Genomic DNA, 57671 nt, shown 5'->3' on the forward strand with positions numbered 1-57671 from the left:
AACATCCACATGAAAAAGAGCTTAAATACGATCAAAAATCCCGCCGTTACAAAAAGTCCTTGCACGTAGATATCTGGGATGTCGGCGTTAAATCTTAAAAGATAAGCTGCATATATCGAAAAAACAAATATAAAAACATCGCCAAGAAGGAAAAATACGAGCCTTTTTAACTTCGTTGCATGAAACATTTACGCATTTTCCTTGACTATTTTTATCACTCTTTCTTGTGTCTGCTCGCTCATATCGCTGCCACTTGGCAAGCAAATTCCTCTTGAAAATAGATCTTCGCTATATCCATCAACAAAACTTAGCGCGCCTTTAAATACTGGCTGCAAGTGCATAGGCTTCCAAAGTGGGCGGCTCTCGATGTTTGCATCAGCTAGTGCTTTTATAACTTTTAAATGTGCATCTTTTTTAGCAAAAACGCCAGTTGTGAGCCATCTGTTGCCACGAGAATTTGACAGCTCTGGCATAAATTCTAAAATATCGCCAAGCTCTTTTTCATAAATTTCAAAGACTTTTCTCTTTTGTTCGACTCTCTTTTCTAAAACTTCCATCTGAGCCACGCCAATAGCACCTAGAACGTTGCTTAAGCGGTAGTTGTAGCCGTAGTCTTTATGCTCGTAGTGAAGCAGCGGCTCTCTTGCTTGTGTGCTGTAAAATCTAGCTTTTTCTACAAATTCACTATCTCCAACTAGCATGCCGCCGCCTGAAGTGGTGATGATCTTGTTGCCATTAAAGCTATATCCGCCCATCACGCCAAATGTGCCAAGCGCCTTGCCACCGTAAAATCCACCAAGCGCTTCAGCTGCGTCCTCGACTAGAGCGATGCCTTCGTTTTGGCAAATTTCGCAAATTTCTTTCATCTTTGAAGCTTGTCCGTAAAGATGGGTGACGACTAGCGCTTTTGGTTTTTTAGGCAAATTTGATATCGCTTTTTTAAGTAGCTCTGGGCTTAAATTCCAGCTCTCGTCGCTATCTATGAAGACTGGAGTTGCTTTTTCGTAAAGTATAGGCGAGACCGAAGCCATGAAAGTAAAGCTAGAAGCTAGCACAAGATCACCCTCTTTCACGCCAAGGACGCGAAGCGCTAGGTGAAGTGCCGCAGTTCCAGCGCATAGTGCAAGCGCATCTTTGGCGCCAGTATAAGCCTTTATGCTATCTTCAAATTTATTGACATATTCGCCAAGTGGCGCTATGTAGTTGCTTTCAAAAACCTTTTTTATATATTCCTGCTCTTTTCCACTCATATTTGGTGGAGATAAAAAAACCCTATCCATTTTCATACCTTTCGTGATTTTTGGCGATTTTAGCACTTATTTTTAAATTTATATCTTAGCGCGCTCGCATGCAGGCACGCCATACGCCTTTATGCCATCTTTTATATCTCTAACGACCACGCTTCCAGCACCAATAATGCAGTTTTTACCGATGCTTATGCCTTGAATGACACTTGAGCCAATGCCAATATGCGCAAATTCTCCCACGCTAACGTTTCCAGCAAGGGCTGCATTTGGGCTAATGTGAGCAAATTTACCTATCACACACTCATGCTCTATCACCGCGCCAGAGTTTATGATAGCACCCTCTTTTATGCAAGCTTTTGCGTTTATCACGGCATTTGGCATGACGACCACACCTTTTTCTATCACAGCACTCTCGCTCACAACCGCACTTTTATGGATCAAATTTACTATCTCAAAGCCAACATCCTCTACCTTTTGGCTGATCTTTTGCCTAGTTTTATTATCACCTATGGCTATTATGATGTCAGCTTTTTCAAGCTCTGGGCTAAATTTACGCTCGCTAGCATCATCTAAAAAAACTATCTCATCATAGCCGTTATTTCTAGCGATGTCAGCGATCACAAGCCCATGCCCACTCGCCCCGTAGATGTAAATTTTCTTAGTTTTTGCCATTAAATTTCTCCGTCGTCGCCTGCCCCTCTTTGCTGACACCACTTCGTTTTAGCACCTTTTCGATGGTCTGCAAGGCGATCTTTACGTCAAGCATAAAGCTTAAATTTTGAGCGTAATATACGTCGTATTCAAATTTTTTCTCCCAGCTTATGGCGTTTCTGCCATTTACCTGCGCTAGGCCCGTGATGCCAGGGCGCACGTCGTGGCGATGCTTTTGTGTTTCGTTATAGATGGGCAGATACTCAACCAAAAGTGGCCTTGGTCCAATGAAGCTCATATCGCCTTTTAGCACGTTAAATAGCTGTGGTAGCTCATCAAGGCTAAGTGAGCGGATCAGTTTGCCAAATTTACCAAGACGCTGTTCATCTGGCAAAAGCTCGCCATTTGCGTCACGCTCGTCGCTCATTGTCTTAAATTTATAAATTTTAAAAATTTTCTCATTTAGCCCTGGCCTTGCCTGCGTGAAAATGACGTCACGGCTAACCTTAAAATAGATAAAGATCGCTGTTGTTATGATGATAGGCGATGTTAAAATGAGCAAAAACAAAGCTCCCAAAATATCAATCACCCTTTTTAAAAAATTTCTATACATCTATAAATTTCCTATAAATTTCTATATATCTTTTTGCGATTTGCTTCTCGTCAAACTCGCTAACCGCCCAGTTTCTGCCATTTGCTCCAAGTCTAGCGCAAAGCTCCTCATCATCAAGCAAAGTTTTTATCTTACTTGCTAGATCACTTGCGTCTTTTACCTTGCATAAAAGTCCGTTATAGCCCTCTTTTACAGCTTCATTGCAGCCTGTCACGTCACTTGCAACGACTGCTTTAGCCATACTCATCGCCTCTAAAACCGTTCTTGGAAAGCCCTCTTTGTAGCTTGGCAAAGCTAGCAGGTAAGAAGCCTTTAAAAGCTGCGGGATATCGTTTCTAGCTCCTAAATAACGTACTTTTCCACCTTTTAAAAAGCTCTCATCTGCGGTTGATTTATTGCCACTAAAGCCTTCGCCAACAAAGACAAATTCACAGTTTTTATAGCCATTTAAAATTTCTGCCGCCTCGTAAAATTCACGAACGCCCTTGTGCCACATGGCTCTTGCGATCATTAAAATGACCTTTTTTTCACCCAAGTCCGCCGCCTGCGTGATAGCTGGATCAAATTTAGCAGTATCCACGCCGACACTTTTTATGCGGTACACCTTGCTTTTATCTATCAAATTTCTTGAGATCAGATAGTCTGGATCTGCGTCATTTACGAAGATACAAGCATCAGCCTTTGCAAAAGAGAGCTTATAAAGGCTCTCCATGACAAAACGCACGGCCTTTGTCTTGATATCATCATCGATATAAAAGCTACCAAGCCCTTCGACCAAATTTATCACGTGCTTTATACCAGCGTTTTTAGCGGCAAATGTGCCAAAGACATTTGACTTGTGAGCGCCAGTTTGCAGCAAGTCTAAATTTAGCTCACCTAAAATTTGAGATAGTTTTTTTGAGTTATTTATCACGGTTAGCGGATTTAGGCTAGCCTTGTCAAGCTCGTAGGTGACGGCGTGAAAGCTCTTTGCAAGCTCATCTGTAAAGTCGCCCTTTGGAGCAATAGCAAAAACCTCATGCCCCATATCTTTTAAGGCCTGCATAATAGGGCGTCTAAAAAAGTGTATGCTCATATCAGCGTGGCTTAAAAATCCTATCCTTGCCATCTCTACCTCTTTAGCTTGTAAACTTTTGCCGCCCCGTCAAGTATGACTGGCTCAAAGACCTTTGGATCGTATCTTTCAAGCACGAAAAGCTGGATGTAGGCGCTATTTAAAATGCTCTCATCAAGAATGATGAATCTGCCATAATCCCTCATATAAATGACAGAAATATTTGACATTTCGTTATTTTTATACTCTTTTACATTTAGCTTGCCAGCCTCGTTGTAGTCGGTCTCTATGAAAGATCTTAGCGGTAAGACATTGCCATCATAGATCAAACTTGTGACATCGCTTGTTAGTGTAAATCCGCCACTTAGCCTAATGCCCTTTTCGCTTTGCGAGATCGCTCTTGTGGTGACAAAAAGTCCGTTGTTTAAATTTTTACCGCTTTTTAGATCGATCTTGCTAAACTGCAAAATGGTCGGAAAGATGCTAAGCATCCTATCTGGCAGGTAATAATATATCTCTCTGCTCTTTGCTGGCAGGCTAAAATTTGCCTCTTTTATCTCGCTAAAAAACTGATCAACGCTTAAATTTCTATCTTTTAAAATTTGAGCCAAGTTGCCATTAAAGTGCTCTTTGAAATTTCGCTCAGTGTATTCTACATCAAGCCTTGCCATATTTGCCGAGCTCATCTCGTCGCTTCCAAGCGCAAAACTCACGGCAAAATTTTCACGCCCAAGGTGCTTTCCGCCGTCAATTAGCGTCTTAACATCGCTGTAATATCTAATCGGATATCCATAGTCCCACCACGCAACTACGTAGTCCTCGCGTCCTGCGATGCTTTTTAGCTTGTTTAAAATTTCAACCTCTTTATTTACAAAGACTGGCTCAGCCTTATAACCATAGATGTGAATGAGCGCTGGAGCAAGCACTAGAGCTGCTATGAAGGCTCTTATGAGATTTAGCACGGCTCCTTTTAGCTTTAAATTTGCAAGCACGAACTCCACTAAATAGCCAAAGCCAAGCGCCATGATAGGCACGGCGTAAATGGTAAATCTAAGGCCGCTTTTAAAGGCTAAAAAGCCAAGTGCGAGCATGCCAAGTGATACGGCAAATGAGCGGTGTTTGTAGCAAAATAGCGCAACGCCAGCAAGCGAGATCAAAAATGTGATGACATTTGCGCTGATCCTCTCGCAAAATAGCGTAAAATCAACGACGCTTGACTCTTGGATAGTTTGATTGACATTAAAAAAGTGAAAGCTCATGCCGCCAACTTCAGGCGCATCTCTAAAGACGTAAAATTTAAGCTGAAAGATTATCGGATTTAGCCCGCCACGGATGACAAAGACGATAAATATAACCGCCAAAACGCCAAGAGCAATTTTTAAATTTATCACCTCTTTTTTAAATAGGCAAAGTGCGTAAATAACGATGACAACGATAAATTTAAGAGTTAGATCAAGGTTTGAGATAGCGAGTAAAAGCAGTGAAATTTCAAGGTAAAAAAGTGGATTTTTCCTATCAAAAACGAGCGTGTAAAGCAAAAATAGCCCAGTTAAAATGCTAATAAGCGAAAAGGCGCTCATATACCACCACATATAGATAAGCACGCTTAAAGGTGCTATTATCAGGCTCTTTGCGTCCTTTTTTTCAAGCACTCTAACAAGCCCCCAAACGACAAAGACGCTAAGAGTGATGATGAGCATGTCGGTGTCGTAGTAGCCTGCCATCGTGCGGTTGTAGTAGCTATTTGCGATCACTGCAAGAAGTGCAGCGATAAAGCCAGCCATTTTTAGTTTGTATTCATTTGCGATCAAGATAACAGGCACAGCCACAAGCGACGAGAAAAATACACTCATATAAATCATCGCCGTCTCGAGCCTCACGCCTAGAAATTTCACGATCCAGTAAGTAAGTGTCGAGAGTGGATAGCCGTAGTAGCTAAGGTCGTTTTCCTGATGAAAGCCAGCCAGCATATCCCTTGCGCCCTCGGCAAATGCGTAGCCGTCGTTTGTGCTGATCATCAGCTCGTTGTTCCAGAAAAATACCGGATACTCGCTCGCCCAAAAGACCCAGTAAAGCCTGCAAACCATGCCAAAGATGACTGCGACAAATACCATAAGGTATAAAGAGTAATTTTTAAAAAACAAATTTCTATTCATTAGGATTTTCCAAAAAATTTATAAGCTCGCTCGCTATATTTTCACTATCAAAAAATTTAGCCCGATTATACGCAACATTTTCAAAATTTTGCCTTATTTCTGGCTCGTTAAGCACCTTTATCATCGCCTCTTTCATCGCATTTTCGTCATCAATAGGCACTAAGATGCCAAACTCGCTCTCACCCAAAAGCTCCTTTGCACCGCTTTTGTGCTCGGTTGAAATGATAGTTTTTTCGCATGCTAGCGCTTCAAGCAAGACGTTTGAAAAGCCCTCAAAACGCGAGGCACAAAGCAAGCAAGAGGCATTTTTTATGTGCCTAAAAGGGTTTTTATCAGTGCCAAGAAGCTTTACTCGCTCGCCCACGCCAAATTTATCTATCAAATTTTGCAGCTCATCTTTTAAAGGCCCTTTGCCAAGGATGCCAAGCGTGGCGCGAGGGTCGTTAATCGAAGCTATTATTTTTATTAGCATGGCTTGATTTTTACCGTTATCAAGGCGACCTATGTTTATGAAAAATGGCTTAAAGTCGCTCTCAAGTGGCTCATCTTTTAGTAAATTTATAGTTTTTAGATCAAGGGCGTTGTAAAGCACCTTTGTTTTTGCCTCGCTCATGCCAAAATTTCGCACCAGATCCTCTTTGTTGCCAGCTGCATTTGCGAGGATTAGATCAGCCTTTTTATAAAGATGAGTGAGTAAAAATTTATTAACCCTGCCGCTTAGATCGTTTTTATATAGGATCGACGGACAGCTTCGCTCGCTGATAACTAGCCTCTTTTTAAAGCCTAAAATCCTAGCAACCCCAGCGATATAACATGGGCGGTTCATCAGCACAAACTGCGTGTCGATGTTTAAGCTTTGACAAAGCTTTTTATATTTAAAGGCAAGCATTGGCATCGCTAAAAAGAGCCTTGCAAGCTTCTTTAGCCCGCTCTCGTAAGGATCGCTATTTTCTATAAAGTGGATCTGCACCTCGCTTGGGATCTCATAGGCGATGACCTTGCTCATTAAAATGAGATGAACTTCATAACGTTTGACCAAAAATGGCAGTAAATTTGCCACATTTCGCTCAGCCCCGCCAGGCCCCATCGAGTATAAAAAAACGGCTAATTTTTTCACTTGCTAACAACCTTTTTTATAAATTCTCGCCACTGCTTGATGATATTTTCTTTGCTAAATAAATTTGCACTTTCGCTGGCGTTTTTTGCTAGTTTTTGCCTTAAATTTTCATCTTTTAAAAGCATCTCAAGCTTCTCTTTTAGATCATTTGCGTCGCCATTTTTAAAGATAAGCCCGTCAATGCCGTCATTTATAAGCTCCCTTGCACCCACGGTGTCGCTACTTAGCCTAGCACAGTTAAAGGCACCTGACTCGATTAGCACGTTTGAAAGCCCCTCGCTTCGTGAGCTAAGAGTGAAAATTTTTGCCTCGCTATAAAGCTTACTAACATCGCCCATGTGGCCTAAAAATTTGATGTTAAGCCCTAAATTTAGAGCCATTTGCTTTAGCTCACTCTCTTGCCTACCGCTGCCTGCGATCTTTATCTCCCAGCCATCAAGCAAGCTCTTATCTACCTTGCTAAGCGCCTCAAAATAGATATCATAGCCCTTTACCGCCTCCAGCCTTGCCACGCTTAAGATGACGTTTTGCTTCTCGCAAATTTCAAGCACGTCGATAAAAAGCGGGTTGTGGATGACCTCGCAGTTTTTGGCAAATTTATAGTAGTCGTAGTCGCTTTTACTTAGCACGCTTAAACCATCTACAAATTTATACGAAAAGTCACGCATAGCGCTTGCGATTTTGCTTTTTAAATAGCTATGCTCGTGGTGCTCGGTTGCTATTAGTTTGCTCTTTAGCCCAGCATTTGCCAGCACACAAGCGACGTTTGTCCAGTCGATAAAGCTAATTATCAGATCAGCCCTTTGCTCCTTAAAAAGCGCTCTAAGGGCTAAAATTTTCTTAAATTTTAAAGCAACACCTGAGCCAGTGACACTAAGGTTTATGATATTTATTTTTTCATTAAATTTATAAAGTCCAAGATCCTCTTCAAGCAAGACGATAGTGATCTCATTGTCCTTGCAAAGCTCATTTGCAAGCACGTTTAGCACGCGCTCAGCCCCACCATTTCTAAGTGCGGCGATGACAAAAAGAATTTTCACTTCACACCTCCAAGCCTTAAAAGCTCCAGCCATTTTTTATAAATTTGCTCCACGCTAAACTCATTAAGTCTAGCCCTTGCGTTTTTGACAAATTCGCCCATCTTTGCCTCATCTTGCACCAAATTTGCAAGCTTTTTACTCATATCATCAACATCATTTATCTCACAAAGCAAGCCATCAAAACCATCTTTTATAAGCTCTTTTGCCCCACTAGTTCTTGTCGCAACCCGCACGCAGTCATAGTTTATCGCCTCTATCAATGTGTTTCCAAGACCCTCGAAATTTGAGCAAGATAGCAGCACCTTTGCCCTTTTATAAAGAGAGGCGATGTCGCTAACGTTGCCTAAAAACTCCACATCATCGCCCAAGCTTTTGGCTAAATTTTCTAAATTTAGCCTCTCGCCGCCATCTCCAGCCACGGCAAATTTATAGCCACTTTGCTTTAAGCTTGCAGCCACTCTTACAAACATTTCGCAGTTTTTTATCTTATTTAGCCTGCCAACAAAGATGACTAAATTTTCTTTATCAAAGCTCTCACTGCGTATCTCTTCAAAGAGCGGGTTGTAAATTTTCATCACATTTTTGCAAAATTTCGAGTAGTAGCCAAGATCCTCGTCGCTTAAGACGCTAAGTGCGTTTGCAAATGGATAGCTAAGGCGTCTTAGCACCTTAAAGATCGCCCTTTTTGGCGCAAGGTAGTTTGTGTGCTCGCTTATGATTATAGGCGTTTTTAGCCCTGCTGAGCTAAAGAGCACCAAGGTATTTACGGCGTCTAAAAATGATATCACAGCGTCAAATTTGCCCTCTCTTATGAGCGCTCTTAAAGCAAGCACCTTTGAAACTCTCTTTTTTAAATTTCCAACCAAGCCAAGCTCATCAGCCCCAACGCCTAAATTTATGAGCTTTACTCCACTTGCTAGCTCGTAAAATGGCTCGTCCTTGTCAAATTTAACAAGGCTTACCTCGTGATCCATGCTAAATCTTGATGCGATCACCGCGCAAACTCGCTCCGCACCGCCACTTCTAAGCGTTGATGTGACAAATAAAACCTTCATACGCCAAACCTTTGTTTTATCTTCACTCTAAGCTTTGAAAGTGCTGGTAAAAAGCCACTTGGTAGCGGACTAAGCAGCAAAAATATAAACGCCTCTTTGCTAAATTTAATGCTTAAACTTTTAAAAATACACCTTAACATCAGCCCATATTCACCCGCTATTTTGGCGTAGTAAGCGGCGTTTTTATACTGCATAGCTAGAAATTTTGGCTCGTTTTTAATAGCGATGTCGTAATGTAAATTTGCTGTTTTGATGTAAGCGTTTGCCACGTTTAGCGCATGTTTGCCGGCATTTAGCGTAGCACTATCGCCTCTTGCGATGCGGTAGATGTAAAGTGGCTTTTTAAGATAGAAGACATTTTTTTCAAAAAAGCGGATATAAAGCTCATTCTCGCCGCCAAAACTGCTCTCATCAAACCTAAAGCCGTCTATAAATTCACGTGAAAAAAGCTTAAAATACTCGCCATTTATCCGCCCACAGTGATAATCAACCTTGCTCATCGCCCCACTCTTGCTATATGGGCTTCTACCAGCTATCATCTCGGTCATCACGCCATCTTTCTCGCAGATCGCATCTGCAAAAACGCACGAATACTCGCCACTTTTTAAAATTTCATAGCACTGGGCAATCGCCTCTGGCAAAAGCTCATCGTCATCGTCAAGCAAGCAGACAAACTCGCCTGTTGCGTTGTCAAAGCCGTTATTTTTATTACCATTTGGGCTCTTTTTGTGAGCGGTGTTTTTTACAAATTTGATCCTTGCGTCGTTAAAACTTTTGCAAATTTCACTCGCACTCTCGTCATCGCCGTCGTCCGTTACTATGATCTCTAAGTTTTTATAGCTTTGAGCTAGAGCGCTTTTTATGGCCTTTTTTAAAAGCTCTGGACGCTTGTAAGTCGCGGTTACGATGCTGATTAATGGCTCGCTCATTTAGCCCCTTTTAAAAATTCTCTCATAGCCTTGAAGCTTTTCAAGCCGTGAGAAAAGTATAAATTTAATTGTCTTTATATAGGCCTTTAAATTTGCGCTGTATCCCCTCTCAAGGCGCTCACCCTCGATATTTGAGCCACTAAGATCAGTTGGATGCGCAAAAAGATCGCAAAAATACATCTGCATATCATTAACGCCTAGCAAATAGTCCCAAACATCGGTCGTGCAAAGCGCCCGCTTATGAATTTCAAGCAAATTTTTAGCGCTTTTTTTAGTTAGTACATAAGCCCCTGCTCTATAAATGCTCGAAAATGAGTGCTTTGAGACCTGCCAAAGCGGCTTACTTAGGCTGGCATCCACCTTTTTGCCAAAGGCGCTAAACCTGCCCTCCAGCCCATCTTGCATGCCGCATATCAGCACGCTGTTTTCAGGCATCTTGCTAGCTGCCAAAAAGGCCTCTTTTATAGCCTGATCATCTCCTATCACGTCGTCTTCAAATATGAGGGCAAATTTTGCCTCGCTTGCCAAAAACGCCTCATAAGCTTTTACGTGCGAGAGCGAACAGCCAACCTCTGCCGGGCTTAAAACCTTGCCGTAAGCTTTAAATGACGGCGAAATGATCTTATAGTACTCCCTCGCGTTTAGCTCCCTGCCGTCTATTGCGTCTATTAGTTTAAAGCTATCGTAAGAGCCAAATTTCTGCTGCAAAAGTTCGCGCCTTTTGGTGTCTTTGGCCAAAGAGATCAGATAAATTTCATTCATTTAAGACCTTTTAAATTTTTTTAAAATTTTACACCAGACTATGCCTCGCTCGAAGGCATTAAAAAACAAAAAATATCCCAAAACATAAGCTGCGCCAGCGTATATCGCAGCAAAGATAGCAAATTTTAGCCAGTTATCTAGGCTCACAAAGTCCTTGCAGACAAACATCGCAAGCACGCATAGCGCAAAAACGGCTAAATTTTTAAAATAAACCCCGTAAAATGTGGTGAGTTTCACCTCTAAATTTAAAGCGGCATTTATGAGGTCAAAACCAAGAATTCTTATGCTATAAAAAATGGCTGCGACGATGACGATACCATAAACGCCGTAGTCACTAAATTTAAGCAGTGCGATCTGCGCTATGATCGTGCTAACGCCAAGGATAGTGTTGGCAATGGCTGGTCGGCGAAGCTTGTTTGTCGCGCTATCAAGGTTAAAGAGCGAAAAAACAAAGCTGATAAATACGATCGGCACTAGCGTTATCATCGAGACGTTGTAGATAAATTTAACCTCATCTGCGCTTTTAAAAGGTAGCCAAAGCGTGTAAAAATCAAGCCCAAAAACGACGAAAAATGCGGCCGGAGCGCTCATCACAAAGGCGATCACCTTCATTGAAAATTTAGCCTCTTTTATGAGGTCCGTGATCAAATTTTTAGAGTAAAGCTCGACAAATTTTGGCGCAAAGATACCACTAAGCTGCGCTACGAAGCTCTCGAGTATGATAGGGGCGGCCTTGGCGACTGAAAGAAGGCCAGTGGCGTTTGCACTTACGAAAATGTTGCAGATAAAGAGGTCCATACCTGTTAAAAGTATGCGGTTTAGCGCATTAAAGCTGTTCCAAATGCCAGAGCTTAGAAGCTCTTTGATCTTAGAAAAGTCAAATTTACTAAGGCTAAATTTTAGCTCCGGCGTGATGCGAGCTGACATAAAAATGGTGCTAAAAAAGACAAAAAGGCTAGCAACTAGCGCTGAAATGGCGATGTATGAGATAAATGGCTTAAAAAAGAAAAAGAGCGCCACGATGAGAGCTGCTAGGATCGCGCTTGAGATGGCGTTTCTGATGGAGAGTAAGTAGAGCTTGTTTGTCACAAAAGCACAAACCGTCAAAACGCCGTTAAATAGCCCAACGCAGAAATTTATAAAGTAAAAAACAAGGGTCATTCTCACGTCAAAGAGTAAATTTTCAGGGACATTTAAAAAGCTTTGCAAATTTAGTATAAAAACAGAGCTAAGCACTACGACTACGGCGCAAAAGAAGATATTTACAACAAGCACTGATGAGTAGTAGGTGTTTGCAAGGTTTAGGTCTTTTTTGTGCCACGCATGAGCGACAAAGCGCCCGCTCACTGAGTTTATCGCCACGCTCACGACTGCTGCGTAGCTAACGATGGCGTTACTAAGTCCCACAAAACCAAATGCCTCGTTGCCAAGACTTTTTAAGATAAATGGCGTAAGAAAGAAATTTATGCCCATTGATACGACAAAAACGACGATCGAGCTTATTAGATTGATTAGCATTAGACTTTTAACCTGTAAATTTTTACGCCACTTGAGATGACAAATGGCTCAAAGTATCGCTCATCAGCTCGCTCAAATATAAAAAGCTGCACAAGGGCTGAATTTAAGGCATTTTCATCAACTAAAACCACGCGCGCATAGTCCTCTAAAAATAAAACAGAGATTTTTGCCTTTTCGTCAATAGTCTTCTCGTCTATTTGTAGCTCTTTGCCAGAGCCTTTTATCTTATAAAAAGACTTTACCGCCACTTTTTCACCGTTTTGTGTGATAAATTTTGGCTCTTTTAGTGGCAAGATATAGCCATTTCCAAGGTCTATGCCAGCCTCGCTAACGCTATTTATAGGGCTAATGTAGTAAAAAAACTCCTCTTTTGGCCGCTCACCGCTCATAACGTCGATGTAGCTATACCTAAAGATGTTTGGAGCGATATCTATCATGTCTGGCACAAGATAGTAAAAAACCTCTTTTTTTGCCACTGGTAGAGTAAAATTTATGCTTTCAAGCTGGTTTAAAAAGAGGTTTAGATCGCTTGTATTGTGATCTTTTAAAATCTCTTCAGCAAGTCTAGTATTTTTATCAAGCGAGATATCGCTATACTCGCTCATTACCCTGGCTAGTTTAGCTGAGATTGCCTCATCTTTTCTTAATGCAAGGCTAACAAAGTAGTTATTCTCGCCACCTTGCCTGCCAGGATCATTTAGTGTCTTAACATCAGCAAAGTACCTTACTGCATATCCATAATCCCACCACGAAAGCACGTAGTCATCGCGCTTAGCAGTCTTTTTTAACTGATCAAGTGCTGTTGCCTCATCGTGCGTGATCAAAGTATGAGGTCTATAAGAGTAGGCGATATCTAAATTTGGAGCAAGCGCAGCAGTCGCAAAGATAAAAAAGGATAAATTCTTAAGAGAATTTCTAAGATCAAATAAATTTAAAAAAAAGTGTAAAAAATACCCAAAACCAAGCGCAACAAGCGGCGTTATATACATAGCAAATCTAACTCCGCCAAATAGCGATAAAGCGCCAAGTCCAAGCAGTGGCAAGCTAAGTAAAAATGGGCGAAATTTAAAGCAAAGCGCCAAATATCCAACCGCTGCAGCTAGCAAAATAAGGATATTTCCAGCCATGAAATAGACAAAATATAAAGGACTAGCACTTTTTACCTCATCAATTAGCGTGTATTCGCTTATAAAGTGAAATTTATTTGCAACCTCTGAGCTGCTTTTTAAAACGTAACTGCCAATCTTTGAGATGATAAAGTCAAAACCACCAAAATAGATAAAAATAGCTAGCATAATAGCTAGAAAAATGCTTAAATTTTTAGGCGAAAGCAGTTTTTTATATTTGCAAAAAATGACGTAAAATGAAGCAATAACCGCTAAATTTAAAATCAAAATTTTATTTGCGATGAGTGGATCTTTTGAAAAAATATTAAAACTAACGATGCTTATAAACATAAAAAATATCGCTTGGTAGTTTTCTATCTTGTTTCGCACAAAAGCAAGCGTGTAGAGAAAAAAGATAAAAATGATGCTTAAAATAAGAGCATAAGAGCTTTGATACCACCAAAGATAAAGCGATACAAAAAGGCTGGGCAAAACGATAAATTTTTGTTCATTTGCATTTAAAAGCCTGATCAAAAGATAGATGATAAAAAGTGCAAATGTGACATTTAGCATATCGCTATCAAAGTAACCAAGCGACGTTCTTACAAGATAGCCTGGCAAGATAACGCTCATAAATGCCGCCACAGCCCCAGCTTTTAGAGCTTTAAACTCATTTGATATCAAGATAACTGGAAGTGCGATAAGGGGTGCTAAAAGCGCACTCATATAAAACATCACGCTTTCGATCTTGAAAGGTAAAATTTTGCAAATATAAAAAACTATTGTTGAGATTGGGTGATTAAAGGGGCTAAAGTCATTTTGCTGATGAAAGCCAGCAAGCATATCTCTAGCGCCCTCTGCGTAATAGTATGCGTCATTTGTTGTAAGCATAAATTCGCCATTAAAGTAAAACTCTGGCATATCCTTTGCCCACAATACCCAAAGCATCCTAGCTGCAAATCCAAACAGATAAGCAGCTAGAAAGATAAGTAAAATTTTACAATTTACGCTTACTTTGTGCACTAAATTCCTTACAGCCTAGCGTCAGCCTCTGGGTAGATATTTTTTATATCATAAACCAAGTGGCCTTTTAGGTTGAGCTTTTTAAATTCATTATGAGCTACGGCGATCACGATGCAGTCGTAGTCGTCTAGGTTATACTCTTTTACTAGATCAAAGCCGTACTCGTGTTTTACCTCAGCGCTATCAGCCCAAGGATCAGTCACATCGACCTTGCAGCCAAAGTCTTTTAGCTCATCAACCACGTCTATAACGCGAGAATTTCTTATATCTGGGCAGTTTTCTTTAAATGTCATACCAAGAACAAGCACGCGCGCTTTGTTGATAAGCACACCCTTTCTTATCATTAGTTTTATCACTTGATCGGCTGCGTATCTGCCCATATCATCGTTGATGCGGCGACCTGCTAGGATCATTTCAGGATTGTAGCCTACCTCTTGAGCTTTGTGAGTTAGGTAGTATGGATCTACGCCGATGCAGTGACCGCCAACTAGACCTGGGCGGAAATTTAAGAAATTCCACTTAGTACCTGCGGCCTCAAGCACGTCTATAGTGTTGATGTGAAGCTTTTCAAAGAGCATCGCGAGCTCGTTTATAAAGGCGATGTTGATGTCACGCTGAGTGTTTTCGATGACCTTTGCAGCCTCTGCTACTTTGATGCTTGAAGCTTTGTGAGTGCCAGCTGTGATGATAGAGCGATAAATTTCATCGACCTTGTCAGCGATCTCTGGGGTTGAGCCACTTGTGATCTTTTTGATCTTTGTAACAGTGTGCTCTTTATCGCCTGGATTTATGCGCTCTGGAGAGTAGCCGCAGAAGAAGTCTTTGTTAAATTTAAGCCCACTCTTTTCAAGAAGTGGCACGCAAATTTCTTCTGTAACGCCTGGATAAACGGTGCTTTCATAGACAACGATGTCGCCTTTTTTAAGCACTTTTGCCACGCTCTCAGTCGCTTTTACCACTGGGGTTAGATCAGGGCGTTTGTTCTTATCTATCGGAGTTGGGACGGTTACGATGAAGAAGTTGCAACTTCTGATGTCATCTAAATTTATGCTAAATTTCATGCCATTATCGATCGCTTTTTTCATCTGCTCGTTGCTAAGCTCAAGCGTTCTATCATAGCCACTTTTAAGCTCTTCTATACGTTTTGCATTTACGTCAAAGCCGACTACTTCGTACTTTTCACTAAAAGCTGCTGCTAGTGGAAGTCCCACATATCCAAGTCCTACTACTGCTATTTTCATTTCTCTTTCCTTTTTAAAATTTTTGGTTTTATCGTTTTTAAACGTTCATAAATTCTTATCTCTGCGCCCACGCCTTGCGGAGTTACGATCTTAATGGGGCTAATGCCGGGCAAAATTTGAGTAAATTCATAATAAATTTGCCTCTTTTTATTTTTGCCATTGCAAGGCTTAAGCGGCTCATCATCCGCGCTAAATTCATAATAAACCCCGCTTTTATCCTCTTTTTTATCTAAGCCTCCGCCCTCTAGCATAGCAAATTCACAGTTCGTTTGCACCTCTTTAAAAAATGCAACTTCATATTTAAAATAATCATTCGGCATCTTTGAGACGGGCAGCTCAAAAACCTGCTCTTGCGTCTTTGCTCCGCTTTTGTCTGCCTCGCTAGCTAAGAGCGTAAAAGGTAGCAAGCAAGCTATGAGAGATAAAATTTGCTTCACGCTTTGACGCCTATCTGAAAATACTTAAAGCCGTGTTCAGCTAAAATTTTAGCATTATACTGGTTGCGTCCGTCAAATATGACAGCGTTTTTTAGCCTTTGTTTGATCTCCATAAAATCAGGCGATCTAAACTCACTCCACTCTGTCACAAGAACCATAGCATCGGCGTTATCAAGAGCGTCATATTTATTTTTAGCATATTTCACATCTAAATTTGGCATATATTTTTTAGCTTCTTCGCTCGCTTTTGGATCGTAAGCGACCACTTTTGCGCCAGCCTCGTCTAAAAGCTTTATCAAAGTTAGCGAACTAGCCTCTCTCATATCATCGGTATTTGGCTTAAACGCAAGCCCCCAAAGTGCGATCGTCTTGCCCTTTAGATCGCCGCCAAAGAAGTTATAAATTTTATCAAATAGAACTCTTTTTTGAGCCTTATTTCTTGACTCGACCGCGTTTAAAAGCTCTGGCTCAAAGCCATTTTGTCTAGCGGTGTAGATGAGCGCCTCGACGTCTTTTGGAAAGCAGCTACCGCCATATCCGCAGCCTGGATAGATGAAGCTATATCCGATCCTTGAGTCGCTGCCGATACCTTTTCTAACTAAATTTACATCAGCGCCCACACGTTCGCAGATATTTGCTATCTCGTTTATAAAGCTTATTTTGGTTGCCAGCATCGAATTTGCAGCGTATTTTGTCATCTCGGCTGACTTTACGTCCATACAAATGAGCCTGTCGTGATTTTTCATAAATGGCTCATAAAGCTCTCTCATCACGTTAAAGCCCCACTCGCTGCTAGCTCCGATAACTACGCGATCTGGCTTTAAAAAATCTTCAACCGCCGCGCCCTCTTTTAAAAACTCTGGGTTTGAGACTACTTCAAATTTAACATCTACATTTCTCTTTTTAAGCTCAGCCTCGATCACCTCGTGCACCTTAGCTCCAGTGCCTACTGGAACGGTTGATTTATCGACTACGATTAGCGGTTTGCTTAAATTTTCTCCGATAGATTTTGCAACTGAGAGGACATATTTCAAATCCGCCTGCCCATCAGCGCCCATAGGTGTGCCAACTGCGATAAATAGCACATCTGCATGCTCTAGCGCCTCAGTTATCTGCGTGCTAAATTTAAGCGAGCCATTTTTGTAGCACTCGCTCACGATATCAGCAAGCCCTGGCTCATATATAGGCACGACGCCATTTTTTAGCGCCTCGATTTTTTTGTTATCGACATCGACGCAGATCACGCTGTTGCCCATCTTAGCAAAGCATGCGCCACTTACTAGTCCAACATATCCGGTTCCAATCACTGCTATTTTCATGCTTATCCTTAAATTCTCTTTTCCCACTCAAGGGCAGTTTTTATGATGAGCGCTAGATCGTCTCTTTTTGGCCTCCAACTTGTTAGCGAGCGCAGTTTGCTTGCGTTTGAGATGAGGATAGCTGGGTCGCCGTCCCTTCTTGGCGCATTTAGCACTTTAAAATTCACTCCACTTACTTTTTTTGCGGTCTCGATGACCTCTTTTACGCTAAATCCCCTGCCATATCCCACGTTAAAAGTTTCGCTGCCATTTTGGCTGATGTATTCAAGCGCGCTTATGTGGGCATCTGCTAGGTCGCTAACGTGGATGTAGTCTCTAACACATGTGCCATCTTTTGTCGCGTAGTCATCGCCAAAGATACCCATGCTCTCGCGCTTGCCAAGTGCTGTTTGCACAGCTACTTTGATAAGGTGCGTAGCGTTTGGATAGTTTTGACCGATAAGCCCCTCTTCGTCTGCGCCTGCTACGTTAAAGTAGCGCAAAATCGCAAATTTGAAATTTTCATTTGAAGCGGCGTAGTCTTTGATAATCTGCTCGCTCATAAGCTTGCTTCTGCCGTATGGATTTATCGGGTTTGTAGGTGTTGTCTCGCTTACCTCCGCCACGTCTGGCTCGCCATAAACTGCGGCAGTCGAGCTAAATATAAATTTATTTACATTGTAAGTTTTTGCGTATCTTAGCACCCTTGCGACGTTTGCGGTGTTGTTTAGATAGTATTTTAGCGGTTCGCTCATACTCTCAAAGACCTCGATAAATGCTGCAAAATGGATGATCGCATCAAATTTGCCATTTGCAAAAATTTCGCTCAAATCATCTTCTAAATTTGCATTTATAAATTTAAAATTTCCTATCTTTTGGAGTGCCTCAAGTGCTTTTTGTGAGCCCTTGCAGAGATTGTCGATGATGGTTATCTCATCTTTGCCTTGCTTTAAAAGTGCTTTTACTACGTGGCTGCCGATATATCCAGCTCCACCTGTTACTAAAATCTTCAAGTTTAAGCCTTTCATAAAAAAGTGGTTAATTTTATCAAAAATAGAGTAAAGCAAAAGTAAAGCAAGGATTGCTTGTAGAATTTTTAAATAAATGTCATATGTAATATCTTCTAATCAAAATGCCTACAAACTAGATAAATATTATTTGTGCACTTTATTTGCGAATAGCCCCATAAAAAGCCTCATGTTGATTAAAAACAAAACTAAAAGTTGTAATAAATTCATCTTGTAACCATGTTTTTATAATAGTTTTGTCCTTACCATCCATTATACTCAAATGATAAACTGTAGCAAAAGTTGTAAGCTGATTTACACACGTAAAAAGTGTTGATGCATTATGTGCTAGATAAGCAGGTACGCCAGAATCACCTAAAATATATTTATTATATATCATATGACCATAAACATTATCAATATCAAATGACTTGGGAATTTCTGGCGAAGTAAAGATTTCATACATTATGTATGCAGTTGAAAAAGTTCTATTAATTGCCAAACCTAGATTGTCTTTACCAAAAAACGAAGTAATGGCATCAGTAAAAAAATCATTATCATCAACAATTTCCATATTTACGCGCCATCTCTTGAAAAAATTATATACATCAATTGTTGTTTTAAATTGTTTTCTATCTCCTTTCATAAGTATGGATGCTGCAAATATCGAAACTTCTTTCCTGCTAAGTGAAAGGTTATAAAATTTATTAAGATATTCCCCAAAAACTTCTAGTGCTACTGGCATTCTTATGTCCTGAATATTTGTTTTATCCTTAAAAACTTCAGATATCATGCTTATCCTTTATTTAATTAATTTCTAATAATCTCTATAGAGATATTATTTACAGATAATTGTAAAAGTATTTTAATGCAATTAAACTTATAGGAAACTTTTCTATAGGAAATAAAAATGCTAAATTTGCCACAAATTGTTTCAAAAGAAGAAGAGGAAGAATTTCTAAAAAATGTGGCAAATAATGTAAAAAGAATAAGACAAGAAAAAGGCTTTAGCCAGCTTGAAACCGCTCTTAGTATAGGGCAAGCCTCAAATGGTTTTTATGCAAATATGGAAAATTTTACAGATAATAAGCGCTTTAATATACTTCATCTTTTTAAGCTCTCAAAACTATTTAATTGTGATATTGCTGATTTTTTTAAGCAAATGTAAATTACTCTTTAAAATATACTTACAATTTATTTTAAATTTAATCTTTATAATCCTTTATCTACAAAAAAAGGATAAAAATGAATGTTTCAATATTAAATTTACTACCGATAAAACAAGGCGGTGATGCAAAAGATGCGATAAATGCGGCCGTCAGACTGGCTAAATTTGCCGAGGATATCGGAATAAATCGCTACTGGGTCGCAGAGCATCACAATATGCAAAATTTAGCTAGCTCAGCCACGCAGCTCATCATCGCACACATCTTAGAGCATACCAAAAGCCTTCGCGTGGGCTCTGGTGGCGTGATGCTACCAAACCACAGCCCCTACTCTATCGCCGAGCAGTACGCCACTCTTGAGACGCTATTTCCAAACCGCGTCGATCTTGGGCTAGGCAGAGCTCCAGGGACTGATCAAGATACGGCTGCAGTGCTTAGACGCGGTGCCAGAGAGATAGAATTTGATATGCAAATAAACGAATTAATGGACTATTTTAACGCTAAAAGGGCCGTAAAAGCCTATCCAAAAGTAGACAAAATTCCGCCTATTTACATACTTGGCTCAAGCATATATAGCGCATACGTGGCGGCTGAGTTTGGTCTGCCTTACGCATTTGCGTCGCACTTTGCACCACGTGCACTAGAAAAAGCGGTAGAAATTTATCGTCAAAATTTCAAACCAGCGCCCTTTTTAAAAGCGCCCTATATCATCGCAGGCGCAAATGTGATAATAGCCCAAAGTGACGAGCTAGCAAGGAGTTTAGCCACTACACAAACGCAGTTTTTCTTAAACGTAGTAACTGGCGAAAAAGAGTATTTGCAGCCGCCAAAAAAAGATAACAACGAAGTATTTGCTGCGTCTTACAAAACAGGTGCCAAAGCTCCGCATTTTGGGCCGATCGACTTTAGGCAAATAGAGCTAAAAAATAGAGAAAGAAGCGTCACGGAAGAGATGATGGCGTGCTCTTTTATAGGCTCGAAGCAAAGCGTTAAAGAGCAAATTTTAGAGTTTCAAAACAGACTTGAAGTCAATGAGATCATGGCTCAAAGCTTCATTTTTGATGAGGATGCGCAGCTTGACTCTTTTAGGGCGTTAAAAGAGATCGCGGACGAAATTTAATCCTCTCTAATCCTTAAAAATATAGGAAATCTTGGCTTGCCATTAGAGGTTAAATTTTGAAATTTATATGTGATGATAGAGCCTATCTTTGGGGGCTCTTGACGATTTTCATCGCTTAGCCCCGAGCCTATTTTAAAGATAGTGCCCTCTTTTGGCTCGCCAGCTTTTTCTTTATCATCTTTGCTTTCAAGCGCTTTACAAGTGAGCGAGCCAGCAAGATTTGCGTATTTGCCACTGCCTTTGTTTATGGAGACCACCTCGCATTCAGCATCTTTAAATTTCTTAAATTTAAGTGCATTTTTGCTTCTTTTTCGCTCGTAGGGCACATTTGGCTCACGCACGACTGCTCCCTCGCCGCCTCTTGCGATAATGTCCTTTGTAAATTTTAAAAACTGGGCGTTATCGCGCATCTTTATCTGTTTTATGATGATTAAATTGTCATTTGGCTCATTTTTTAGAAATTTGGCCAAAACTTCAAGCCTATCAAGCAAGCCGCCACTTGCCTCCGGCACGTCAAAAACGTGAAATTTAAGCCTGCTCCACGCCTTTTCATCTGGCTGCTTATCCATCACGCTCGCTTGAATTTCTTCAAATTTAAGCTCCTTTGCATAAAGCTCGCCATCGAGAGCAAATTTTGGGAAATTTTTAGTAAAACTTTGCGGTGCATTTAGCTTTTTGCCCTGCCTTGAGAGTAAATCCTCTCCGTCCCAGTAGGCACGCACGCCATCAAGCTTCTCGCTAGCTAGCCAGCCTGAGACATTTTGCTCTTTAAATTCGCTAAGGCGCAGCAGTTCAAGAGAAAATGCAAAATTTAAAAGCACCAAAAGTGCAAAAATTATTCTAATCAAGCCTTGCACTTACAAAAACAATAGTCCATATGATCATCCACCACGCCCACGCTTTGCAAAAAGGCATAGGTGCTAACAGAGCCTAGAAACTTAAACCCTCGCTTTTTTAGCTCCTTTGCCACAAAGTCAGACATCGGCGTGGTTGCTGGCACTTGCTTGATATTTTGATAGTGATTGATGATCTGTTTGCCGTCAAATTTTGGGTCAAATTTCTTTAGCAAATGTCCCCACAAATAGTCATAAAAGCTGCCAAATTCTTGCGTTACGGATAAAAATGCAAGGGCGTTTTTGGCAAGAGAATTTAGTTTTAGTCTATTGCGTATTAGCCCTTCGTTTTGCATAAATTTAGCTATCTCAGCCTCGCCATAGAGCTTGATCTTTTCAGGGTCAAAGCCATCAAACGCCACTCTCATAGCCTCTCTTTTTTGAAGCACTCCATGCCACGAAAGACCCGCTTGAAAGCCCTCTAAAACTATCATCTCAAAAAATTTTCTATCATCTTTTATGATTTTGCCCCACTCATTATCGTGGTAGGCTATGTCAAGCTTGCCCTTGGCCCACTCGCAACGTCTCATTTATATCTTGATCCCGTAAAACTCGCTATACCACTCGACAAATTTAGCCACGCCGTCATTTACTTTTGTATTTGGCTTGTAGTCAAAGTCAGCCACCAAATCGCTCACGTCTGCAAATGTCGCTGGCACGTCGCCTGCTTGAAGTGGGAGAAAATTTTTCTTGATCTCACGGCCGATCTTTATCTCAACTGCCTTGATGTAGTCCATGAGCTCAACTGGACTGTTGTTGCCGATATTATAGACCTTAAACGGCGCTTTTGAGGTGGCAGGGTCTGGGTGCTTTGCGTCCCAAACTGGGTTTGGCTTAGCTGGGTTGTCGATGCACTTGATGATGCCCTTTACGATGTCGTCCACGTATGTAAAGTCGCGCTTCATCTTGCCGTAGTTAAAGACGTCGATGGTTTTATCTTTAAGCGCGGCATCAACGAACAAAAATAGCGCCATATCAGGGCGTCCCCATGGTCCATAAACCGTAAAAAAGCGAAGTCCGGTCGTTGGCACGTTAAATAGATGGCTATAAGTGTGCGCCATCATCTCGTTGCTCTTTTTGGTCGCTGCGTAGAGGCTTATAGGGTGATTGACCCCCTCGTGCGTAGAAAATGGCATGTTCTCATTTAAGCCATAAACCGAGCTAGAGCTTGCATAGACTAGATTTTTGATCTCGTTGTGGCGGCAGCACTCTAGGATATTCATAAAGCCTGTGATGTTGCTGTCGATGTAGGCTTTTGGGTTTATGAGCGAGTAGCGAACGCCAGCTTGTGCGGCTAAATTTACCACAACGTCAAATTTCTCTTTAGCAAAAAGCTCTTTCATCGTCTTTTCATCAGCAAGGTCTGCTTTTATAAATTTTAAATTTGCATGCGTTTTTGAGACGATAAGTTTGCCATACTCTATCTCGCTCACGTCAAAACCAGCCGTTTTTAGGCGTGCAAGCTTTAAATTTACGTCGTAATAATCATTTATCACGTCATATCCAACGACCTCATCCCCGCGCGCCACAAGGGCATTTGCAAGGTGAAATCCTACAAATCCAGCTGTTCCAGTTACTAAAATTTTCATATTTTTCCTTTCATTTTGGCTTATTCGTCGTCTAAATTTATCTCAGGCACTTTCTCTTCAAAAAGTGTCTTGCTCTTTGGCTCTTTTGGCTTTAGATCGCTTGCTTTTTTAAGCAGACCGCCCAGCATATCGCGGTTTAGCTCCTCTTTGCTAATGGGCCTTACATCATCAAATTCGCTAAATTCCAAAGCCTCTTTATCTACCTTTATCTCGTAGTCTAGCTTGCCAGAAATTCTTTCTAGCTCGTCACTTATCGCAGAGCAAAAGACCTCAGTGTATCCCCTGTGAGCGCAGTTTTTGGCTAGAAATTCACTCATCACGTTTAGGTGATTTATGTAGTCATCTTGCAAGATATTTGCCTGCAAAAGCTCAAATTTCAAAAATAGCCAGTAGGTGTTAAGCACGTCGCTTTCGCAGTATTCGTTGATCTTATCAAGCTCGCCTGCGTAGTAGAGCTCAAGCACCTGATCGCCGTGCACGTCGTATTTTCCGGGTAAATTTAAGCTAGCACAAAGCGTATCAAGCTTTAGTCCCCTAACGCTCCCAAAATCGCTTATAAAATCAAGCAGATCAAGGTGAAATTTAGGCGAATATCTGGCTCTATAATTTTCCCATTTATTTTTGTTTAGCTCTTTGTTTTCGCTCTCATAATATGCCGCCGCGTTTAGGTTGTATCGCATCGCACGCACCATAAGCATAGGCAGGTCAAAGCCACGGCCATTAAAGCTAACAAGCCTTGGGTTATAATCATTTATAAATTTTAAAAATTTAGCGATGATCTCGCGCTCGTCCTTGCCCTCCATCGTGCTAACTTTTAAAAATTTGCCGTACTCATCGGCCATCACCGCAGAGATAGCCACAACTCTATGAAACATCACAGGCAAAAAGTCGCTCCCGCTGGCCTCTTTTTGCAAGGCCATCGCCTGCACGCTCACATCTTCGTCGCTTCCGTCAATGCCGTAAATTTTTCTTATCAAATTTGCATCAGGTATCGTCTCGCAGTCAAAGACGCAGATGTAACTTTTCGCCATTTTAGCCCTTTTTTAAGCATTTTTTTTTAAAATCATACCAAAAATTTATATTTAAAGTAGCCAATGCAAGATAAAAATCAGCTAAAAATAGCCATCGTCAAGCTCTCCGCTCTTGGGGACATCGTGCACGCAGCCATTGTGCTTCAGTTTATCAAAAAGCACTGCCCAAATGCTCACATCACATGGCTCGTTGATGCCCGTTTTGCAAGCCTTTTAAAAGATCATCCGCTTATAGACGAGCTAGTCGTTTTGCCGCTTAAAGAGAGCTTTAAAAAGAGCTACAAGATCATAAAAACACTTGGCAAATTTGACAAAATCATCGATCTGCAAGGGCTTTTCAAATCAGCCGTCGTCGCAAAACTACTTGGCAAAGAAATTTACGGCTTTAGCAGAGAAAGCGTCAAAGAAAAGATCACAGCCAGGCTTTATAGACATAAATTTAAGATCGACTACAATGAAAATATCATAGTTAGAAACCTAAGCCTCGTTGGATACGCATTAAATTTTAGCTTTGAAAAAAGTGAAATTTTAAAAAAATCGCCCTGCTTTGAAATTTGCAAAAAATTTAAAAATGAAAGCGACAAAAAACGCGTATTAATCGCTGCTTTTGCAAGTGAAGAGAGCAAAATTTATGACAAATTTAAAGATGTGATCAGACTTCTTGATGATTGTGAAATTTACCTTTGCTACGGGAGTGAGAGCGAAAAAACAAGGGCTGAGGCGATCATTTCGGGCACATCTGCAAAACTGCTTGAAAAACTAAGCATAAAAGATATGATAGATTACATAGCAAGCTGTGATCTGGTAATTGGCAACGATAGTGGCCTAACGCACCTTGCATGGGCTGTAAATAGGCCTTCTATCACGCTTTTTGGCAACCGACCAAGCCACCGAAACGCCTACGTCACAAACAAAAATCTTGTTGTTGATATGGGCAAGCAAATAGATGCTAGAAGTATCGATAAAAACGACTTTTGCATAAGAGAAATTTACCCTGAAACGGTTGCAAATTTCGCAAAAAGGCTGCTAAATGGATAGGCTCTATCTAGCTGGCTTTTACACCCTAAAATTTCTCATATTTATAATGCCTTGCTCGCTTCAAAACATGCTTGCTAAATTTTTAGCATTTGCGTTTATGAAGCTTAAAAAAAAGAGATTTCACGTAGTGATGACAAATTTAGACCTTGCTTTTGGCGAGACAAAAACTAAAGAAGAGAAGCTAGAAATCGCCAAAAAATGCTACTACAACTTTGCAAAATACCTCGGTATAAATTTCATCCTCAACCAAAACACAACAAAACAAAAGATACTTGAAAAGGTCGTCTTTAAAAATGAGCACTTTTTACTTGACGCGATAAAGTCTGGCAGGCCCATCATAGTTACAACTGCGCATTTTGGGCAGTGGGAGATATTTCCTCTAGCTGTCGCGGCTCGTTTTGGAGCTTCTTCGGCGCTTGGCAGAAGGCTTGATAGCAGCGTCATGGATAAAATTTTAAAGGCAAATAGAGCGCAGTTTGACGTGGAGCTAATAGACAAAGATGGCGGTGCAAAGGATATCTTAAAAGCACTAAAAGCTAGACGCTTGGTTGGAATTTTGGTCGATCAAAACACCGCACCAAAAGAGGGTATAAAGGTGAAATTTTTTGGTAAAGATGTGCTTCATACGCCAGCTGCAAGCGTGCTAGCTCAAAAGACAAATGCTTTAATTATAAACGCATTTATCTACCAAAAAGATGAAAATTTAAGCGAAATTTGCTTTGAAGAGCCCATCGATATAAGTACATTTGACAAAGAAGATGCCGTGCAAAAAGCAACGCAAATGCAGTGCAGCGCATGCGAAGAGATGGTTAGAGCAAGGCCTGAGGAGTACTTTTGGTTTCACCAAAGGTTTAAGAGATTTTACGAAAATGAGTACAAATGCTAAGCGTTGTCATTTTGACTTTTAACAGCGAAAAGTACCTAAAAGAGGTGTTAGAGAGTGCTAAATTTGCTGATGAGATCATCGTGGTCGATAGCGGCTCAAAAGATAGCACAAGGCAAATTTGTGATGACTTTAGCAACGTGAAATTTCACGAGCAAGCTTGGCTTGGATTTGGCGCGCAAAAGCAAAAGGGCGTGGATCTAGCCAAAAACGAGTGGGTCTTTGTGCTTGATAGCGATGAAGTGATCACGGATGAACTTAAAAATGAGATCGTTAGCGTGCTAAAAGAGCCTAAATTTATGGCTTACAATGTTGCTAGGCTAAATTTCTTTTTTGGCAAAGCGATAAAAAATATGGGACTATACCCAGACTACACGGTAAGGCTTTTTAATAAAAATTTTGCCAAATTTGATGGTAGAGCTGTGCATGAAAAGGTCGTTTTAAATGACGGCTCACAAAGGCTTGGCACGCTTAAAAACCACTTCTTGCACTATGCGTATGAGAGCATCGAGCAGTTTATAGCTAAGCAAAATCGCTACTCAAGCATGGGCGCGAAAAGAAATTTGCTAAAGGCACTTACAAGCCCTGCTTGGACATTTTTTAAGCTTTATGTGCTAAAAGGCGGCTTTAAAGAGGGCTTTGCTGGCTACATCATTGCTAGACTTTACGCCCAGTACACATTTTGGAAATATATAAAATGAAAATACTTGTAATTAAATTTAGACACATCGGCGACGTGCTTTTAACAACACCACTCATCGAAAATTTACACCACTACTACCCAGAGGCAACCATCGACTTTGCCCTAAATAAAGGGACAGAAGCGATGATAGAAGGCAATCCTTACATAAATAAAATCCACATTTATGATAGGCAAAGTGCAAATTCTGGCTTTTTTAAAAAGCTAATTACCGAGCTAAAATTTATAAGAACGATCAAAAAAGAGAAATACGATATGGCGGTGCAAACGACCACTGGAGACCGCGGCGTCATCATCTCAAAATACGCTAAGATCAAAAAGATAGTCGGTTTTTTAGGCAAAAGTAAAGCTATAAATAAACTTTTAAACATAAAGGCAAAATACTACGAAAATTTCTCTCACACGGTTGATCTAAATTTAAACGCGCTAAGGGCTTTGGGCTTTGAGCCAGTGAGTAAAAAAGTGAGCGTTTTTTCAGACGAGAGCGTGGAGTATCTAAATTTACCAAAGCGCTTTGTGCATGTGCATCTAACAAGCCGCTGGATGTTTAAATGCGCAAACGACGCGAGCATGGCAGAGCTCATCGACTACTGCGAAAATGAGCTTGGTGCAAAGGTTGTGCTAACAAGCGACAACAAAGAAAATGAGCTAAATAAGCTTGCAAGCGTGCTAAAAATTTGCAAAAGTGAGCCCATAAATTTAGGTGGCAAGCTAAGTCTAAAACAAACGATCGCCCTCTCAAAGCGCTCAAGTCTCTTTATCGGCGTCGATACTGCTATCATGCACATAGCCGCGGCAAACGACGTGCCAGTGATCGCCTTTTTTGGCCCAAGCGGAGCTTTTGAGTGGGGACCTTGGGATAATAGCTTGATGCAAAATGGCTACACAGCGCAAAATGGCATCCAAGGCATGGGTAAGCACATCGTCTATCAAAAGGACTGGGACTTTGTGCCTTGCGACAAAGAGGGCATAAAAGAGCACGGTGTTGAGAATACTTTAATGGATTTTAGCGATGAAATGCTAGAGATAAAAGAGAGGATAGAACAAATCTTAAAAGGAGAAATATGAAATCACTAATTACCCCCCCCCCATTTTATCACTAGAGACTACTCTCACATAAAACTTAGTTATGTTACGCATTTTTATTGCGATCAAGACGATATAAACTCTGTTCTAAATTTATTAAATGCTTATGCTAAATATGATCCAGAATTGCTGGATATTATGGAATTTGTCATAATAGATGACGGCTCGCCATTAAAATATGAAATACCAGATTTCAATCTAAATTTACGCTGGATAAAAATCAATGAAGATATAAAATGGAACCAAAGTGGAGCAAGAAATTTAGGAGTTCTAAGTGCAAAAAGTGATAAATTAATAATCACAGACTTAGACCATATCTTTTATGAAGACACATTAAAATTTATAGCGAACTACGCCTTTAAGAAGCATGAAATTTATAAATTTAGACGAACACATATCGATAGAAATAACTTTATATCAGGTAACTATCCATCTCATGGAAACGTTTTTGCAATGAGCCGAGGCGATTTTTTAAAATATTTTGGCTATGATGAAGAATTTGCTGGAAACTACGGCTATGAAGATAACTTTTGTGCTGAATATTTTGATGCACTTGGTTTTAAGAGAAAATATATTACAAAGAGAAAATATTTTTACAGGGAAAGAGATGATAACGATGTTAATCGTAAAAGTTCATATCACTCATTAAACAGGGATGATTCACAAAATAAAATAATTTATGAAAAGAAAAAAGAAAAAATGAAGAACTATGGTGCAATGGTAGCACATTCAAGAATATTTCTAAATTTTACTTGGCAAGTTTTAAGCGAACAGTTTAGAAAAAACACCCCAGAAAACACTATAAAAAGAAAATTTTGGCTTTTGAATTGGAGATGATAAAATTACGATAAGATTCACTGATATTTTAAATAATAAAAAAAGAATCGCTATATTTTGAGATCAAAAAAGTTCTTTATCTTTTTTGATCTCACTAATTAATTGAAAAATTTAATAATGTTTTATTGGTTTTAACTCCTAAGAAAAGCATAAATAGATCCCAAAAAGTCATTTTGATAGATAAGCATGGTCTTTTTAAGCCATTTTTCATCACGCTTTGTCACTATGCGTTTTATCTCCTCTAAATTGCCATCAGCCTTGTTTATGCCGCGCTTTGTCGTGAAAAATGCCTTGTAGCCATGCTTTTTAGCAGTACTTAGGTATTCATCATTATATTTACCCCTTGGCCAGCAAAGTGCTTCATCCTCAAAACCAAAGTTTTTCTTCATAAACTCACGGCAAAGACCAAATTCCTCATCCAAGCTAAGCTGCCCAAAATATCCATCAAAATGCCCATGTGTATGCGAGTGAAAGCTAAAGCAATCACTCATCTTCTCGATCTGTTCTAAATTTAAGATCACGTCTTGCGGTCTGCTCGGAGCTACATTTTTACACTCACTATGGCTGCCATTTAAGAAGGTTCCATGACTTATCTCATGGGCTTTTTGTGCTGCCTCTATCCAGCCAGTGACTATAAACATATTTGCTTTTAGTCCAAATTCTTTCACGATAGGATAGGCATAGATGTAGTTGTCCATCCAGCCATCATCAAATGTTATACAAACGCTCTTTTTAGGCACTTCAAGCTCGCCTTTTTTGTATGCGATAAATTCATTTATGTTTAGCGTTTTATAGCCATTTTCGGCTAAGAATTTCATGTGCGATCTAAACTCATCCACGCTACTAGCGATAAAACCGCTCTTTTCAAGCACGTGGTGATACATCAAAACTGGTACGCTCATTTTTGCCTTTTACAAAATTTCTTTTTTTATTTTCGTATTCTAACAACCTATTTATTAAAAACTATGTAAAATATGCCTTAAATCAAACTAAAGGAATTTGTTTTGTTTTACCTTTTACAATACATACTTTTTTATCCCATATTTAAATTTATAAGTTTTTTTAGAAAACCATCTGATAAAATTTTAATCATACAAACTGCCAAGATCGGCGACTATGCAAATTCGACTGTTATTTTTGAGCCTTTGGCTAAATTTGATATATTGCTTGATGAAGTAAATGTTGCTTTTGCTAAACATGACAATAGGATAGATAAAATTTTTATAATAAATGATATAAAAAAGAAAAAAACTTCCAAGCTAAGACTAGCATTTACACTTTTTAAACAAAACTATAAAGATGCTTATGTTCTTATGCCAAATAGTCTAAATCTTTTCTTGGCACATTGCACTCTAGCCAAAAATATAGTAACTATCAAACATTATGCTACTTCTAGTAGCTTTATACTGCTAGCTTTTGGTATGAAAAAAATTTCACATACATTAAATGACTTAACACTATCAACATATCTAAAAATGATAAACGTTAATGGATTAAAATTTGAAAAACAACTACAAAAACCACTGTTTGTGCCATCAGAAAATATTATCAAAAGCGATAAATTTAAGGTAGGTATAAGTCTTAGTGCTGGCAATAAAATGAAAACGCCTCCTAATCAAACTTGGGAGAAGATCTTAAAAATTTTCTCTAAATTTGACTGTGAAATTTATGTTTTTGGCGTTGGAGATGAGAATAGACTACTAGAAAAATTGATTTTAGAATGTGAAAAAAGAAATAGTTTTGATGGATTAAAATTTATATCGATGATAGATAAGATCAAACTTGAAGAACTTCCATTTTATCTATCGCAAATGCAGTTATACATAAGCTCTGATACTGGAAACTACTATGTGGCTGACAGTGTGCACACTACAACGATATGTTTAATGGGTCCTTGTTTTGCAAGTGAGCAAAGGGGAGTGTTTGATTCGCTTATTATAAATTCTGCTTTAGCTCCGATTAGCTCTGTATTTAAGACGGTTAGAAATATAGATGCAAGCTCTTTTTTTGAGCTTAGCAAAGATGATTTAGAAAAGATTGAGCGATTTGTCAAAAATCACTATATATCGCATCAACGCTGCGAATATAATTATCCAAACTAAAAGTATCAATGACTGCACTATCTGGCGCTTTTGAGCTTGGTTTAGCTAAATTTTCAAGACATTTTAAAAGCGATCTTGGGTCTCTTTGGACTATAAAAAAATCTTCTTTTTTTGATGATATATTGTAAATTTCTCTTATAACTGGTATATTTGAGTAAATAACGCCAAGACCACAACTAAGTCCTTCTATGACAACCCTTGGCAATCCTTCATCGCTTGAAAAGCCTAGTACGTAGTCACAATTTTTATAAATTTCTCCCATTTGTTGCACAAATCCCAAATATTGTGCTTTACTAGATTTTATTAGCATATCAAATTTCTCTTTTGCACCAGCTGTCAGCTCTCCACTGCCTGCAAAGTAAACCTTAATATCATCTCTTTTTAAAAGAGTTAGCGCATCAAAGACCAGCTCATGTCCTTTGAGTGTTAGAAAATTTGCAGGCATTATTATGTTGATCTTATTTTGGTTAAACGCTATACCTTTAATGCTCGATAGCTCATTGCTAACTATTATTGGATTGTAGATTATATTTTTTTGCATTTCTATCTGCTTGGCATAAAAATTATAGGTCGAATTTGAAACACAAATAGGTATAAATTTTTGTTTATTTAAAATTTTAAGCTTAAATGGTTCTATGGGAGAGTTCTTTCTTAAATGCTGTATAACTTTAATGCCTAAAACATTTGCAGCTTCGATGTAGGCAAGATTTGTTGAAAAGTGATTATTTAGATGAATTATGTCTGGTTTTTCATTTGAAAGCATAGCGATGGCATATTTGTAATCTTTTTGGTAAAGGTATTTAGCTAAAGTTTCTTTGTTAAATATACGCAGTAGCTCTTTTATTATTTTTGTTGGCTGCCTCTTTGGTATAAATTTTATAAATTTCACGCCAAGATTATTGATTATTTCAGATATATTTTGCTCACCAACCTTATAGTCATTTTCAAAAAAAACGCTAAATTGATATTTCTTGTATTTTTCTAGACCTTCTAAGAGATATATAAAGCTCTTTGTTCCGCCACCATATTCATGTCCAGTATCCACAAATAAAATTTTTTTCAAATCATTTCCTTGAGCATATCATAAACCTCTTTTTCATCAATTTGCAACATACATTTTTGAAATTTACACTTTTTGCCTACGCATGGAGAGCAAGTGCGTGGTTTTTTAATAAATTTATGAATATCTATATCAAAATCTGGATTTGAATTTATAGGTGATGCCACCGCAAAAAGACCAATAGTTGGAGTTTTTAGGGCTGCTGCGACATGCAAAGGACCAGTATCTGGCGTGATTAGTATATTTAGTCTTGAAATTAGTGCGGCTGCTTCTCTAATGTTAAATATACCAGCAAGGTTTAAAAGACGAAGATCATTTATCCTTTCTTCTAGCTGCTTAGTCATGGCACGCTCAGCAGGACTTCCTGTTAAGACTATGATAGCATCTCTATCTTGCAAAACAAGCCTTGCAAGTTTTTCCCATTTATCTATAAACCACTGCCTAGAAATAGTGCTAGCGCCCATTTGAAAACCGACAATTTTACGGCTCTCATAGCCTTTTAGTACCTCATCAACATTAGTAAAATCACTTGCCTCAAGGTATAAATTTAGACGCGTATCACGACTTTGAATACCTATAAATTTAAGCTGCTCTAGACGGTTTAATACCACATATCTATCATCTCCGTATGGCTCTGGAGCATTTGAGTGAAATGGGCTAAATTTATTATTTAAATTTGGCAGTTTAAATAGATATTTTGCCCCACTAAGAACAGCTAGTGGAGTAGCTTGCGGTTCATTTGAGTGCAAAATAAAAACTATATCTAGTGATAGTTTTTTTAATTTTTTTAAAATGTCCAAAAACCCACTTTTTTTACCATCATATAATAAAATTTCATCAATGTTTGGATCGGTTTTAAAAAGTAACGCAGTAGATGGATTTAGCAGTGCAACTACTTTTACATGCGGAAAATTTTGCTTAAACACACGAAAAACTGGCGTGTTAAAAATGGTATCGCCCAGTGCTGTATTACTAAAAAAACAAACGGTTTGAAAAGACTCGGTTACAAGCTGCGTCTTTTGTATTTTTTTAAAATTTAAAATCAGACGCATAAAGTTTTCAAAGAGTTTCATACATTTTTTCCGTTTGTCTCACCATTGTTTGGATTGAGAAATTCTCTACTATAAAATCTCTAGCATTTGCACTAAATTTAGCACGAAGATTAGCATCTTCTATAAGAGTTTTTAAAACATTTTTTAAAGAATCTTTGTTGTCATTCTCAAATAAAAGTCCAGTTTCATTATCTTTTATCGCCTCGCCAATACCTCCTACGTCGCTGCCTATGCAAGGCACCGCACAAGACTGAGCCTCAAGCAGTGCTGTGCCAAGGGCTTCCATTTTTGATGGCAAAACAAATAGATCAAAGCTGCCTAAAAAATCGCTCACATCTACTCTATTGCCAACCATTAAAATGTTTGATGTTGTTATATTTTGTAAATTCTCATATTGTGGACCATCACCTACTACGACCAAAAAAGTATTTGGCAAATTTAGCTCATTAAATGCTTCAAATAAAATTTTATGATTTTTAGCAGCTCTTAACACTGCCACAATGCCCACTATAATGGAATTTGTTGGCAAGCCTAGTTGATCTCTTATATCTTTTTTAAAATGCGGAGTAAATTTTTCAGTATCAATTCCAGTGTAGATAGTCTCTATTAGGCGTTCTTGCACGCCTTGGGCTATAAGCTGAGTCTTGACAGCGTTTGAAACAGCGACTATCTTATCATTTATGTTATAACTAAATGGCGATCTAATTGGCGTTTGCAAATGTCTAGTGCGAACTACCTTTGCACCGGTTATTTTACTAACTATAGCACCTATAATTCCATCTTTACCCGAGTGAGTTGAGATGATTTTTATCTTATTTTGTTTTACAAATTTGCAAATTTTTAAAATTTCTAAGATATTAAAAGATTTTTTAATGTTAAACTCGACAAATTCACACTCTATCTGCTTTTCAAAGCTCTTTGACCCAGGATTTAACCCATAAAAAACCTTAAATTTACTCTTATCTAGCCCATTTATAACACGCTGTGTGCGGTGCTCCTGCCCACCAAATCCTAGAGAGCTTTCAAGCTCTAGTATATTGATCATCGTTTTTAGAGCCTTCTTTATAGTATATGCCAAGTGCCACACCTAGCGTAAGGTAGAAAAGTTTTGCTTCGCTACTTCCAAAAAAACTACCAAATAGCAAGCTTGCAATAAAACCAAGCCCACCAAAGAAAATCGTGTATCCAAATACCCCTAAAAGCGTATCATTATTTTTACTTACCTGAATGCTAGTTTTTAAATAACTTATCCAAATTCCAATAAATGCAAGAAGTCCAAATATACCAAGCGAAAAAAACATCCCTAAAAATTCATTATGAACTTGAGAATAATCAGAAAAAGGCACATCTTGCTCGCTATTTAATTTCCTGATAGTTTTTCCATATAAAAATCTACCATATCCAGTCGGCACAAATGGCTCATGCAGCCTATAAATAAGGACTGATTTCCACGAGGCTATTCTAGACGGAACTGACTCAGTTAGCCCCATTTCGGAGTATGCTCCCATCTCTTTTGGAGATTTTTTCATAAGCTCAATATATTTTGGTATTAGTGTCAAATTATATCTATCTGGAGATATGTGATGAGAAATCTCATAAAAGCCAAAGATAAATATAGCAACTAATGCACAAGACAATATTCTGATTTTATTTGATTGTATAAAAATAAAAAAAGCAGCTACTAGCACAAATATAACACCTATATAAGTAGCTCTTGTATTGTTTGAAATGATGCTAACTAGTGATATTGCTAAAAAAAGAACCGCGAATGCTTTATTTTTTTTAAATGCAAAGAGAGAAATGGCACATCCAAAAGCATACACTGCCCAAATTCCAAACCTCTCACCACCACCATTATAAATATATCCATCTAGCAATCCGCCAGTTCTATAACGAAAATCAAAGCCAACATTAGCCCATGTTATTATATTTATGACAGAATGCAGTAAAAGTGAAGAGAAAAATATATAAATATAAATTTTAATTTTGTCATATCCTAAATTCATAAAATAATAGAACAAAACGATCATAAATGCGACATTTTTTATAACACCCTTATTAACCTCTTTTAACGTTTCATTTATATCTATGGTAAAAAAAAGTGATATATACGCTAATAAAGCTATGATAAAAAGTAGAGCTAGTGGGGCTTTTATTTTTAGTAAATCTTTCAAGCTCCATTTTTTATACCCTGTTGCAACGACTAAAAGAGTAAATAATGACATAGATATAGACTGTATAGAAGCTACTTTTGCCACTGGCAAAGAAAAGAGATAAATGGTAAAAAATATATATTTTAAATTTTCAAGCAAAGTGTAATATTTTGTTAAAAATTTCATCATTTTTGATTTCCTCTGCTATTTTGTTTGGGCTTTGCAAGACTATGCACTCACCACTGCCGTAGATTGGCGCCCATCTTAAAGGATTTGTTTTTCCAAACAAAACGATCGTCTTTACACCAAGAGCTGGGGCTAAATGCGCTACACCTCCATCAAGAGTAAGAACAAATTTGGCTGCCCAGATATAACTCGCTAGCTCATCTAAACTTTTTGTTCTAGCAAAAACAACATCTGCCTTATGTGCTATGTCATTACCAAAGTTAGCCTCTTCTGCACTAATGACAATATTTTTAAATCGTTGCTTTAGAAATTCTAAAATTTCTAATATTTTACCTTCGCTTAGGCAGTTTTGTTCTATTCGTGATGAGATATGAAAAAAGATAAAGTCCTTAAATTTTTCATTTTTTTCACTTGGTACGTAAAGTGTTTTTTCATCTTTAAAATTTACCCCAAGTGGTGTCAAGCATTGACAACATAGCATGGCTTCATGTAAGGACTGATCAAAATTTAACCTATCTGTTATGAGATGTCTATCTTCGTTTTGTTTGACTGCTCCTATTATCTTTTTAGCACGAGCCACTCTTGCAAAGATAGCGGCGGATGGCGAATAAGAGCTTCTAAAAATAACAACTACATCATAATTCTCACGCCAAATTTGAAATAAAATTTTACACTTTCCAAAAAAAGCTTTAACTTTTGCGGCAATGGATCTCACATGCTTTGGCTTTGTATATGTATATATTTTGTTTAAAAAAGGGTTGTTTTTAACAACACAAGCATTTAGACTATTTGCTACGATATCTATCTGAGCCTTGGTGTAGGCTTTGCGTAATGCTTCAATGGCTGGCGTAGTACAAATCAAATCACCTATGTTGTCATTTCTTATAAGTAAAATTTTCAAAATGTTCCTTCATTAAAATGGCAAATTATATCTAAGATTATTTTAAAACAAGCCAATTTTTAGGTTAAGGCATTTTTTTGTATTATTAAACGATTTAATATTATTTAAAAATGTTTTTGGCGGAGTTATAGATGAAAAAAATAGTATTTTTAAGAACTAATCCAAACGCAGTTGGAGGTGCTGAAAGATACTTAAGAAGGCTTGTTAAGGCCATAAATGAGCTTGATATCCAAACTGAGATTCGCTCATATCTTGGTGACACCGGCGTCTCCTCTTGGAAAAAAGCTCTAAATTTTAACCGCCAAGTAAAACGCCAAAAAAGAGAGGATGAGTTTTACTTTAGCCTAGAGCGCGTAAGCTGTGCTGACATCTACAGGGCAGGAGACGGCGTGCACAAGGTTTATAGGGCGACAAAAAGCTTTTGGTGGCTAAACCCCCTAAATTTCGTCTATCCATACTTAGAGAAAAAGTGTTTTAAAAACTCCCAAAAGATCATCACAAACTCAAATTTCATAAAAGAGCAGATCATCGCGACTTACGGCATAGAACCAGAGAAGATCACGACCATTTATAACGGCGTAAATTTACCCCAAAGGGTGCAAAAAGCCGAGGCAAAGCTCGCACTTTGTGAGGAATTTGGACTTAAATTTGAGCTTGCAACCCTGCTTTTTGTGGGAAATGGCTTTAAAAGAAAGGGGCTAAAAGAGTTTTTGCTCCTTGCCTCAAAGCTAAAAACGCCTGTAAATACGCTAATCGTTGGCAAAGACAAAAACATCTCAAGCTACAAACGCCTAACTAAAAAACTTGGGCTAAACGCCTACTTTGTCGGCGAGCAAAAGAGCACGGCTAAATTTTATGAAGCGAGTGATATTTTTATATTTCCAACGCACTATGAACCATTTTCAAATGTCGTGCTAGAGGCACTTAGCTTTAAAAACATTGTCTTTACGACGGCTCAAAATGGTGCTAGCGAGATACTTGAAGATAAATTTGTGCTTCAAAATCCAAACGACGAGAGCGCGCTGGAGTTTATAGATGAAATTCTCACAAACCACGAGCTTTTAGCAAGTCTGCAAGAGAAGGCTTACGAGCTATCTTTGAATTTTAGCATCGAAAAAAACGCCGCTCTTACGCTTGAAGTGATAAAAGACGCCTTAAAATGAGAGTTTTTATCGAGCTTCCAACCTGGCTAGGTGATAGCGTGATGGCAAGCGCTGCGATAGAAAATTTGGTGCAAAATGAGAAGAATTTACAAATCGTTTTTTTTGGCTCATTTATAGCCTGCGAGCTTTATAAAAGCCATCCAAACTGCGAAAAAGTTGTCGTTGATGAGAGTAAAAAAGCTAAATTTAGGTTTTTATCTCTTGCAAAAAGCGCAAAAAGTCTTGGCAAATTTGATCTAGCGCTTAGCTTTAGAAGCTCATTTGCTAGCAAATTTTTGCTATTTTTTATAAATGCTAAGAAAAAAGCCATATTTAAAAAGAGTAAAACCGTCCTTCATCAGGTGCTAAAATATGCAAATTTTGTAAAAAATGCCCTTGACTTGGGCGAAATTTCCACTCAGCTAAAGTTATATTTCACACCTCAAATTTCAGCCAAAAAAACGCTAGCTCTAAATCCGGGTGCAAGTTATGGAAGTGCGAAAAGATGGTACCCAGAGTATTTTGCGCAGGTGGCTTTAAATTTTAAAGATGAGTTTGAGATCGTCATCTTTGGTGGCAAAGGCGAGCAAGAAATTTGCGAAAAAATAGAGCAAATTTTAAAAGAAAACGGCGTAGCTTGCCAAAATTTAGCTGGCAAAACAAGCGTCAAGGAGCTTTGCGAGCGCATAGCTAGGCTTAGTAAAAATGGCATTTTCGTCACAAACGATAGTGGCCCTATGCACATAGCTGCCGCCTTTCATGTGCCAACAATCGCTCTTTTTGGACCGACAAAATTTAGCGAAACCTCGCCTTGGGGCAATAAATTTGCAAAGATAGTGCATCTAAATTTAGAGTGCATGCCCTGTATGAAGCGAGTTTGCCCGATAAAAACGCATGCTTGCATGAAAGAGCTAAAGCCACAAATGGTGATAGACGAGATAAATTTACTAAGAAAAGAGAGTGGAATTTAGGCAAAAAATAAAACGAGGCAGTTGCCTGCCCCGCTAGTTAGCATTAAGCCGACTTTTCTTTGAGATATTTGTTTATAAGAGTTGTGATCTCTTCGCCGTGCGGGAACCTTGACTCATCGTTTCCGATGCGATCCTTTTTAGAAAAGATAACGTTTTCATCAACCTCGACGATGAAATTTCCACCATCTCCTACAACCAACTCGACTCTTGCATCACTAAAGTTCGTTTTTATTTCATCTTCTACACGAGAAGCTACCGGACGATAGTTTCAAGAGTTGCAGTAAATAATTTTTACTTGCATGCTCTGTCCTTTCTTGTGAAATAAGCTTTGATTATATAAAATTTAACCTAACAAATGGATAATACAAGAAAGGAGAGAGTTATGAAAAAGGTAGCTGTGATCTTAGCTGATGGATTTGAGGAGATCGAGGCGCTAACCTCCGTCGACGTTTTGCGTAGAGCAGGTGCGATAGCATCTATCGCTAGCTTAAAGGACGCGCAGATCAGAGGTGCTCACAACATAAGTGTAAAAGCTGATGTCACACTTCGTGAGGTGGAGGAGCTAGGTTATGATGCGATCGTGCTTCCAGGAGGTCTGCCTGGTGCAGAAAATCTTGCAAATGACGCCAAACTAAGAGAAATTTTGCAAGAATTTGACAAAAAAGATAAGCTAATTTGTGCCATTTGTGCCGCTCCTATGGTGCTTGAGCGAGCTCGTGTGCTAAAAGAGCATTTTGTCTGCTATCCTGGCTTTGAAGAAAATGTAAGAAGCGATAAAAAAGGCTACGTAAGCGATAAAAACGTACTAAAAGATCAAAACATCATCACTGGCAAGGGACCAGCTTTTTCTATGGAATTTGCACTTTTTATAGTGAAAAATCTACTTGGCGAAGAGGCTTACCATAAAGTAAAAAATGATTTACTTTATAAATAGTTTATAAAAAAATTGTAATTTTTTATTTAATTATTCTACTTAAACTTAAGGATAATTTTTGTTTAGTGATAGATATTATAACACCTTGCTGTTGCGATTTGTTGCATTTAAGGATATTTTTTAAAAATTTATAATATTTTTCTTGATTTTTACATCTTTTTGACGGAAATAAGCTATTATTTCTCTAATCGATCAGATCGATAATTTTTTTAAGGAATAATCCTGTGAATATTTATGTAGGAAATTTGTCGTATAGAACGACAGAGGCAGAGTTGAAGGAAGCTTTTGCACAATTTGGTGAAGTAAAGCGCGCAAAGATCGTAAAAGATAGAGAGACAGACCGCTCAAAGGGCTTTGGCTTTGTTGAGATGGACGATGCGAACGAGGGCCAAAAGGCGATCGACGCACTAAATGAAAAAGAACTTGGCGGACGCACTTTAAGAGTAAATGAGGCTAGACCAAGAGATTAATGACTATTTGCCACCATCTGGTGGCATAGTCTCTCGCATAGCTCCGACGCCAAGCGGCTATCTACACGCTGGTAACGCCTATAACTTCATCCTGACTTATCTTCTGACGCGCTCATTGGGCGGCGTTTTGCACTTAAGGATCGATGATTATGACCTTGGCAGATACCGGCGCGAATTTGTTCAAAATATCTTTGATGTGTTAGAATTTCTGGGGCTTTGCTACGACAAAGGCGCTACAAGTGTTAGCGACTTTGAGCGTAATTTTAGCTTCAAAACAAGAGCCAAAAGATATGAAAACGCGCTTGAAAAGCTAGATGAAATTTACATTTGTGAGTGCACAAGAACCACGAAAGATGCCTATAAAAACGGCATTTACACTAAAATTTGCAAAGATAAAAAGCTAAAATTTATAAAAGATAAAACCGCTATTAGACTAAGCGTGGATGAAAACGACGAACTTGGCAGGATCGTGGCAGCGCAGATGGGCGATTTTGTCATTTATAAAAAGGATTTTACCCCAGCTTACAACTTTGCAAGCGTCATAGACGATGAAGATATGGGGGTAAATTTGGTCGTTAGAGGTGAGGACTTGCTGCCTTGCACGCTAGCTCAAAGATACCTTGCAAAAAGGCTAAATTTTAGCTTTTTAAATGCTAAATTTATCCACCACAAGTTACTTTTAGATGGAGGCAAAAAGCTTTCTAAAAGCTCCAAGTCACCACCTATTGATCTAAGCCAAAATCCTCAAATTTATTACAAAATGCTAGCAAATGATCTTGGGCTAAATTTAAGCTCAGCAGATAAAATTTCAAACCTTTTATATGAATTTAGGCTCAAAAATATGGCCGAATTATTGCTAAATCACACCTGAAATATTTACGAGCCTATTAAGATCATCAAATTTGAAGCTAAGTTCATCTTTAAACTTAGCTACTATCTCATCCTTGTTTTCGCTAAATTTTATCTCGCTGCCCAGCAAAAGTCCTTTTATAAAAAGCTTGTGATCAAGCTCATAGGCACTTATACACTCATTTACTACGCTTATTACTTCATTTGCTAAAACTGGCTCTTTAAAGATAGCCTCCGCCCTAAATGCAACGTATGCCGCGCCTCCGTCGTAATCTATCCTATAGTAGCTTAGCTCCTCGCCAAGCGCCACGCAAGCAACCAAGCTAATCGTGTGACCATTTATCTCTTCATCTAGCTCAAACTGCGCCGTACTAAACACATCAAGGCCAAATTTCTCGCCGAACTCACGCGCCCTGTTTGCAAGCCCAAGCAACCGCTCGTCAAAGCAATTTACATTTTCATATCCCCAAAGCCAAGTGTTTGACGAAAAGCTCTCAGAGCCGATAAACTGTATATCAAACTCCTGCTTGTCAAAGTAAATTTTGCCACTTTCAAAGTCAGCTTGCCACTTGCTGACCTCAACAACTTGTTTAAAAAGCCGTTTTTGAAGTAGCATCGCTCTACCAAGGCAAGCGTTAAAAAGCTCACTCCAGTTAGACTTATCCACACAAAGCTCGTCTAAAAAATGGCCCTTTTTTCTAAAAATATCAAACATCTCTCGTCCTTAAATTTACGCTGAAGCGGCTAGCTTTTCTATCTCTTCGCCTACATCATCACTTACGATAAACTCAGTCTTATAGATGAAAATTTGCCCAGTTGCTTCATTTTTTATCTTCAAAATTAGCCGTTTTTGATTATTTGGAGCATTTTTGCTAAAAACTAGCGAGTAAATTTGCTCTAGCTTTTGCCTGCTAAGCTCGCTAAGGCTTAAAAGCACCTCTAGTTCGGCATACTCTCTTGCTTTTTGAGGAGCGCTCGCCTCTTCGTTTTTGCTAAATTTAGAGTTTTGCTTTAGCTTTCTAGTCTTAAAGTCTAAATTTTGCGCATCTTCTAGGCTATAAACCTCGTTTAAATTTGTCCTTACAAACTGATCGTCGCGCGAGATATTTATCCTAAAGGCATAAGGCAGATCGCGCTTTGCCTCGTCTTTTACGATATCTTCGATGTTGCCAAGCTCCCTTTCAAAGACGGCGATCTCGATGTTGCCGTGAAAGTCAAGCACATTTATAGTACCCATTTTTTTGCCACTTTTTGTGATCCTCGTAGCAAAGTCCTCGATCTTACCAACCACTAAGATTTCAGCACTCTGCGGCAAGCTCTCAAACTCCGAACTAAGCGTGTATTTGATCTTATTTATCTCGTCTTTATAGTCATCAAGCGGGTGACCTGAGAGGTAGATGCCAACGCTCTCTTGTTCAAATTTCAAGATCTGTTTGATGTCAAATTCATCATCTATAGTGACGAAATTTATCTTCACATCATTCATACTATCATCTTCGCCAAAGAGGCTCTCAGCCGCGTTTTTACGTATCTGGGCTGCATTTTTGCAAGCTTCTACGATATTTTCTACATTTTGTAAAAGCATCTTACGGCTAAAGCCAAACTCATCGAAGCAACCAGCTTTTATAAGGCTTTCAAAGACCTTTTTATTAACCTTAAATGGATCGATCCTTGAGACAAAGTCATCCATGCTCTTAAACTCGCCCTTTGCGTCGCGCTCAGCGATGATGTTCTCAATTGCCGCTCCACCAACGCCTTTAATCGCCCCAAGACCAAAAATAATACCATCGTGACCCTCATTTTTAACGACGCTAAATTCTTTGGTTGATTTGTTGATAGATGGCGGCAAAGTATCGATGTTTATGCGTTTTATCTCATCGATGTAGCGAACGATCTTATCGACGTTACTCTCCTCGCTTGTTAAAAGTGCCGCCATAAATTCAGCCGGATAGTAAGCCTTCAGATAGGCCGTCTGAAACGTAACGTAGGCGTAGGCTGCCGAGTGAGACTTGTTAAAGCCATATCCTGCAAATTTAACGATCAGCTCGAAAAGATCATCCGCCTTTTGTCCGTTTAGCCCCTTTGCCTCAGCACCTTTTACAAACTCGCCCTTTAGCCTGTCCATCTCCTCTTTGATCTTTTTACCCATCGCACGGCGCACAAGGTCCGCACCGCCTAAGCTAAAGCCGCCTATGGCTTGCACGATCTGCATGACCTGTTCTTGATAGACTATGACGCCGTATGTTGGCGCAAGGATCGGTTCAAGCTCCTTAAATGCGTATGTGATCGCCGCCTCACCATGTTTTCTTTTGACGAAGTCATCAAGCATGCCACTCTCCATCGGCCCTGGGCGATAAAGTGCTAGCATCGCGACGATATCCTCAAAGCAGTCTGGGCGCAGGCTAGTTCCTAGCTTTCTCATGCCCTCGCCCTCTATCTGAAAGATGCCGATGGCTTGGCCACTTTGTATCATCTTATAAACGCCAGAGTCGTTTTTATCGACCTGCTCCCAGATGATGTCCTTGCCGGTGCGCTGTTTAACGAGCTTTATCGCATTGTCGATAACCGTTAGCGTCTTAAGGCCAAGAAAGTCAAATTTTATTAAATCAACGTCTTCAAGGTATTTGAGGCTATACTGAGTGACAAAGCGATCTTCTGGGCTGTTTGGTTGGCGAAATAGCGGGGTTTTGTTCCAAAGCTCTTCGTTTGAGATGACAACACCCGCTGCGTGCTGACCGGCGTTTCTGTTTAGCCCCTCAAGATCAAGGGCAAATTTCCAAATTTTAGCCGCTTTTGCGTTTTGGCTGATGAGCTCAGCTATCTTTGGCTCTTTTTCATAGGCATCTTTTAGCGTGATATTTAGCTCATCAGGGATAAGTTTTGCCATCGCATCAGCCTCCGCATAAGGCATGTCGCAAACTCTAGCGACGTCTCTGATGACACCTTTTGCGAGCAACTTACCAAATGTAATAACGCCAGCGACGTTAAATTTGCCGTATTTTTGCGTGACATAGTCGATGATCTCGCCACGTCTGCTTTGGCAAAAATCCACGTCGATATCTGGCATGCTAACGCGCTCTGGGTTTAGAAATCTCTCAAAAAGCAGGTTGTATGGGATAGGATCAAGGTCAGTTATCTTTAGCGAGTAAGCGACCAAGCTACCAGCCGCAGAGCCACGTCCTGGGCCAACTGGCACGCCTCTTCGCTTGGCTTCGTTGATGAAGTCCCAAACGATCATCATATATCCTGGGAAATTCATCTTATTGATGATGCCGATCTCTATCTCAAGGCGCTTTCTATACTCTTCGTGTAAATTTTCAGGGACAAATTTCAGCCTCTCTTCAAGGCCCTTTCTGCACTCATGCTCGAAAAATACAGCGTCATTTTTGAAGCTATATCTGTTTTCTGGCTCTGGGAGGGTCAAATTTCTCTCCTTGGCGCACTCAAGAGTAAATTTAAAATTTGGCGGAGTTGGGTTGCCAAGCTTGATCTCAAGGTTGCACTTATCCACGATCTCTTGGGTATTTTCTATCACTTCAGGGATATCTAAAAATAGCTCATTCATCTGCTCTTTGCTTTTGACAAAAAACTCATGGACGCTGTGGCGAAGTCGGTTTGGGTCGTCTAAGGTTTTGTTCATCGCGATGCACATGAAAACCTCGTGTGCGGCGGCTCTTTCTTTAAAAGTGTAGTGGGTATCGTTTGTGGCGATGACCTTGATGCCAGTCTCTTTTGCGATACGCAAAATGTCATCGTCTATGCGCCTTTGATCGCCGATGCCGTGGCGCATGATCTCAAGGTAAAAGTCATCGCCAAAAATTTCTTTATACTCAAGCGCGACCTCTTTTGCCCGCTCGTAGCCTTTAGCGCCAAATTTAACGTTACGCTCGCTTAAATTTAGATGCCAGCTCACCTCGCCCTGCAAGCAAGCAGAGCTGCAAACTAGGCCCTCGCTGTGCTCTTTTAAGATTTTTTTATTGATACGAGGATAGTAGTAAAAGCCCTCGATATAGCTCATGGAGCTAAGATACATCAAATTTTTGTAGCCAGTCTCGTTTTTGGCGATTAGGATGAGGTGAAAGCGCTGTTTGGTGCTCTTGTCGTCAAGCTGCTCGCCATTATGCACGTAAGCCTCGATGCCAATTAGCGGTTTTATACCATTTTTTTTCATCTTTTTGTAAAAATCAATCGCGCCAAACATGTTGCCGTGATCCGTGATCGCTGCTGCCGTGTCGCCTCTGTCATGGAGCGTATGAGCTAGCTCTTCTATCTTGTTTGCTCCGTCTAGTAGGGAGTATTCGGTGTGTAAATGTAGGTGTGTAAAGCCAGAATTTTCACTCATTTTTTATCCTTTTTAATGAGCGGATTTTACAAAATTTTGGCTAATAAGGCGCTTGATGAAAGCTTAATGGGAGCTTTAAAAATTTAGATATTTTTCAGTATGTAGTAAGAGCAAAGCGCGCGATTATGCTACCGCGCTGCGCTATTTAGCGTCTGACAAATTTTAAAATTTGATCGAGTTTCTAATCGCATGCAGTGCGCCAGCACCTTTGCATGCCCTTCTAACGTGCGAGGGGTTTAGGGGATTTAAAAAGGGGGATAAGGGGACGGCTTCGTAATTTAAGTCCCCTTGTCTCCCTTTTGATAAAAACTTTAAATTTCTAAAAAAACTATTTTTTACAAATTTTAAAATTTCATGAACGAGTAATTTTAGTAGCCAACTCTTGCGAGTGAATGGAATTTTAAAATTTGTAAAAAGATTTTTAGAAATTTAAAGTTTTATTTCTTTATTAAGGGGGAATAGGCTTGAATTACGAAGTCGCTCCCTTCCCCCTTAACAATCCACTAACCCCGACGACGTTAGAGGTAGCATGCTTTAGTGCTTTGCACTGCATGCAATTTATTTTTAAGAAATTTCTAGCAAATTTTAAAATTTCATGAACGAGTAATTTCGGCTCTAAAATTTGAGCTAAGCTGCAAGCGAAGTCAAATTTTAGTAGTCAATTCTTGAGGATGAATGAAAGTTTAAATTTTGTAAAACAAAAAATATTTTAAAAAATTAGATCGCGGGCTAAGCCGCAATCCATTATAGATAAACTGGGATATTTGTATGTTCTAAGAAAAATCTTGATGTTCCGCCAAGAACCATCTCCATTAGTCCGTTCTCACCGTATCTGCTAGCTACGATAAGGTCCGCATTTCTATCATTTGCAGCTTTTAAAAGTGCCTCGCCAGGTATCGTTGTAGTTGCTATAACTTCAAAACTAGCACTGATATTATGAACCTTAAAATACTCTTCAAGTTTTTTAAGATTTAGCTCGGCATTATCACCAAGGCTTGCTTTTGAAGTGATACATTGAACTTTTTTAGCGCTCTTTAAAAGATCGATCGCACCAGTTAGAGCTCTTGAGCTTTGAGTTGTTCCTGTCCAGCTTACAAGGATGTTATCAGTTTTAAAATCACGCATCTTTCTAGGGATAACGATCGCATTTTTACCACTTTTTAAAACAGCTGACTCAAATGTGCCAGTGATCTTGCCATCAAGTGGCACTGCAGCTACGACTAGATCGCAAAATTTACTCTCTTGCTCAACTATGGCGCTTCTTTTTCCATTATGGATCGTGAAATTTGCAGTGCAGACATCTTCGATGACCTCGTCGCTCACCTTTATGCCTAGCTCTGCGCAAATTTTATTAAAAAGCTTTTCGTTCTCTTCGTGCTCAACCGCAAGCTCTGACTTGGCTGATTTTAAGAATTCCTCAAAAAGCACTCCACCACGAAGCGTCATTTTCATATTATAAACCACGCTTGGATCTAGTTGGCAAGTGAGGATCTCCATGTGAGCTTTAAACCATTGTGCGACCTTTAAAGCACCGTAAATTCTTGGCTCGATATCGTCCCCTGCTCCTATTGGAAAAAGCAACTTTTTGTATTTCATCATCTATCCTTTAAAAATTTATTCAACCAAAGAGAGCGAAATTTTGTTTCCTTTTTGCTCGCTCACACACACTTTTACCTGATCGCCTACGTTTAATGGGCTCTTTATCTTCGAGATGTGAAGCAGACCATCAACACCGTCTTTTAGCTCGATAAATACTCCAAAATCAACCACGCTTTTTACGCTTCCAACAAACTCATCTCCGATATTAAATGTCGGTTTTACACGGTCCTTGTCGTGTTTAAATGGCTTTTTGCCAAATGAGCGAGAGTTCTCTTTTGAAGTGATAGAGATGATGTAGTCTTTTGCCGCATCGACGTTTTTCTTGGCGCCACCTGCTATTTTGACCTCGCCTTTTTCTCTATCAAGGTCGATTGAAACTTCAAATTTCTCGATGATCTCTTTTATCGTCTTGCCAGCTTGACCGATGATATCTACTATCTTGCTTGGATCAACGCTAAATAGCTCAAGTTTTGGAAGCACGTCTTCGTTTATCTCTATATTTTTATCAGCCTGTGTCATTAGAGCAAGGATATGCTCTCTGCCGCGTTTTGCTTGATAAAGTGCCTCTTTTAGCACCTCTAGGCTGATGCCTCCAAGCTTGATGTCCATCTGAAGCGCTGTGATGCCATCACTTGTGCCAGCAACCTTAAAGTCCATATCGCCGTCGTGGTCTTCAAGTCCCATGATATCAGTTAAAACTGCGTGCTTATCGCCTTCAAATATAAGACCCATCGCAACACCTGCAACTAGTTTTTGGGTATTGACCCCAGCAGCTCTAAGTGCGAGCGAACCACCGCAAACACTAGCCATAGAGCTTGAACCGTTGCTCTCTAAAATTTCTGAAACGACCCTTATCGTATATGGAGAAGCTAGATCGATGCTTGGTGCAAGGGCACGTTTGGCTAAATTTCCATGTCCAAGCTCACGCCTGCCTGGAGCTTTAAGCGGGCTTGCTTCGCCTACGCTAAAGCCTGGGAAATTGTAGTTAAACATAAATTTCTCAACCAAAGGAGCTTTTTCGGTAAGGATGTCATACATCTGAGCATCGCTATCTGTGCCAAGTGTAGCGACAACTAGCGCTTGAGTTTGCCCTCTTGTAAAGAGGCATGAGCCGTGAGCGTTTGGAAGGACATTTGTCTCGATGCTAATAGGCCTAACCTCTTCAAGTCCGCGTCCATCGGCTCTAACGCCCTCGTTTATGATCTGCTCTCTTACTATTTTCTTTTTATATTTACCAAGGACATTCGAGATAACAGCCTCGTCCCAGCCCTCTTTTTGAGCTACCTCATCGCTTGAAATTTGTTTAGCGATCTTGCCAAGCTCGCTAGCACGCTCACTCTTTGCCATTTGGTTGATCGCGTTTTTAACCTCTGCTTTATAAAATTTATCGATGTAAATAGCGATATTTTCATTTTCTATCTCAGGTTTTAGCTCAAGCGCTGCATCCTCTTTTTTATGCTCTTTAAACGCCTCTTCATAAGCGTTGCTAGCTCTTAGTATGGCCTTGCCAGCAAAGTCGATCGCTTCAACCATCTTGTCTTCGCTAAATTCATTCATCACTTGCTTTTGTGCCATGCTATCGCTTAGGCTTGGATCTATCATCGGCTCTATCGCTACCATCGGTATGAGCTGCGTAGTTTGCTGAGGCAAGCTTCTCATCTCGATCATCAAAAGCTCATCTTTTGTGCCAGCAACATAAAGATCGATCGCACTTTGTTTTAGCTCAGAGTTGCTTGGGTTTATGACAAATTTATCATCTATATATCCAACTCTCACGCCACAAACTGGGCGATTTACTGGGATATCGCTAAGGTAAAGTGCAACTGAAGCCGCATTTAGGCTCACAACTTGCAAATCAACCTCAGGATCAGCTGAAAGCACCATGACAACGATCTGCGTTGGGTATGCGTAGCCTTTTGGGAAAAGTGGGCGAAGTGATCTATCTATGATGCGAGCTGTTAGCGTCTCAAAGTCGCCTGGCTTGGTCTCACGCTTGACGTAACCGCCTGGGATTTTACCAGCAGCGTAAGCTTTTTCGATGTATTGCACCGTTAGAGGCAAAAAGTCCTCTTCAACTTGCACATCTTCTCTTGCCACAGTTGCTAAAACTACGGTGTTTTTCACTCTTAAAAGCACTGCCCCGCTAGCTTGTTTAGCTACTTTATTAAGGTCAAAAATTTCGACCTGATTATTGACTTCTATACTATATTGCATTATTTTTATCTCCTTGTTGTTTTTGTAACGGTAAATAGTGAGGGCTCTCTTCTAATATCGACATGATGCGCTCGCTCGTAGCCTCGATCTTTTTCTCGTAATACGAATCCACATCGATAAAATCAACGATCTTGTTTATCGTGTAAATTTCATCGACCATATCATTTAAATTTGCAAAGACATCAGTTGCTATCATCGGCGTTGCGTATGAGATGGATTTTACCTTCACATCAAGCAGCGTCTTTATGCAGATGAGTGCCGTCATGCCAGTCTCACACCCCTCATCGATCAGTAAAATATTCTTGCCCTTTAGCTCTCCTATCAAATTTCCTTTTCTATATTTATATACATTTTTTAAAATTTTCTCTTCATATTTTCTATGCGCCTCGCCATAGATGTAGTCATAGCTTATGTTAAAAGCTTTTATGAGAGGGTCGTTTAGCACGATATCCTCAGTTTCGCTAACTATCGCTACGTCACATTCACTGTTGTTTGGCGCAGGTATTGGCTCGCTAAAGAGCATCTCATAGCTTAAATTTAGCCCTCTGCAGACCACATCAGTCAGGATAACTGACTCAAGCGACATGCAAAGAACTATCGTCTTAGCGTCATTTAGCTCTTTTTTTGGCAAGATCTCGATGAGCTTATTGGCTGCATCTAGTTGATCTTTAAATTTAACGCTTGCCATTATCTAGCCATCTTATTTACTACTTGATGAAGTGGTGCTGCTTTGTGAAAAGTCATAGTGCAAGCCGCCCATCGGATAGAAATTTATAGTAAAGTAGATACCACTTTTCTTAGTTGAGGCTGAGCCATTTGTCGTTGTTGTCGGCTCGACATCGTGTTGATAAATTAGCCCGTAGTTCCAGCACTTTCTTTGATGAAGCACACCAACTCTCCAGCTCTTTGTGTAGCTTCTCTCAACGTCGTATTGCCAGCCGCCAATTAGGCTATATTGATGAGGGAGCTTCACGCCTGCACTGCTTGTAAAGTAGCTATCTTTTGTTGCGCTGTTTTTAGCAAGGCTATCGCTCTTTTTCATCGTATGGAGCATATTTATCCAAAATAGATCGTGCGTATAGTAAAGTCCGTTTTGCACCTTTTTAAGCTCTCTGTCTTTGTGTGAATACTCTAGCTTGTTATAAAGGCTAAAATTCTCAAACGGATATAGGTAGATGGCATTTTTTAAATTTGAATACTCATCATCTTTTGTGTAGTAACCTTGTGAGATGCTGTGTTTTACGACTTTTCTGCCACTGCCGTTAAAGAAATACTGCGTCAAATAGCCAGAAACTTCCTCTTTGCTCTGATCTTGAGCTAAGAAATTTTCATACTCATTTAGATCTTTATCGTAGATAAACTCGTCGTCTAAATTTCCTTTTCTATAGCCCGGCAGCAAGTACTCAGCACCAAAATTTAAAGTGTGATAAAAGCTCTCATACGCCTTTGCAAGGTCTGTGTGAAGAGCAAATTTATGGTAGTTATTTACAAAATTTGCGTGTTTATCTTCTCTTTTGTCATCAAATGAATTTATCTTGTTTTCGTAGTTTATCCTTGAAGCGTAAAGATACTCGTAAAATGAAAATGTTAAGCTATCATCAAACAGTGGCACATGCACTGAAGCTGGGAGTGTAAATTCATACTGAGTCGCTCTAACGCCTATCTTTCTATCATATCTGTGCGATTGAAGATCGATTGAATATAAGATGTTTGGCAAGACTATGTCGTCTGTAAATTTATGATACTGAAGCGATGGAAGCTCTTGAAGCGTATCTTTGTTTTCGTTCTTTGAGCCGATCTTTTCGGTATCTATGTAGTATTTCGCATAGGCGCCAAAGTAGTGATCGTCATTTGCTATGAAGTAGTTAAATTTAGAGGTCACAAGTGAGTCGTAGTCGTCGTCCCTGCCCTTTAAATTTAGATAGTCTATGTCATTTAGCTTGGTTGCATCTATCCACATACCCTCTTGCAGATCAGCCTCACTAAGGTATTTTATGAGCTTATCTCTTTCATATTTTAGACCGACACCTTTATGGGTTTTGTTTTTTAGCTCAGCTCTGTTTGAAGTCTCGCCTTTTTGCTTGGCTCGGTAGCTATTTTTATCAGTAAATGAACCAAAGCTGATCTCACCTCTTGAATCAGGCGAATCAGTAAATCTAAAAGCGCCGTAAATTCCAGCGCCTCTGTTTGTTCTTATCTGCGGATCAAACTCCAAATCCCACTCATTATAAGGCGCAAAATATACTGGCTGCTTATAGTAAAAACCCTCTGACTTGCCGTATCCAAGCTCTGGTGGCAAAAGACCTGTCCTTCTTGTGGTATCAGTTGAGAAGCCAAAATATGGCAAGTAAAAGACTGGCACATTTGCTATGCGAAAGACTGGGTTAAAAAGGTGCAAAAATTTACTCTGTTTGTTTAGCATTGCTGAGCTTGAAGTGATGCTCCAGTCAGGATCTTGGACATTACAGCTTGAAACCATAGCCTTTCTTACTCTGTAGTACTCGCTATCAGAGCTGCTCTCGTCACTTCTCATCCACACTTCCATGTCTTTGTTCATCATAAAGAGTGACTCAAAGGCAGCGTTGTTGTTTTTTAAATTTAGCTTGGCGTAGTTTGAGCGAGAGACCTCGTCTTTACCTTTCATCATATTGACATTGCCAAAGAGCTCGATGACGGAGTTATTTTGATCATAGACAGCGCAATCAGCTGTCACAAGATACTCTTGCGAATATACAACGACGTTTTTATTTGCCGTTACGATGCCCTTATCTTGCTTCACGTCATCAGCTAATAGCTGCACATCTTGCACTGCTGCACTTAAACTAAAAACACAAACCGGAATTAAAAATAAAATTTTACGCATTTATCACCACTGTTTTTGCTATTTTGTCTTGCCACGTCTGCCTTGCAGGGTTTGAAAGTGCCCATGCAAAGCCAAGATAAAAACAAGCTTCACTAACTATCCTAAAGATTGCCCTAACAAGACTTTGAGTTAAATTTGGCTTATCTAAAATTTCTACATTTATACACATCGTCTTTGTTATCATCTGCCCAGGGCTTGCACCATAATACCAAACAAAAAATGTGTGATAGATGACTTTTAAAGCGACCACTTGCCAAAATAAATTTAATACTAAATTTCTAGCATCATCATAGTTAGTGCTAGTAGAAAGTGACTCCCAATAGATGATCATAAAAAGACACGAAACTATGATCTCATCGATAGAAAACGCCATGATCCTTTTAGCAAAAGGGGCAAGTGAAATTTCTTCGTTTTGAAGCTTCTCTTCTATCTGCATACTCATTTTAGAGCCTGCCACGCGATATCTTTTCTATAGTGTGCTCCGTCAAATTTGACATTTTCGCAAAGCTCATAGGCCTTATCACGTGCCTCTTTTATGCTCTTTGCAGTCGCCACGCAGACTAGCACTCTGCCGCCATCTGCGTAAATTTCATCACCCTCTTTGCTAACACCTGCATAAGCTATATGGGCGTCTTTTATCTCATTTAAAACTGAAATTTTAGCCCTTGGGCTGCTTTTATAAGGATAGTTTTTGCTAGACATTACGATACCAACAGCAAATTCATCTTTTAAGCTGATAGGCTTTAGCTCGCCTTTTGCAGCATTTAGTAAAATTTCACTCAAATTTCCGTCGATCAATGGCATCAAGACCTCGCACTCAGGATCGCCAAATCTCACGTTAAACTCAAGCACATAAGGCTCATTTTTCACGATCATCAGCCCCACAAAAAGCACTCCACAAAACGGACTGCCCTCGTTTTTCATCCCTTTTAACGTAGGTTTTACCACCTCTTCTTCGACCCTTTTTATAAGCTCTTTTGAAGCAAGCGGACTTGGAGCATAAGCGCCCATGCCGCCAGTATTTGGACCCTCGTCGTTATCAAGTAGGCGTTTATGATCTTGCGCCACTGGCAAGCTTACAAAATTTTCGCCGTCACAAATGGCAAAAAAGCTTAACTCAAAGCCGTCTAAGAACTCTTCAACCACCACAAATTTGCCAGCATCACCAAAGCTAGCCCCGCTTAGCATGTCGCTAACTGCCTCTTTGGCTTCTTCTTTAGAATTTGCGATGATCACGCCTTTTCCAGCGCAAAGCCCATCAGCCTTTACGACCATCGGAGCGCTTAGGGTATCAATAAATTTAAATGCTTTTTCTTTATCATCTGTGTTTAAATATTTTGCAGTTTTTATATTATTTCTAGCTAAAAAGTCCTTCATATAGGCCTTGCTAGCTTCAAGTCTGGCTGCTGCTTTGCTTGGTCCAAAGATGAGCAAACCCTCTTTTTTAAATATATCCACTACGCCTTCGCTAAGTGGCGCTTCAGGTCCCACGATAGTTAGCTCGATATTATTTTTTTTAGCGAATTCAGCTAGTTCATGAAAGTCTTTTATGTTTAAATTCTCACCAAGGCGTGAGGTCGCACCATTTCCGGGCGCAAAGTATAAATTTATATTTTTTTCGCTTTTTAGTTTTAGAGCAATGGCGTATTCGCGGCCGCCACTTCCTATTATGAGAATGTTCATATTATCTCCGTAAATTTAAAAACCCAAGTGGGCGTCGCATAGAAGAGTGGCCCATAAACAAAGCCAATCTTGCAAATAGATGGATACCAAAAGGTTGCAACTTCTCGCTGTTTAAGGCTCAAACGAAGCCACATCGCAAGGCACCCATACCTTTTCGCTAACAAAAAAGTGTTGGACCCCGTAAAATGCTGACTCGCTTCACTCAGGCAATAAAATTATATAAATTCTTTGCTTAAAGTAACGTTTTGGCAAGTGCGATACAAGCGTTTATATCTTGACTTTGACTAACAAGTGGCGTGCTAAATTTTAGCTCTTTTGCAGTGACCTTTCCGATGCTTATCGTCTGATAGCTCTCGTCCCAGCCAAAATTAGTTAGAAAATTTCTCACATTTATCGGAGACGCAAATATCAAAATGCTATCTTTTGGCGGTTTTAGCTCCATTTTGCAAGGGTTTAAGACATTTTCATAAGCAATGACTGCTTTTATATTTACGCCGCCATCTTGCAAAATTTCTAAGAAATTTGAAGCGCTATCTTTGCCCTTTAGATAAAGCACCTTTTTGCCTTTTAAAAGTGGTAAAATTTCTCTTGCAAAGTCATCTCCATGAGCATTTTGCCCAGTGTAAATTTCACTAAAACCAAACTCTCTTGCAGCCGCTGCGCAACTATTTGCGATAGCAAAAACTGGCAAATTTATAGGCGAAATGCCATTAAATTTTAAAGCTTTAAAGGCATTTTTAGAGGTTGCTAAAAGCGCGTCATATTCGCTTAAATTTATTTCAAATTTCAAAAACTCGATCTTACTAACGCTTAAATTTATAACGCTCTCATCAGCCGTTTTTGTGTTTGAGACAAGATAAATTTTACGCAACTCTTTTTAGCCCTAAAAATGAGATAAAAGCAAGTACGCTGCAAGTTAAAATGGCTATTGACGTCGAGTAAAAAATGTCACCAAGACCAACTAGCGGAGAGATGACGCCGCCTAAGAAAAATGGGCAAAATCCAAGCACTGCCGAGGCTGAGCCAGCATACTCCCTGCCCTCGTTCATCGCAAGTGATGAGGCCGTTGGTAAGATAAAGCCAGTAAAGAGCAAAAGCAAGAAAAATGCGATGATAACGCCGATCACTTCAAATTTAGTGCAAAGCATGAGTGCAACAAAAATGCTAGCAAACAAGGTGCCAAAAAGCCCAGTTTTTAGCGCTTTGCGTTCATTTATTAGGCTTGCAAGCCTAGCACCTATGACGATGCCTAGACCATTTGCCGCAAAACAAAAGCTGTAGCTTACTGGGCTTAGCAAGTAAAAATCCTGAAATATAAAAGAAGATGCCGCGATATAGGCAAACATCGCGCCCATAGTAAATGTCTGGATCGCGATAAAGAGCATAAATTTCTTTTTTCTTAAAATTTTGCCAAAGACGCCGTAAGTCTGAAGCAAAGGAACTTTTAGGCGATCTCTCTGGTTTAGGCTCTCTTTGAAGTAAAAATTTGCGATAAATAGCACAATGCCAATGATAGTTAGTGCCATAAAGATGCCGCGCCAGTCGGTAAATTTAAGCAACAAGCTGCCACCTATTGGCGAAAGTATCGGAGCAAGGCCATTTACAACCATCATAAGGCTAAAGAATTTTGTCATCTCGTGACCCTTATAAAGGTCGCTCACGACGGCTCTTGAGATGACAAGACTGCCCGCACTTGCAAGCCCTTGAATTACACGCATAAAGATAAAAAACTGGATATTTTGCGCAAAAAATATAAAAATCGTGCTTACCGTATAGACGATGAGCGAGATGGTAAGTGGCGTTTTTCGGCCAAATTTATCGCTGATTGGGCCAATTATTAGCTGACCGATCGCAAGGCCTGCCATCGATGTGGTGATAGTTAGCTGCGTGGCTGAAACGCTTGTGCTAAACCACTCAGTTATGGCTGGAAGTGCTGGCAAGTAAAGGTCTGTGACAAATGGTCCAAAGGCTGAGAGCACGCCTAAAAATATCAGTAAAAATAGTTTGGAATTTTCTTTTCTCATCGCTCTTCTTTTTTAAAAACGATTATATTATGACTTTGCTTTTTGGGTTATTAAGGGTAAATTTAATGTGATTTATAAAAGAGAAAAGCCCTAAAATAGGGCTTATTTTACATTTTGTCTTTTGTGACGATAAGTAGCATTTTGAATTTATCTTTCACTTTTAGTCCGTGTGGGATCTTGCCTGGAAGCACGATGCTATCGCCCTTTACTAGATGAAAGCTCTCATCAGCTATTTTCAAATCAAGCTCGCCATCAAGTGCGATAAGTAGCGCGTCGCCTGGTGCTGCGTGGGTCGAGAGCTCTTGGTCTTTGTCAAAACTAAGCAGCGACATCGAGCCATTTTCGTTTTTGACAAGCGTCTTGCTAACTATCTTGCCACTCTCGTAGCTAACGGCACCTGCGAGGCTAAAAACGCTCGCTTTGTCTAAATGATCTATCATAACATTCTCCTTAAAATCTATTAGTAAATATTTTGTTTTCTTTGTAAATTTGAGCTTTCGCCAGGTTTTTGCCTCGATAAGGCAGGCTTCGTCGTGTCCAAGCTTCATTTGCTTTTTGCCGTATTCAAGCTGCGCTTCGCCGTCAATGACGAATGCAAGGCTGTCTATAAAAAGCATCTCGTGATCGAGCTCCTCGCCCTCGTCAAATGCGTATATATCGATGCTTGCGTTTTTGTTTTGAAAGAGCCTTTTGCTAACGACGCTTTTTTCAACTATCTTTGTGTCTTTATCGAGATTATAAATTTGACTCATTTTTTATCCTTTTTTGCGAAGGATTATAATGCAAGTTTTGATAACAGTTCTTAACATATGTTAAGGAATTTGACTATTTTAGTCCTTTTTTTAACTTTCTTATCAAAAACCTAGCAGGATGAAGCTCAAAAAATAGCGATCTTTCTATGCAAAGTGGGCGTGCAAGCACAAGATCCATTATCAAATTTGCTCCAAGTATCGCTGTGCCAAGGCCACGTGATCCGTGAGCAAAATTTACAAAGACATTTTTTTCGTAGCTTGCTTTTGGATTGTTATCTTTATTTTTACTCCAAAATAGCCCTTTGTAGTTTTGCTTGTAAAACTCCTCGTCATGCAAGGCGCCGATTATTGGAAATCTATCTCCGCTATAACTTCTATATCCCACACGTGAGCCGATGATGGTGGCTTTTGTGGCATCAAAAAACTCACTCACATCGCTTAAATTTTTAGCATTATCCTCATCTTTAGGCGTGTCGCAAATTTCATTTCTAGCGTAGGTTGCGCCGATGACTTGCACCCCTTTGACGGCTGGGCAGATGTAGCCTTTTGCGCTTAGTGGCAGAGTGTTTTTTAGCACTGGTTTTAGGTGCGTGACTTGACCTCTGACGCTGCTTATTTGCATGTCATAGTCTTTAAAAATTTCACTACTTTTACTGCCTGTGCAAAAAACCAAGATATCAGCCTCCAAGCTTTTTTTATTTTTAAATTTAACACTTATCTTGCCATTTTTCAGGTGCGTCCTACTCTCGTACTCGTGGTTAAATAAAATTTCAAAGTTACTTGATAGAAATTTACAAATTTCTCTTGGTCTAGCATAAGCCGCATTTTTTATAAATATCCCAGGATATGGCTTTAAGCTCTCATCAAATTTAAAAACATCCTCCGCATTTTGATCCTGCCACGATGCGTATCTTTTAACAAGCTCATCATCAAATACATAGTCGATGCAGCCATTAAATTTGATGAGACTTTTTGGCAAATTTGCCTTGTAAAATCTCACTGCTTGCAAAAACGCATTTATGTGCATGCGGCCTAAATTTACCCCGGGCTTCGTAACTAGTGGCATCAAGGCGCCGCAGTGATTACCTGAGCCATTTGTCGCGACCTCACTCTTTGCCTCGGCGATCACCACTTTAAAGCCATTTTTGGCTAGCTCTCCAGCGGTGGCAAGTCCAGCCACTCCTGCTCCTATAACAAGCGCTGTTTTGCCTTTTACGCTGGCAACTGGCTCGCACCTAGCAAACCAAGCGTCCTTTAAATTTTCATCCTTTTTCTCTAGCACGGCGCTGCTCATCTGGCGTTTTCTAGCGTAGCCCTCTTTTAGGCTCAGTAAAAAGCCAGCATTTTTTAGCCCATCTTTTACCATTTTTGCGCACGAGTAGGTTCTAACTATGGTGCCAACCCTGCTTAGCCTTGCGATCTGTTTAAAGACATCCTCGCTCCAGATCGAGCCATTTTTACTTGGGGCAAAGCCGTCTAAAAACCAGATATCAGCGCTAAAATCAAGCTCAGGCAAAATTTGATCTGCCTCGCCGTAGCAAAGATCAAGGGTGATATTTGGCGCGAAATTTATGCGGTGTATGCCAGAAATTAGCGGCGGATAGAGCGAAACTAGCTTTTTAGCATAGGCTTTAAAAATGCCTAAATTTTCATAAATTTTTAAAAGATCTTCTTTTTTAATAGGGCTTTTTTCAATACTAACGAAGTGAAGTTTTTTGGAGCTATTTTTAAATTTCTTGCAAAGTGTGAAGAAATTTAGCCCAGCGCCAAAGCCAGT

At 39.6% G+C, this 57671-nt stretch carries 54 protein-coding genes (2 of these 54 only partly in view); 13 read left to right on the forward strand and 41 right to left on the reverse strand.

Features of this window, described 5'->3' with window-relative positions; all coding sequences use genetic code 11:
* The 18 genes from pglF to MTT29_RS04190 form a co-directional block, all read right to left on the reverse strand.
* Positions 1-188, reverse strand: partial view of a UDP-N-acetylglucosamine 4,6-dehydratase (configuration-retaining) gene (gene pglF / locus MTT29_RS04105; RefSeq protein ID WP_429799840.1) — the 5' portion only. Its footprint begins 1594 nt before the window's first position; 188 of the gene's 1782 nt are visible here — the first part of the coding sequence; its start codon is at positions 186-188; the stop codon falls past the left edge of the window.
* On the reverse strand, positions 189-1280 hold the full coding sequence (gene pglE, locus MTT29_RS04110; protein ID WP_107804753.1) for a UDP-N-acetylbacillosamine transaminase: 1092 nt from the start codon (positions 1278-1280) through the stop codon (positions 189-191).
* Between the two features lie 48 nt (positions 1281-1328).
* Complete coding sequence (gene pglD, locus MTT29_RS04115; RefSeq protein ID WP_107804754.1) at positions 1329-1919, reverse strand: UDP-N-acetylbacillosamine N-acetyltransferase; 591 nt, start codon at positions 1917-1919, stop codon at positions 1329-1331.
* Positions 1906-2511 carry an undecaprenyl phosphate N,N'-diacetylbacillosamine 1-phosphate transferase gene (gene pglC, locus MTT29_RS04120; protein ID WP_429799841.1) on the reverse strand — a complete coding sequence of 202 codons (606 nt, stop codon included), beginning with the start codon at positions 2509-2511 and terminating at the stop codon, positions 1906-1908. Before pglC ends, pglD begins: the two co-directional genes overlap by 14 nt.
* Entirely contained in the window at positions 2504-3619 is a 1116-nt protein-coding gene (pglA, locus tag MTT29_RS04125) for a N,N'-diacetylbacillosaminyl-diphospho-undecaprenol alpha-1,3-N-acetylgalactosaminyltransferase (protein ID WP_429799842.1), read from the reverse strand. Before pglA ends, pglC begins: the two co-directional genes overlap by 8 nt.
* Before the next feature lie 2 nt (positions 3620-3621).
* On the reverse strand, positions 3622-5721 hold the full coding sequence (locus MTT29_RS04130; RefSeq protein ID WP_429799843.1) for an STT3 domain-containing protein: 2100 nt from the start codon (positions 5719-5721) through the stop codon (positions 3622-3624).
* The gene (gene pglJ / locus MTT29_RS04135) at positions 5714-6838 is read right to left on the reverse strand and encodes an N-acetylgalactosamine-N,N'-diacetylbacillosaminyl-diphospho-undecaprenol 4-alpha-N-acetylgalactosaminyltransferase (RefSeq protein ID WP_429799844.1); all 1125 of its coding nucleotides are present in this window, start codon (positions 6836-6838) and stop codon (positions 5714-5716) included. The genes MTT29_RS04130 and pglJ overlap by 8 nt, the downstream gene beginning before the upstream one ends.
* Complete coding sequence (locus tag MTT29_RS04140; RefSeq protein ID WP_429799845.1) at positions 6835-7878, reverse strand: glycosyltransferase; 1044 nt, start codon at positions 7876-7878, stop codon at positions 6835-6837. The genes pglJ and MTT29_RS04140 overlap by 4 nt, the downstream gene beginning before the upstream one ends.
* Positions 7875-8933: a glycosyltransferase gene (locus tag MTT29_RS04145; protein ID WP_429799846.1), complete on the reverse strand. Its 1059-nt coding sequence runs from the start codon at positions 8931-8933 to the stop codon at positions 7875-7877. Before MTT29_RS04145 ends, MTT29_RS04140 begins: the two co-directional genes overlap by 4 nt.
* Positions 8930-9862: a glycosyltransferase family 2 protein gene (locus MTT29_RS04150; RefSeq protein WP_429799847.1), complete on the reverse strand. Its 933-nt coding sequence runs from the start codon at positions 9860-9862 to the stop codon at positions 8930-8932. Before MTT29_RS04150 ends, MTT29_RS04145 begins: the two co-directional genes overlap by 4 nt.
* A complete protein-coding gene (locus MTT29_RS04155) occupies positions 9863-10624 on the reverse strand; it encodes a glycosyltransferase family 25 protein (RefSeq protein ID WP_429799848.1) in 762 nt (253 codons plus the stop codon). It lies immediately after the preceding gene.
* Positions 10625-12142: an MATE family efflux transporter gene (locus tag MTT29_RS04160; protein ID WP_429799849.1), complete on the reverse strand. Its 1518-nt coding sequence runs from the start codon at positions 12140-12142 to the stop codon at positions 10625-10627.
* Complete coding sequence (locus MTT29_RS04165) at positions 12142-14271, reverse strand: STT3 domain-containing protein (protein ID WP_429799850.1); 2130 nt, start codon at positions 14269-14271, stop codon at positions 12142-12144. Before MTT29_RS04165 ends, MTT29_RS04160 begins: the two co-directional genes overlap by 1 nt.
* 8 nt (positions 14272-14279) lie before the next feature.
* Positions 14280-15512, reverse strand: coding sequence for a nucleotide sugar dehydrogenase (locus tag MTT29_RS04170; RefSeq protein WP_429799851.1), 1233 nt, complete (start codon positions 15510-15512; stop codon positions 14280-14282).
* The gene (locus MTT29_RS04175) at positions 15509-15949 is read right to left on the reverse strand and encodes an ecotin (protein ID WP_429799852.1); all 441 of its coding nucleotides are present in this window, start codon (positions 15947-15949) and stop codon (positions 15509-15511) included. Before MTT29_RS04175 ends, MTT29_RS04170 begins: the two co-directional genes overlap by 4 nt.
* A complete protein-coding gene (locus MTT29_RS04180) occupies positions 15946-17268 on the reverse strand; it encodes a UDP-glucose dehydrogenase family protein (protein WP_429799853.1) in 1323 nt (440 codons plus the stop codon). The genes MTT29_RS04175 and MTT29_RS04180 overlap by 4 nt, the downstream gene beginning before the upstream one ends.
* Before the next feature lie 8 nt (positions 17269-17276).
* Positions 17277-18260: a UDP-glucose 4-epimerase GalE gene (gene galE, locus MTT29_RS04185; protein WP_002939929.1), complete on the reverse strand. Its 984-nt coding sequence runs from the start codon at positions 18258-18260 to the stop codon at positions 17277-17279.
* 154 nt (positions 18261-18414) lie between these two features.
* Positions 18415-19047, reverse strand: a complete 633-nt coding sequence (locus tag MTT29_RS04190; protein ID WP_103650419.1) for a hypothetical protein — start codon at positions 19045-19047, stop codon at positions 18415-18417.
* A 117-nt stretch (positions 19048-19164) separates the two neighbouring features.
* Here MTT29_RS04190 and MTT29_RS04195 point away from each other — a divergent pair, with 117 nt between their 5' ends.
* Together MTT29_RS04195 and MTT29_RS04200 are read left to right on the forward strand one after the other, a co-directional pair.
* The gene (locus MTT29_RS04195; protein ID WP_103608885.1) at positions 19165-19422 is read left to right on the forward strand and encodes a helix-turn-helix domain-containing protein; all 258 of its coding nucleotides are present in this window, start codon (positions 19165-19167) and stop codon (positions 19420-19422) included.
* 77 nt (positions 19423-19499) lie between these two features.
* Positions 19500-20540: an LLM class flavin-dependent oxidoreductase gene (locus tag MTT29_RS04200; RefSeq protein ID WP_103650418.1), complete on the forward strand. Its 1041-nt coding sequence runs from the start codon at positions 19500-19502 to the stop codon at positions 20538-20540.
* Here MTT29_RS04200 and MTT29_RS04205 read toward each other — a convergent pair.
* The 4 genes from MTT29_RS04205 to MTT29_RS04220 are packed head-to-tail and all read right to left on the reverse strand — an operon-like array spanning position 20537 to position 24053.
* Positions 20537-21385, reverse strand: a complete 849-nt coding sequence (locus MTT29_RS04205) for a DNA ligase (protein WP_103650447.1) — start codon at positions 21383-21385, stop codon at positions 20537-20539. The two genes, MTT29_RS04200 and MTT29_RS04205, sit on opposite strands and share 4 nt — an antisense overlap.
* Complete coding sequence (locus tag MTT29_RS04210; RefSeq protein ID WP_103650417.1) at positions 21385-21963, reverse strand: DNA-3-methyladenine glycosylase I; 579 nt, start codon at positions 21961-21963, stop codon at positions 21385-21387. Before MTT29_RS04210 ends, MTT29_RS04205 begins: the two co-directional genes overlap by 1 nt.
* Positions 21964-23022 (reverse strand): NAD-dependent epimerase, encoded by a 1059-nt coding sequence (locus MTT29_RS04215; RefSeq protein ID WP_429799854.1) that lies wholly within the window; start codon positions 23020-23022, stop codon positions 21964-21966. It lies immediately after the preceding gene.
* A 20-nt stretch (positions 23023-23042) separates the two neighbouring features.
* A complete protein-coding gene (locus MTT29_RS04220) occupies positions 23043-24053 on the reverse strand; it encodes a 3'-5' exonuclease (protein WP_103650415.1) in 1011 nt (336 codons plus the stop codon).
* A 63-nt stretch (positions 24054-24116) separates the two neighbouring features.
* On the opposite strand from MTT29_RS04220, the gene waaC reads away from it, so the two are divergent.
* From waaC to MTT29_RS04245, 5 genes are all read left to right on the forward strand, one after another.
* On the forward strand, positions 24117-25091 hold the full coding sequence (gene waaC / locus MTT29_RS04225; RefSeq protein WP_429799855.1) for a lipopolysaccharide heptosyltransferase I: 975 nt from the start codon (positions 24117-24119) through the stop codon (positions 25089-25091).
* Positions 25084-25977 (forward strand): lipid A biosynthesis lauroyl acyltransferase, encoded by an 894-nt coding sequence (locus tag MTT29_RS04230; RefSeq protein ID WP_429799856.1) that lies wholly within the window; start codon positions 25084-25086, stop codon positions 25975-25977. The genes waaC and MTT29_RS04230 overlap by 8 nt, the downstream gene beginning before the upstream one ends.
* Positions 25971-26675, forward strand: coding sequence for a glycosyltransferase family 2 protein (locus tag MTT29_RS04235; RefSeq protein WP_429799857.1), 705 nt, complete (start codon positions 25971-25973; stop codon positions 26673-26675). The genes MTT29_RS04230 and MTT29_RS04235 overlap by 7 nt, the downstream gene beginning before the upstream one ends.
* The gene (gene rfaQ, locus MTT29_RS04240; protein WP_429799858.1) at positions 26672-27742 is read left to right on the forward strand and encodes a putative lipopolysaccharide heptosyltransferase III; all 1071 of its coding nucleotides are present in this window, start codon (positions 26672-26674) and stop codon (positions 27740-27742) included. Before MTT29_RS04235 ends, rfaQ begins: the two co-directional genes overlap by 4 nt.
* A 156-nt stretch (positions 27743-27898) precedes the next feature.
* The gene (locus tag MTT29_RS04245; RefSeq protein WP_429799859.1) at positions 27899-28597 is read left to right on the forward strand and encodes a glycosyltransferase; all 699 of its coding nucleotides are present in this window, start codon (positions 27899-27901) and stop codon (positions 28595-28597) included.
* A 131-nt stretch (positions 28598-28728) separates the two neighbouring features.
* On the opposite strand, the gene MTT29_RS04250 is transcribed toward MTT29_RS04245, so the two are convergent.
* Positions 28729-29499, reverse strand: a complete 771-nt coding sequence (locus tag MTT29_RS04250) for a polysaccharide deacetylase family protein (protein WP_429799860.1) — start codon at positions 29497-29499, stop codon at positions 28729-28731.
* 102 nt (positions 29500-29601) lie between these two features.
* Here MTT29_RS04250 and MTT29_RS04255 point away from each other — a divergent pair, with 102 nt between their 5' ends.
* Complete coding sequence (locus MTT29_RS04255) at positions 29602-30699, forward strand: glycosyltransferase family 9 protein (protein WP_429799861.1); 1098 nt, start codon at positions 29602-29604, stop codon at positions 30697-30699.
* On the opposite strand, the gene MTT29_RS04260 is transcribed toward MTT29_RS04255, so the two are convergent.
* Genes MTT29_RS04260 through MTT29_RS04280 form a run of 5 tightly spaced genes read right to left on the reverse strand, consistent with a single transcriptional unit; the run spans position 30647 to position 36051 of the window.
* A complete protein-coding gene (locus MTT29_RS04260; RefSeq protein ID WP_429799862.1) occupies positions 30647-31762 on the reverse strand; it encodes a glycosyltransferase family 4 protein in 1116 nt (371 codons plus the stop codon). The two genes, MTT29_RS04255 and MTT29_RS04260, sit on opposite strands and share 53 nt — an antisense overlap.
* Entirely contained in the window at positions 31759-32832 is a 1074-nt protein-coding gene (locus MTT29_RS04265) for a glycosyltransferase family 9 protein (protein WP_429799863.1), read from the reverse strand. Before MTT29_RS04265 ends, MTT29_RS04260 begins: the two co-directional genes overlap by 4 nt.
* Complete coding sequence (locus tag MTT29_RS04270) at positions 32819-33856, reverse strand: glycosyltransferase (protein ID WP_429799864.1); 1038 nt, start codon at positions 33854-33856, stop codon at positions 32819-32821. Before MTT29_RS04270 ends, MTT29_RS04265 begins: the two co-directional genes overlap by 14 nt.
* Positions 33834-35153: an O-antigen ligase family protein gene (locus MTT29_RS04275; protein WP_429799865.1), complete on the reverse strand. Its 1320-nt coding sequence runs from the start codon at positions 35151-35153 to the stop codon at positions 33834-33836. Before MTT29_RS04275 ends, MTT29_RS04270 begins: the two co-directional genes overlap by 23 nt.
* Positions 35116-36051 (reverse strand): glycosyltransferase family 9 protein, encoded by a 936-nt coding sequence (locus MTT29_RS04280; RefSeq protein ID WP_429799866.1) that lies wholly within the window; start codon positions 36049-36051, stop codon positions 35116-35118. Before MTT29_RS04280 ends, MTT29_RS04275 begins: the two co-directional genes overlap by 38 nt.
* A gap of 131 nt (positions 36052-36182) precedes the next feature.
* Here MTT29_RS04280 and MTT29_RS04285 point away from each other — a divergent pair, with 131 nt between their 5' ends.
* A complete protein-coding gene (locus MTT29_RS04285; RefSeq protein WP_429799867.1) occupies positions 36183-37214 on the forward strand; it encodes a glycosyltransferase family 4 protein in 1032 nt (343 codons plus the stop codon).
* A complete protein-coding gene (gene waaF, locus MTT29_RS04290; protein WP_429799868.1) occupies positions 37211-38164 on the forward strand; it encodes a lipopolysaccharide heptosyltransferase II in 954 nt (317 codons plus the stop codon). Before MTT29_RS04285 ends, waaF begins: the two co-directional genes overlap by 4 nt.
* Before the next feature lie 43 nt (positions 38165-38207).
* On the opposite strand, the gene MTT29_RS04295 is transcribed toward waaF, so the two are convergent.
* Entirely contained in the window at positions 38208-38465 is a 258-nt protein-coding gene (locus MTT29_RS04295) for a SelT/SelW/SelH family (seleno)protein (protein ID WP_429799869.1), read from the reverse strand.
* Between the two features lie 81 nt (positions 38466-38546).
* On the opposite strand from MTT29_RS04295, the gene MTT29_RS04300 reads away from it, so the two are divergent.
* The 3 genes from MTT29_RS04300 to MTT29_RS04310 all read left to right on the forward strand — a co-directional run bounded on the left by MTT29_RS04300 (position 38547) and on the right by MTT29_RS04310 (position 40439).
* The gene (locus MTT29_RS04300) at positions 38547-39098 is read left to right on the forward strand and encodes a DJ-1 family glyoxalase III (RefSeq protein ID WP_429799870.1); all 552 of its coding nucleotides are present in this window, start codon (positions 38547-38549) and stop codon (positions 39096-39098) included.
* Between the two features lie 224 nt (positions 39099-39322).
* Positions 39323-39568: an RNA recognition motif domain-containing protein gene (locus MTT29_RS04305; RefSeq protein WP_035142802.1), complete on the forward strand. Its 246-nt coding sequence runs from the start codon at positions 39323-39325 to the stop codon at positions 39566-39568.
* Positions 39546-40439, forward strand: a complete 894-nt coding sequence (locus MTT29_RS04310) for a glutamate--tRNA ligase family protein (RefSeq protein WP_429799871.1) — start codon at positions 39546-39548, stop codon at positions 40437-40439. The genes MTT29_RS04305 and MTT29_RS04310 overlap by 23 nt, the downstream gene beginning before the upstream one ends.
* On the opposite strand, the gene MTT29_RS04315 is transcribed toward MTT29_RS04310, so the two are convergent.
* The 12 genes from MTT29_RS04315 to mnmC all read right to left on the reverse strand — a co-directional run.
* Positions 40425-41132: a DUF6882 domain-containing protein gene (locus tag MTT29_RS04315; RefSeq protein WP_429799872.1), complete on the reverse strand. Its 708-nt coding sequence runs from the start codon at positions 41130-41132 to the stop codon at positions 40425-40427. The two genes, MTT29_RS04310 and MTT29_RS04315, sit on opposite strands and share 15 nt — an antisense overlap.
* Before the next feature lie 15 nt (positions 41133-41147).
* Positions 41148-44759 (reverse strand): DNA polymerase III subunit alpha, encoded by a 3612-nt coding sequence (gene dnaE / locus MTT29_RS04320; protein ID WP_429799873.1) that lies wholly within the window; start codon positions 44757-44759, stop codon positions 41148-41150.
* Positions 44760-45503: 744 nt separating this feature from the next.
* Positions 45504-46355: a universal stress protein gene (locus MTT29_RS04325; RefSeq protein ID WP_429799874.1), complete on the reverse strand. Its 852-nt coding sequence runs from the start codon at positions 46353-46355 to the stop codon at positions 45504-45506.
* An 18-nt stretch (positions 46356-46373) separates the two neighbouring features.
* The gene (locus MTT29_RS04330) at positions 46374-48572 is read right to left on the reverse strand and encodes a polyribonucleotide nucleotidyltransferase (RefSeq protein WP_429799875.1); all 2199 of its coding nucleotides are present in this window, start codon (positions 48570-48572) and stop codon (positions 46374-46376) included.
* Positions 48562-49260: a sodium:proton antiporter gene (locus MTT29_RS04335; protein ID WP_002941705.1), complete on the reverse strand. Its 699-nt coding sequence runs from the start codon at positions 49258-49260 to the stop codon at positions 48562-48564. The genes MTT29_RS04330 and MTT29_RS04335 overlap by 11 nt, the downstream gene beginning before the upstream one ends.
* A 12-nt stretch (positions 49261-49272) precedes the next feature.
* The gene (locus MTT29_RS04340) at positions 49273-51435 is read right to left on the reverse strand and encodes an LPS-assembly protein LptD (RefSeq protein ID WP_429799876.1); all 2163 of its coding nucleotides are present in this window, start codon (positions 51433-51435) and stop codon (positions 49273-49275) included.
* Complete coding sequence (locus MTT29_RS04345; RefSeq protein ID WP_429800456.1) at positions 51428-51877, reverse strand: RDD family protein; 450 nt, start codon at positions 51875-51877, stop codon at positions 51428-51430. Before MTT29_RS04345 ends, MTT29_RS04340 begins: the two co-directional genes overlap by 8 nt.
* Complete coding sequence (gene purD / locus MTT29_RS04350) at positions 51874-53118, reverse strand: phosphoribosylamine--glycine ligase (RefSeq protein ID WP_429799877.1); 1245 nt, start codon at positions 53116-53118, stop codon at positions 51874-51876. The genes MTT29_RS04345 and purD overlap by 4 nt, the downstream gene beginning before the upstream one ends.
* A 232-nt stretch (positions 53119-53350) precedes the next feature.
* The gene (locus MTT29_RS04355; RefSeq protein WP_429799878.1) at positions 53351-53989 is read right to left on the reverse strand and encodes a uroporphyrinogen-III synthase; all 639 of its coding nucleotides are present in this window, start codon (positions 53987-53989) and stop codon (positions 53351-53353) included.
* Positions 53982-55142, reverse strand: a complete 1161-nt coding sequence (locus MTT29_RS04360) for a multidrug effflux MFS transporter (protein WP_429799879.1) — start codon at positions 55140-55142, stop codon at positions 53982-53984. Before MTT29_RS04360 ends, MTT29_RS04355 begins: the two co-directional genes overlap by 8 nt.
* A 107-nt stretch (positions 55143-55249) precedes the next feature.
* Positions 55250-55894, reverse strand: coding sequence for a cupin domain-containing protein (locus MTT29_RS04365; RefSeq protein WP_429799880.1), 645 nt, complete (start codon positions 55892-55894; stop codon positions 55250-55252).
* A 73-nt stretch (positions 55895-55967) separates the two neighbouring features.
* Positions 55968-57671: the 3' portion of a bifunctional tRNA (5-methylaminomethyl-2-thiouridine)(34)-methyltransferase MnmD/FAD-dependent 5-carboxymethylaminomethyl-2-thiouridine(34) oxidoreductase MnmC gene (gene mnmC / locus MTT29_RS04370; protein ID WP_429799881.1), read on the reverse strand. Its footprint extends 162 nt past the window's final position; only the last 1704 of its 1866 coding nucleotides appear in the window; the start codon falls outside the window, past its right edge; it ends in the stop codon at positions 55968-55970.

This window comes from Campylobacter concisus (assembly GCF_050447485.1).
Classification (GTDB): domain Bacteria; phylum Campylobacterota; class Campylobacteria; order Campylobacterales; family Campylobacteraceae; genus Campylobacter_A; species Campylobacter_A concisus_BQ.

Coding starts and splice junctions, on each gene's coding strand:
- pglE (WP_107804753.1), bottom strand. CDS start 1,280: ATGGATAGGGTTTTTTTATCTCCACCAAATATGAGTGGAAAAGAGCAG.
- pglD (WP_107804754.1), bottom strand. CDS start 1,919: ATGGCAAAAACTAAGAAAATTTACATCTACGGGGCGAGTGGGCATGGG.
- pglC (WP_429799841.1), bottom strand. CDS start 2,511: ATGTATAGAAATTTTTTAAAAAGGGTGATTGATATTTTGGGAGCTTTG.
- pglA (WP_429799842.1), bottom strand. CDS start 3,619: ATGGCAAGGATAGGATTTTTAAGCCACGCTGATATGAGCATACACTTT.
- MTT29_RS04130 (WP_429799843.1), bottom strand. CDS start 5,721: ATGAATAGAAATTTGTTTTTTAAAAATTACTCTTTATACCTTATGGTA.
- MTT29_RS04145 (WP_429799846.1), bottom strand. CDS start 8,933: ATGAAGGTTTTATTTGTCACATCAACGCTTAGAAGTGGCGGTGCGGAG.
- MTT29_RS04150 (WP_429799847.1), bottom strand. CDS start 9,862: ATGAGCGAGCCATTAATCAGCATCGTAACCGCGACTTACAAGCGTCCA.
- MTT29_RS04155 (WP_429799848.1), bottom strand. CDS start 10,624: ATGAATGAAATTTATCTGATCTCTTTGGCCAAAGACACCAAAAGGCGC.
- MTT29_RS04160 (WP_429799849.1), bottom strand. CDS start 12,142: ATGCTAATCAATCTAATAAGCTCGATCGTCGTTTTTGTCGTATCAATG.
- MTT29_RS04170 (WP_429799851.1), bottom strand. CDS start 15,512: ATGAAAATAGCAGTAGTAGGACTTGGATATGTGGGACTTCCACTAGCA.
- MTT29_RS04180 (WP_429799853.1), bottom strand. CDS start 17,268: ATGAAAATAGCAGTGATTGGAACCGGATATGTTGGACTAGTAAGTGGC.
- MTT29_RS04190 (WP_103650419.1), bottom strand. CDS start 19,047: ATGATATCTGAAGTTTTTAAGGATAAAACAAATATTCAGGACATAAGA.
- MTT29_RS04195 (WP_103608885.1), top strand. CDS start 19,165: ATGCTAAATTTGCCACAAATTGTTTCAAAAGAAGAAGAGGAAGAATTT.
- MTT29_RS04200 (WP_103650418.1), top strand. CDS start 19,500: ATGAATGTTTCAATATTAAATTTACTACCGATAAAACAAGGCGGTGAT.
- MTT29_RS04210 (WP_103650417.1), bottom strand. CDS start 21,963: ATGAGACGTTGCGAGTGGGCCAAGGGCAAGCTTGACATAGCCTACCAC.
- MTT29_RS04215 (WP_429799854.1), bottom strand. CDS start 23,022: ATGAAAATTTTAGTAACTGGAACAGCTGGATTTGTAGGATTTCACCTT.
- MTT29_RS04220 (WP_103650415.1), bottom strand. CDS start 24,053: ATGGCGAAAAGTTACATCTGCGTCTTTGACTGCGAGACGATACCTGAT.
- waaC (WP_429799855.1), top strand. CDS start 24,117: ATGCAAGATAAAAATCAGCTAAAAATAGCCATCGTCAAGCTCTCCGCT.
- MTT29_RS04230 (WP_429799856.1), top strand. CDS start 25,084: ATGGATAGGCTCTATCTAGCTGGCTTTTACACCCTAAAATTTCTCATA.
- MTT29_RS04235 (WP_429799857.1), top strand. CDS start 25,971: ATGCTAAGCGTTGTCATTTTGACTTTTAACAGCGAAAAGTACCTAAAA.
- rfaQ (WP_429799858.1), top strand. CDS start 26,672: ATGAAAATACTTGTAATTAAATTTAGACACATCGGCGACGTGCTTTTA.
- MTT29_RS04245 (WP_429799859.1), top strand. CDS start 27,899: ATGGAATTTGTCATAATAGATGACGGCTCGCCATTAAAATATGAAATA.
- MTT29_RS04250 (WP_429799860.1), bottom strand. CDS start 29,499: ATGAGCGTACCAGTTTTGATGTATCACCACGTGCTTGAAAAGAGCGGT.
- MTT29_RS04265 (WP_429799863.1), bottom strand. CDS start 32,832: ATGAAACTCTTTGAAAACTTTATGCGTCTGATTTTAAATTTTAAAAAA.
- MTT29_RS04270 (WP_429799864.1), bottom strand. CDS start 33,856: ATGATCAATATACTAGAGCTTGAAAGCTCTCTAGGATTTGGTGGGCAG.
- MTT29_RS04275 (WP_429799865.1), bottom strand. CDS start 35,153: ATGATGAAATTTTTAACAAAATATTACACTTTGCTTGAAAATTTAAAA.
- MTT29_RS04285 (WP_429799867.1), top strand. CDS start 36,183: ATGAAAAAAATAGTATTTTTAAGAACTAATCCAAACGCAGTTGGAGGT.
- waaF (WP_429799868.1), top strand. CDS start 37,211: ATGAGAGTTTTTATCGAGCTTCCAACCTGGCTAGGTGATAGCGTGATG.
- MTT29_RS04300 (WP_429799870.1), top strand. CDS start 38,547: ATGAAAAAGGTAGCTGTGATCTTAGCTGATGGATTTGAGGAGATCGAG.
- MTT29_RS04310 (WP_429799871.1), top strand. CDS start 39,546: ATGAGGCTAGACCAAGAGATTAATGACTATTTGCCACCATCTGGTGGC.
- MTT29_RS04315 (WP_429799872.1), bottom strand. CDS start 41,132: ATGTTTGATATTTTTAGAAAAAAGGGCCATTTTTTAGACGAGCTTTGT.
- dnaE (WP_429799873.1), bottom strand. CDS start 44,759: ATGAGTGAAAATTCTGGCTTTACACACCTACATTTACACACCGAATAC.
- MTT29_RS04325 (WP_429799874.1), bottom strand. CDS start 46,355: ATGAAATACAAAAAGTTGCTTTTTCCAATAGGAGCAGGGGACGATATC.
- MTT29_RS04330 (WP_429799875.1), bottom strand. CDS start 48,572: ATGCAATATAGTATAGAAGTCAATAATCAGGTCGAAATTTTTGACCTT.
- MTT29_RS04335 (WP_002941705.1), bottom strand. CDS start 49,260: ATGGCAAGCGTTAAATTTAAAGATCAACTAGATGCAGCCAATAAGCTC.
- MTT29_RS04340 (WP_429799876.1), bottom strand. CDS start 51,435: ATGCGTAAAATTTTATTTTTAATTCCGGTTTGTGTTTTTAGTTTAAGT.
- MTT29_RS04345 (WP_429800456.1), bottom strand. CDS start 51,877: ATGAGTATGCAGATAGAAGAGAAGCTTCAAAACGAAGAAATTTCACTT.
- purD (WP_429799877.1), bottom strand. CDS start 53,118: ATGAACATTCTCATAATAGGAAGTGGCGGCCGCGAATACGCCATTGCT.
- MTT29_RS04360 (WP_429799879.1), bottom strand. CDS start 55,142: ATGAGAAAAGAAAATTCCAAACTATTTTTACTGATATTTTTAGGCGTG.
- MTT29_RS04365 (WP_429799880.1), bottom strand. CDS start 55,894: ATGAGTCAAATTTATAATCTCGATAAAGACACAAAGATAGTTGAAAAA.